Annotated in this window: 55 protein-coding genes, 1 tRNA gene and 1 pseudogene (1 of these 57 cut by a window edge); 16 read left to right on the top strand and 41 right to left on the bottom strand. The window is 39.9% G+C overall.

Features of this window, described 5'->3' with window-relative positions; translation table 11 throughout:
• Together glgC and ACRWQN_RS11335 are read left to right on the top strand one after the other, a co-directional pair.
• Positions 1 to 572, top strand: the end of a protein-coding gene (glgC, locus tag ACRWQN_RS11340) for a glucose-1-phosphate adenylyltransferase (protein WP_434931841.1). It extends 694 nt beyond the left edge of the window; 572 of the gene's 1,266 nt are visible here — the last part of the coding sequence; its start codon lies beyond the left edge, outside the window; its stop codon occupies positions 570 to 572.
• Between the two features lie 9 nt (positions 573 to 581).
• Positions 582 to 2,276, top strand: coding sequence for a glycogen synthase (locus ACRWQN_RS11335; protein WP_434937796.1), 1,695 nt, complete (start codon positions 582 to 584; stop codon positions 2,274 to 2,276).
• Between the two features lie 129 nt (positions 2,277 to 2,405).
• Here the strand turns inward: ACRWQN_RS11335 and ACRWQN_RS11330 are convergent, their stop codons facing one another.
• The 9 genes from ACRWQN_RS11330 to ACRWQN_RS11290 all read right to left on the bottom strand — a co-directional run bounded on the left by ACRWQN_RS11330 (position 2,406) and on the right by ACRWQN_RS11290 (position 10,311).
• On the bottom strand, positions 2,406 to 3,827 hold the full coding sequence (locus ACRWQN_RS11330; protein ID WP_434926181.1) for a TonB-dependent receptor: 1,422 nt from the start codon (positions 3,825 to 3,827) through the stop codon (positions 2,406 to 2,408).
• 208 nt (positions 3,828 to 4,035) lie between these two features.
• Positions 4,036 to 5,250 (bottom strand): pyridoxal phosphate-dependent aminotransferase, encoded by a 1,215-nt coding sequence (locus ACRWQN_RS11325; protein WP_434926180.1) that lies wholly within the window; start codon positions 5,248 to 5,250, stop codon positions 4,036 to 4,038.
• A 237-nt stretch (positions 5,251 to 5,487) separates the two neighbouring features.
• On the bottom strand, positions 5,488 to 6,048 hold the full coding sequence (efp, locus tag ACRWQN_RS11320) for an elongation factor P (protein ID WP_434937795.1): 561 nt from the start codon (positions 6,046 to 6,048) through the stop codon (positions 5,488 to 5,490).
• 46 nt (positions 6,049 to 6,094) lie between these two features.
• Complete coding sequence (earP, locus tag ACRWQN_RS11315; protein WP_434937793.1) at positions 6,095 to 7,312, bottom strand: elongation factor P maturation arginine rhamnosyltransferase EarP; 1,218 nt, start codon at positions 7,310 to 7,312, stop codon at positions 6,095 to 6,097.
• A gap of 8 nt (positions 7,313 to 7,320) precedes the next feature.
• Complete coding sequence (locus ACRWQN_RS11310; RefSeq protein WP_434937791.1) at positions 7,321 to 8,229, bottom strand: hypothetical protein; 909 nt, start codon at positions 8,227 to 8,229, stop codon at positions 7,321 to 7,323.
• A 124-nt stretch (positions 8,230 to 8,353) separates the two neighbouring features.
• Positions 8,354 to 8,881 (bottom strand): flavodoxin FldA, encoded by a 528-nt coding sequence (gene fldA / locus ACRWQN_RS11305; RefSeq protein ID WP_226415720.1) that lies wholly within the window; start codon positions 8,879 to 8,881, stop codon positions 8,354 to 8,356.
• A 51-nt stretch (positions 8,882 to 8,932) separates the two neighbouring features.
• Positions 8,933 to 9,205, bottom strand: a complete 273-nt coding sequence (gene ybfE, locus ACRWQN_RS11300; protein ID WP_226415722.1) for a LexA regulated protein — start codon at positions 9,203 to 9,205, stop codon at positions 8,933 to 8,935.
• An 8-nt stretch (positions 9,206 to 9,213) separates the two neighbouring features.
• Positions 9,214 to 9,435 carry a DUF2788 domain-containing protein gene (locus ACRWQN_RS11295; RefSeq protein WP_226415723.1) on the bottom strand — a complete coding sequence of 74 codons (222 nt, stop codon included), beginning with the start codon at positions 9,433 to 9,435 and terminating at the stop codon, positions 9,214 to 9,216.
• Positions 9,436 to 9,546: 111 nt separating this feature from the next.
• Positions 9,547 to 10,311, bottom strand: a complete 765-nt coding sequence (locus ACRWQN_RS11290; protein WP_434937790.1) for an alpha/beta fold hydrolase — start codon at positions 10,309 to 10,311, stop codon at positions 9,547 to 9,549.
• A gap of 306 nt (positions 10,312 to 10,617) precedes the next feature.
• Here ACRWQN_RS11290 and seqA point away from each other — a divergent pair, with 306 nt between their 5' ends.
• Together seqA and pgm are read left to right on the top strand one after the other, a co-directional pair.
• Positions 10,618 to 11,334, top strand: coding sequence for a replication initiation negative regulator SeqA (seqA, locus tag ACRWQN_RS11285; RefSeq protein WP_434937788.1), 717 nt, complete (start codon positions 10,618 to 10,620; stop codon positions 11,332 to 11,334).
• Positions 11,335 to 11,355: 21 nt separating this feature from the next.
• Entirely contained in the window at positions 11,356 to 13,005 is a 1,650-nt protein-coding gene (pgm, locus tag ACRWQN_RS11280) for a phosphoglucomutase (alpha-D-glucose-1,6-bisphosphate-dependent) (protein WP_434937786.1), read from the top strand.
• Positions 13,006 to 13,093: 88 nt separating this feature from the next.
• On the opposite strand, the gene ACRWQN_RS11275 is transcribed toward pgm, so the two are convergent.
• The 12 genes from ACRWQN_RS11275 to hyaA form a co-directional block, all read right to left on the bottom strand.
• Complete coding sequence (locus ACRWQN_RS11275) at positions 13,094 to 13,273, bottom strand: hypothetical protein (protein ID WP_434926174.1); 180 nt, start codon at positions 13,271 to 13,273, stop codon at positions 13,094 to 13,096.
• A 68-nt stretch (positions 13,274 to 13,341) separates the two neighbouring features.
• On the bottom strand, positions 13,342 to 13,686 hold the full coding sequence (locus ACRWQN_RS11270; RefSeq protein WP_226415730.1) for a hydrogenase maturation nickel metallochaperone HypA: 345 nt from the start codon (positions 13,684 to 13,686) through the stop codon (positions 13,342 to 13,344).
• On the bottom strand, positions 13,686 to 14,699 hold the full coding sequence (hypE, locus tag ACRWQN_RS11265; protein ID WP_434937784.1) for a hydrogenase expression/formation protein HypE: 1,014 nt from the start codon (positions 14,697 to 14,699) through the stop codon (positions 13,686 to 13,688). Before hypE ends, ACRWQN_RS11270 begins: the two co-directional genes overlap by 1 nt.
• A complete protein-coding gene (gene hypD / locus ACRWQN_RS11260) occupies positions 14,692 to 15,813 on the bottom strand; it encodes a hydrogenase formation protein HypD (protein WP_434937782.1) in 1,122 nt (373 codons plus the stop codon). Before hypD ends, hypE begins: the two co-directional genes overlap by 8 nt.
• Before the next feature lies 1 nt (position 15,814).
• A complete protein-coding gene (locus tag ACRWQN_RS11255; RefSeq protein ID WP_434937780.1) occupies positions 15,815 to 16,054 on the bottom strand; it encodes a HypC/HybG/HupF family hydrogenase formation chaperone in 240 nt (79 codons plus the stop codon).
• Between the two features lie 2 nt (positions 16,055 to 16,056).
• On the bottom strand, positions 16,057 to 16,866 hold the full coding sequence (gene hypB / locus ACRWQN_RS11250) for a hydrogenase nickel incorporation protein HypB (protein ID WP_434937779.1): 810 nt from the start codon (positions 16,864 to 16,866) through the stop codon (positions 16,057 to 16,059).
• Positions 16,867 to 17,000: 134 nt separating this feature from the next.
• Positions 17,001 to 19,490: a carbamoyltransferase HypF gene (gene hypF / locus ACRWQN_RS11245; protein ID WP_434937777.1), complete on the bottom strand. Its 2,490-nt coding sequence runs from the start codon at positions 19,488 to 19,490 to the stop codon at positions 17,001 to 17,003.
• Positions 19,490 to 21,421, bottom strand: coding sequence for a NiFe hydrogenase (locus ACRWQN_RS11240; protein WP_434937776.1), 1,932 nt, complete (start codon positions 21,419 to 21,421; stop codon positions 19,490 to 19,492). The genes hypF and ACRWQN_RS11240 overlap by 1 nt, the downstream gene beginning before the upstream one ends.
• Positions 21,399 to 21,965 (bottom strand): HyaD/HybD family hydrogenase maturation endopeptidase, encoded by a 567-nt coding sequence (locus tag ACRWQN_RS11235; protein WP_434937774.1) that lies wholly within the window; start codon positions 21,963 to 21,965, stop codon positions 21,399 to 21,401. Before ACRWQN_RS11235 ends, ACRWQN_RS11240 begins: the two co-directional genes overlap by 23 nt.
• 5 nt (positions 21,966 to 21,970) lie before the next feature.
• Positions 21,971 to 22,636: a Ni/Fe-hydrogenase, b-type cytochrome subunit gene (gene cybH, locus ACRWQN_RS11230; protein WP_434937773.1), complete on the bottom strand. Its 666-nt coding sequence runs from the start codon at positions 22,634 to 22,636 to the stop codon at positions 21,971 to 21,973.
• Between the two features lie 32 nt (positions 22,637 to 22,668).
• On the bottom strand, positions 22,669 to 24,372 hold the full coding sequence (hyaB, locus tag ACRWQN_RS11225) for a nickel-dependent hydrogenase large subunit (RefSeq protein ID WP_434937771.1): 1,704 nt from the start codon (positions 24,370 to 24,372) through the stop codon (positions 22,669 to 22,671).
• A 2-nt stretch (positions 24,373 to 24,374) separates the two neighbouring features.
• Entirely contained in the window at positions 24,375 to 25,511 is a 1,137-nt protein-coding gene (gene hyaA, locus ACRWQN_RS11220; RefSeq protein ID WP_434937770.1) for a nickel-dependent hydrogenase small subunit, read from the bottom strand.
• Between the two features lie 528 nt (positions 25,512 to 26,039).
• Here hyaA and ACRWQN_RS11215 point away from each other — a divergent pair.
• From ACRWQN_RS11215 to ACRWQN_RS11205, 3 genes are read left to right on the top strand one after another with little or no spacing between them, the layout of a single operon-like run.
• A complete protein-coding gene (locus ACRWQN_RS11215) occupies positions 26,040 to 26,522 on the top strand; it encodes a putative 4-hydroxy-4-methyl-2-oxoglutarate aldolase (RefSeq protein WP_434937768.1) in 483 nt (160 codons plus the stop codon).
• Positions 26,523 to 26,573: 51 nt separating this feature from the next.
• Positions 26,574 to 28,385 carry an AsmA family protein gene (locus ACRWQN_RS11210; RefSeq protein ID WP_434937766.1) on the top strand — a complete coding sequence of 604 codons (1,812 nt, stop codon included), beginning with the start codon at positions 26,574 to 26,576 and terminating at the stop codon, positions 28,383 to 28,385.
• Positions 28,385 to 28,918 (top strand): BsuPI-related putative proteinase inhibitor, encoded by a 534-nt coding sequence (locus ACRWQN_RS11205; protein WP_434931861.1) that lies wholly within the window; start codon positions 28,385 to 28,387, stop codon positions 28,916 to 28,918. The genes ACRWQN_RS11210 and ACRWQN_RS11205 overlap by 1 nt, the downstream gene beginning before the upstream one ends.
• A 72-nt stretch (positions 28,919 to 28,990) precedes the next feature.
• On the opposite strand, the gene ACRWQN_RS11200 is transcribed toward ACRWQN_RS11205, so the two are convergent.
• Both ACRWQN_RS11200 and gloB read right to left on the bottom strand, forming a co-directional pair.
• The gene (locus tag ACRWQN_RS11200) at positions 28,991 to 30,544 is read right to left on the bottom strand and encodes a LysM peptidoglycan-binding domain-containing protein (protein WP_434937765.1); all 1,554 of its coding nucleotides are present in this window, start codon (positions 30,542 to 30,544) and stop codon (positions 28,991 to 28,993) included.
• A gap of 153 nt (positions 30,545 to 30,697) precedes the next feature.
• Positions 30,698 to 31,483 carry a hydroxyacylglutathione hydrolase gene (gene gloB / locus ACRWQN_RS11195; protein WP_434940643.1) on the bottom strand — a complete coding sequence of 262 codons (786 nt, stop codon included), beginning with the start codon at positions 31,481 to 31,483 and terminating at the stop codon, positions 30,698 to 30,700.
• A 126-nt stretch (positions 31,484 to 31,609) separates the two neighbouring features.
• Between gloB and ACRWQN_RS11190 the strand changes: the two genes are divergently transcribed.
• Positions 31,610 to 32,305: a class I SAM-dependent methyltransferase gene (locus tag ACRWQN_RS11190; RefSeq protein ID WP_434940642.1), complete on the top strand. Its 696-nt coding sequence runs from the start codon at positions 31,610 to 31,612 to the stop codon at positions 32,303 to 32,305.
• A 10-nt stretch (positions 32,306 to 32,315) separates the two neighbouring features.
• Here ACRWQN_RS11190 and rnhA read toward each other — a convergent pair.
• A pseudogene (gene rnhA / locus ACRWQN_RS11185) lies at positions 32,316 to 32,788 on the bottom strand (ribonuclease HI).
• Positions 32,789 to 32,859: 71 nt separating this feature from the next.
• On the opposite strand from rnhA, the gene dnaQ reads away from it, so the two are divergent.
• The 4 genes from dnaQ to ACRWQN_RS11165 all read left to right on the top strand — a co-directional run bounded on the left by dnaQ (position 32,860) and on the right by ACRWQN_RS11165 (position 36,622).
• The gene (gene dnaQ, locus ACRWQN_RS11180) at positions 32,860 to 33,588 is read left to right on the top strand and encodes a DNA polymerase III subunit epsilon (RefSeq protein ID WP_434931863.1); all 729 of its coding nucleotides are present in this window, start codon (positions 32,860 to 32,862) and stop codon (positions 33,586 to 33,588) included.
• Positions 33,570 to 34,949, top strand: a complete 1,380-nt coding sequence (locus tag ACRWQN_RS11175) for a TIGR03503 family protein (protein WP_434937763.1) — start codon at positions 33,570 to 33,572, stop codon at positions 34,947 to 34,949. Before dnaQ ends, ACRWQN_RS11175 begins: the two co-directional genes overlap by 19 nt.
• A gap of 100 nt (positions 34,950 to 35,049) precedes the next feature.
• Positions 35,050 to 35,126: transfer RNA gene (locus ACRWQN_RS11170), tRNA-Asp, on the top strand.
• Between the two features lie 302 nt (positions 35,127 to 35,428).
• Entirely contained in the window at positions 35,429 to 36,622 is a 1,194-nt protein-coding gene (locus tag ACRWQN_RS11165) for an amino acid aminotransferase (RefSeq protein WP_434926160.1), read from the top strand.
• Positions 36,623 to 36,665: 43 nt separating this feature from the next.
• On the opposite strand, the gene yvcK is transcribed toward ACRWQN_RS11165, so the two are convergent.
• On the bottom strand, positions 36,666 to 37,607 hold the full coding sequence (gene yvcK / locus ACRWQN_RS11160; protein ID WP_434937761.1) for a uridine diphosphate-N-acetylglucosamine-binding protein YvcK: 942 nt from the start codon (positions 37,605 to 37,607) through the stop codon (positions 36,666 to 36,668).
• 154 nt (positions 37,608 to 37,761) lie between these two features.
• On the opposite strand from yvcK, the gene ACRWQN_RS11155 reads away from it, so the two are divergent.
• Entirely contained in the window at positions 37,762 to 38,397 is a 636-nt protein-coding gene (locus ACRWQN_RS11155) for a DUF2987 domain-containing protein (RefSeq protein ID WP_434926158.1), read from the top strand.
• 145 nt (positions 38,398 to 38,542) lie between these two features.
• Here ACRWQN_RS11155 and ttcA read toward each other — a convergent pair whose 3' ends face one another.
• The 11 genes from ttcA to ccoN form a co-directional block, all read right to left on the bottom strand.
• Positions 38,543 to 39,487 (bottom strand): tRNA 2-thiocytidine(32) synthetase TtcA, encoded by a 945-nt coding sequence (gene ttcA / locus ACRWQN_RS11150; protein WP_434926157.1) that lies wholly within the window; start codon positions 39,485 to 39,487, stop codon positions 38,543 to 38,545.
• An 89-nt stretch (positions 39,488 to 39,576) separates the two neighbouring features.
• Positions 39,577 to 40,503 carry a universal stress protein UspE gene (gene uspE / locus ACRWQN_RS11145; RefSeq protein ID WP_434931867.1) on the bottom strand — a complete coding sequence of 309 codons (927 nt, stop codon included), beginning with the start codon at positions 40,501 to 40,503 and terminating at the stop codon, positions 39,577 to 39,579.
• 97 nt (positions 40,504 to 40,600) lie between these two features.
• Positions 40,601 to 41,353, bottom strand: a complete 753-nt coding sequence (gene etrA / locus ACRWQN_RS11140; protein ID WP_434926155.1) for an electron transport transcriptional regulator EtrA — start codon at positions 41,351 to 41,353, stop codon at positions 40,601 to 40,603.
• A 58-nt stretch (positions 41,354 to 41,411) separates the two neighbouring features.
• Complete coding sequence (locus tag ACRWQN_RS11135; RefSeq protein WP_434937759.1) at positions 41,412 to 42,098, bottom strand: sulfite exporter TauE/SafE family protein; 687 nt, start codon at positions 42,096 to 42,098, stop codon at positions 41,412 to 41,414.
• Positions 42,095 to 42,316 carry a cbb3-type cytochrome oxidase assembly protein CcoS gene (ccoS, locus tag ACRWQN_RS11130; RefSeq protein ID WP_434926153.1) on the bottom strand — a complete coding sequence of 74 codons (222 nt, stop codon included), beginning with the start codon at positions 42,314 to 42,316 and terminating at the stop codon, positions 42,095 to 42,097. The genes ACRWQN_RS11135 and ccoS overlap by 4 nt, the downstream gene beginning before the upstream one ends.
• On the bottom strand, positions 42,313 to 44,709 hold the full coding sequence (locus tag ACRWQN_RS11125; protein WP_434937757.1) for a heavy metal translocating P-type ATPase: 2,397 nt from the start codon (positions 44,707 to 44,709) through the stop codon (positions 42,313 to 42,315). Before ACRWQN_RS11125 ends, ccoS begins: the two co-directional genes overlap by 4 nt.
• Positions 44,710 to 44,724: 15 nt before the next feature.
• Positions 44,725 to 45,204 (bottom strand): FixH family protein, encoded by a 480-nt coding sequence (locus ACRWQN_RS11120; RefSeq protein WP_434931869.1) that lies wholly within the window; start codon positions 45,202 to 45,204, stop codon positions 44,725 to 44,727.
• A 116-nt stretch (positions 45,205 to 45,320) separates the two neighbouring features.
• Positions 45,321 to 46,289 (bottom strand): cytochrome-c oxidase, cbb3-type subunit III, encoded by a 969-nt coding sequence (gene ccoP, locus ACRWQN_RS11115; RefSeq protein WP_434937755.1) that lies wholly within the window; start codon positions 46,287 to 46,289, stop codon positions 45,321 to 45,323.
• A gap of 5 nt (positions 46,290 to 46,294) precedes the next feature.
• Positions 46,295 to 46,471, bottom strand: a complete 177-nt coding sequence (locus ACRWQN_RS11110; protein WP_226415775.1) for a cbb3-type cytochrome oxidase subunit 3 — start codon at positions 46,469 to 46,471, stop codon at positions 46,295 to 46,297.
• Between the two features lie 9 nt (positions 46,472 to 46,480).
• Positions 46,481 to 47,095 (bottom strand): cytochrome-c oxidase, cbb3-type subunit II, encoded by a 615-nt coding sequence (gene ccoO, locus ACRWQN_RS11105; protein ID WP_226415776.1) that lies wholly within the window; start codon positions 47,093 to 47,095, stop codon positions 46,481 to 46,483.
• Positions 47,096 to 47,107: 12 nt separating this feature from the next.
• Positions 47,108 to 48,541 carry a cytochrome-c oxidase, cbb3-type subunit I gene (gene ccoN / locus ACRWQN_RS11100; RefSeq protein ID WP_226415778.1) on the bottom strand — a complete coding sequence of 478 codons (1,434 nt, stop codon included), beginning with the start codon at positions 48,539 to 48,541 and terminating at the stop codon, positions 47,108 to 47,110.
• 257 nt (positions 48,542 to 48,798) lie between these two features.
• On the opposite strand from ccoN, the gene ACRWQN_RS11095 reads away from it, so the two are divergent.
• Entirely contained in the window at positions 48,799 to 49,260 is a 462-nt protein-coding gene (locus ACRWQN_RS11095) for a hypothetical protein (RefSeq protein WP_434937753.1), read from the top strand.
• Here the strand turns inward: ACRWQN_RS11095 and ACRWQN_RS11090 are convergent.
• A complete protein-coding gene (locus ACRWQN_RS11090; protein ID WP_434937751.1) occupies positions 49,257 to 50,828 on the bottom strand; it encodes a DUF3369 domain-containing protein in 1,572 nt (523 codons plus the stop codon). The genes ACRWQN_RS11095 and ACRWQN_RS11090 overlap by 4 nt on opposite strands.
• Positions 50,829 to 51,015: 187 nt before the next feature.
• On the opposite strand from ACRWQN_RS11090, the gene ACRWQN_RS11085 reads away from it, so the two are divergent.
• The gene (locus tag ACRWQN_RS11085; protein ID WP_434937749.1) at positions 51,016 to 51,234 is read left to right on the top strand and encodes a hypothetical protein; all 219 of its coding nucleotides are present in this window, start codon (positions 51,016 to 51,018) and stop codon (positions 51,232 to 51,234) included.
• Positions 51,235 to 52,022: 788 nt separating this feature from the next.
• Here ACRWQN_RS11085 and ACRWQN_RS11080 read toward each other — a convergent pair.
• The 3 genes from ACRWQN_RS11080 to ACRWQN_RS11070 all read right to left on the bottom strand — a co-directional run bounded on the left by ACRWQN_RS11080 (position 52,023) and on the right by ACRWQN_RS11070 (position 54,238).
• Positions 52,023 to 52,292: a hypothetical protein gene (locus ACRWQN_RS11080; protein WP_434937747.1), complete on the bottom strand. Its 270-nt coding sequence runs from the start codon at positions 52,290 to 52,292 to the stop codon at positions 52,023 to 52,025.
• Between the two features lie 267 nt (positions 52,293 to 52,559).
• On the bottom strand, positions 52,560 to 53,816 hold the full coding sequence (locus ACRWQN_RS11075; protein ID WP_434937745.1) for a Y-family DNA polymerase: 1,257 nt from the start codon (positions 53,814 to 53,816) through the stop codon (positions 52,560 to 52,562).
• Between the two features lie 2 nt (positions 53,817 to 53,818).
• Complete coding sequence (locus ACRWQN_RS11070; protein WP_226409880.1) at positions 53,819 to 54,238, bottom strand: LexA family protein; 420 nt, start codon at positions 54,236 to 54,238, stop codon at positions 53,819 to 53,821.
• A gap of 240 nt (positions 54,239 to 54,478) precedes the next feature.
• Between ACRWQN_RS11070 and ACRWQN_RS11065 the strand changes: the two genes are divergently transcribed.
• A complete protein-coding gene (locus ACRWQN_RS11065) occupies positions 54,479 to 55,231 on the top strand; it encodes a phosphatase (RefSeq protein ID WP_434940641.1) in 753 nt (250 codons plus the stop codon).
• A 176-nt stretch (positions 55,232 to 55,407) separates the two neighbouring features.
• Here ACRWQN_RS11065 and ACRWQN_RS11060 read toward each other — a convergent pair whose 3' ends face one another.
• A complete protein-coding gene (locus ACRWQN_RS11060) occupies positions 55,408 to 57,147 on the bottom strand; it encodes a DUF885 domain-containing protein (protein WP_434937743.1) in 1,740 nt (579 codons plus the stop codon).
• Positions 57,148 to 57,671 lie beyond the last annotated feature (524 nt).

The following is a 57,671-nucleotide window of genomic DNA, read 5'->3' as shown; positions in this document are numbered from 1 at the left end:
AACGCGATTTTGGTAAAGACATCATTCCCAATATTATTAAAGAGCATAACGTGTATGCCTTTCCGTTTATCAGTGCCATTGAAGATGAGCCTGCTTATTGGCGCGATGTGGGTACATTAGAATCGTTTTTTCAGGCCAACATGGAGTTGTTGTCACCGACACCGGCGCTTAATCTTTACGATGCGAAATGGCCTATTTGGACTTATCAAGAGCAACTCCCTCCGGCTAAGTTTGTCTTTGACGATGATAATCGGCGTGGAATGGCGGTAGATTCAATTATTTCTGGCGGTTGTATTATTTCCGGTGCGAAAGTAAAACGCAGCGTGTTGTTTGACGAAGTCAGAGTGTGTTCCTATTCATTAGTTAAAGACTCTGTGCTGTTACCCGATGTTGTGGTACTTAAAAACTGTAAAATTAAAAACTCTATTTTGGATCGCGGTTGTATTATTCCTGAGGGCATGGAAATTGGTTATAACCATGATCACGATAGAGCTCGCGGCTTTAGAGTATCAGAAAAAGGCATCACCTTAGTCACGCGTAAAATGCTCGGGCTCGCGGTTGGTTTTGAATAAGGAATGTTAATGAATAAAGTGCTATTAGTCGCCGCTGAAAACGATGCCTTGATTAAAGCCAAAGTCGGCGGCATGGGGGATGTTATTCGCGATCTCCCCAAGGCATTAAGTGATTGTGGAATATCTGCCGATGTCGCCATGCCTGAGTATGGCTTCTTAAAGGATTATTATTGCGCCGATAAAGTCACTGACATTGAAGTGTCTTTTGGTGGGAAAATTGAAAAGATAAGCATCTATAGGATCCCACGGCCAGAAAGTAAAGCACAGGTTTGCATAGCCAAAGGGTCTAGTGAGCAACATAGTTGGGTATATTTATTTGCCCATCCTATGTTTAATCAAGCCGACGGCAGCATTTATACTCAAGGTTCCGCTGACAGACCTTTTGCTGATGATGCAGATAAGTTTGCCTTGTTTTGTTTAGCGGTTGCCAGTGCATTATTGCAAGGTAAACTGGGACATTATGAAGTGATGCATCTACATGACTGGCATACCGCAATGATTGCGATGCTCAGGGAATGTGTGGATGATTTTGCATCATTGAAACAGATCAAGTGCATTTATACTATTCACAACCTAGCGCTGCAGGGCATAAGACCTTTAACTGGCGATAAATCGTCATTATGTCATTGGTATCCGCAATGGTTTTTTGCCAATCAACTTGATAACTTGCCCAACGGCATTGTTGACCCTAGGTATCCTAATTGTGCAAACCCGATGCGCATGGGGATTGTGTTTAGTAACAAGGTGCATGTGGTATCACCGACTTATGCTAAAGAAATATTATTAGCATCTCATCCTGAAAAAGGCTTTTATGGTGGCGAGGGGCTAGAGCAAGATTTACAGTTGAAAGCTGCAAATCAGCAGCTTGTTGGCATTATTAATGGCTGTGATTATACAATTGATGATAATCATACCCAAAATACAGCCGATAGCGCTCTTTCTGAAACGCAGCAAGTATTAAAGTCTCAATCCGAAAATCTCACATTTCAAAGACTGGATTTGTTGAGCACTGCTCAGGAGGCATTGATTCAGTGGCAAAAATATAAATCAGTGGTTTCATCAACCGACTTTATCGCTAATATACGAGTCGATCAGCATATTCGTCGGTATACAAATATTGACAGCAGTTATCCGGGACTACTGGTGACCTCTGTAGGGCGATTAACGACACAAAAGGTGATGCTTTTTTTAACCAAAATAGCCAATGGTAAAACGGTATTAGATCAATTACTGATTAATCTAAAACAGCAGCAACCAGATGCTTTGTTTATGCTACTTGGCAGTGGTGATGAGCATTTATCAAATCAGCTTAAAACGATATGTGCCCAATATGCTAATAGTATCTTTTTAAATGGTTACGACGAGCAATTATCACAGCTACTGTATCAACAGGGGGAGTTATTCTTAATGCCTAGCTCATTCGAGCCCTGTGGTATTAGCCAAATGTTAGCCATGAAGCACGGTCAACCTTGTTTAGTCCATGGCGTCGGCGGGTTAAAAGATACTGTTAAACATGATGAAAATGGTTGGGTGTTTAATGGTGATGGAATTGAAATGCAGGCTAATAATTTTATCTCGCAATTTAATCAATGCTTACAAAGTTACGGCACACTTCCATGGCAACAGATTAAACAGCAAGCCAGTAACGCAAGATTTGATTGGCAAACGGTGGCGCAAGCATATAAAGACCATTTATATAATTGATTGACGTTTGCTACTAAAGTGACAAAAACGGCATAAAAAAGCCATTAACGTAATGTTAATGGCTTTTTTTGTATTTTATTTTGAGAAACGTTGTTAAGTAAATCTAAGATTGTCATCAAGCAATATTGTTTACTTTCTCGCGCCTCTATAACCGAATAACTTATGCTTAATCACTTCTTCAGCAACAACCTCTGGCAGAGCTAGTTTCCATTCATCAGATCCACGTGCCAGCTGTTTGAGGATCTCACGGGAATAAATACTAAATAGCTCAATATTACTGGTCTCTATGCCTTTGATAAAACCATTATCAACTAAATGGCGATACAGATAACGAAGATTAGCCGGCACAGTCACATTGGATAAATCGTTTAATGCCCCTTTATCATCCAATTCTGGATAAACGAATAAACGGGTATTGTCTGGAAATAATTTACCAAAACCTTCTAAAATACCGCCCTCAAGGCCGCGATAGAATTCAACATCAAAAATTTGTTTAATGTTAATCATGCCAACAACAATGCCAATTTGTAGGTTGGTAAATTGGCGGAAGTAGGCTCTTAATGAGAAGTAACGGGTATAATCTGATACCAGCACGTTATAACCCAATAAATTTAATAGGCGAACCCGTTCAAGAATGTCTTTCTCAGACATATTCGCATCGTTACCTTGCAAATCATTTAATGATATTTCAGCGATCAAAATGGTGTTGTCTTTGTCAACGCCCTCTAATTCAGCAAAAGCCTTTTGACCTTGTTCAATCATATCAACATTAAGCTTAGTGACCGGCTTAAATGACCCGCGAATAGTCAGTACGTTTTTCTTGTAAAGCATCTCAGCGGGTACGCCAATGGTGCCATCAGGCTTAAACATCACAGCACGGGTTTTCCAGCTGCGAATTAAATGGATATTTTTAGCTTTATTGTCGATGTCTTCAAAGTAAGGGCCTTGAAATTCAATCGAGTCTATTTCAACACGATTGGCTTTCATATTATCGGTTAACGAATCAATTAATTTCTTTGGATCTTCGAAGTAATAGTAGCTGCCATAAATTAAATTCACACCAATAATGCCCAGTGCATGCTGCTGGTCTTCTGCATTGTCATCAAACATGCGCACATGAACCACAATATTTGATGGTTCTGCACCTGGGTACATTTGCACTCTAACACCACACCATGCATGGCATTCATTGTCTTTATTGAAGCTTTTTGCTGCCACAGTGGCGGCATAGCTGAAGTAACGTGATGAACGTGAGCGTACATCGGCAACACGTTCAACTACTAAGTCGTATTCTTGCTCCATCATGGCAAGTACACGGCCTTTACTGACATAGCGGCCATTTTGCTGTACGCCATAAATCGCATCGGAAAACTTCATGTCATAGGCTGACATGGTTTTAGCAATAGTGCCTGCCGCGGCTCCAGCAACGAAAAAATTACGCGCCACCTCTTGGCCAGCGCCAATTTCAACTATGGTGCCGTATTTCTTATCATCCAAATTAAGTCTAAGGGCTTTTTCTTTGGTACTGCGAGAACTGACTTTCTTGTCCATATTACTTCCGAACTGAATAATAAATTTGCTGACTAATCATAGTGTAAATCACACATTTTTTAAATGCTTTGAATACGTGTTCATACAATTAAAGTGAATTCAATAATGATATGACAGCAGGCTATAGTTGAATCTAGGCTTGGCAAAAAAACAGGGGCCGAATTAATCAGCCCCAGTTGTTTGTACTTTAATATGTATTGCTAATGATTTATTGGCGATAATCTTCTAAAAAGTGACCAAACTCCTGTAATGCTTTGGTGAGATCTTCTTTATGAGGTAAAAAAACCACCCGTAAATGATCAGGTTCTGGCCAATTAAATGCGGTACCTTGCACCAGTAAAATCTTCTTTCGCTTAAGTAATTCAAGCACTAAGCGCTCATCATCGCGTAAATTAAACTTTTTCATATCTAATTTGGGAAAAGCGTACAGTGCACCTTTAGGTTTTTTACAACTGACACCCGGTATTGAATTTAATAATTCATAACAAGCATCACGCTGCACTGTTAGCCGACCCTTAGGTAAAATAAGTTCATTGATAGATTGATAACCCCCTAAAGCCGTTTGAATTGCATGTTGATTCGGCACGTTGGAGCATAACCGCATTGAAGCCAGCATTTCTAAGCCTTCAATATAGCTTTTAGCCGCTTTTAAATTACCGGTTAGCATCATCCAGCCCACTCTAAACCCAGCGGCTCGATACGCTTTTGATAGGCCATTAAAGGTCACTGTTAAAATATCATCTGATAATGAAGCCGCGTGAACATGTTGCGCTTCATCATAGAGAATTTTGTCGTAAATCTCATCGGAAAACAAAATCAAATCGTGTTGACGACAAAGCTCAATAACTTGTTGTATCAGTTCGCGCGAATACACAGCACCAGTTGGGTTATTAGGATTAATTAACACAATACCGCGGGTGCGAGCACTGATCTTACTTTTCATATCCTCGATATCAGGAAACCAATCAGCTTCTTCATCACATCGATAATGAACCGCTTTACCGCCAGACAAGTGAGTTGCCGCCGTCCATAATGGATAATCCGGTGACGGGATCAACATTTCATCACCTGGGTTGAGTAAACCTTGCATCGCCATCACAATCAGTTCCGATGCGCCATTACCGATATAGATATCTTCAATATCAACGCCAAAAATACCCTGAGATTGATAATGTTGAACGATAGCTTTACGGGCAGAGAATAATCCTTTTGATTCACAATAACCTTGAGCACTGGGCAGGTTTAAAATCACATCACGAACAATTTCTTCAGGCGCTTCAAATCCGAATGGTGCAGGGTTGCCAATATTCAGTTTTAATATCCGGTGTCCTTCATCTTCTAAACGGCGTGCTTCTTTGTGTACAGGTCCACGAATGTCGTAACACACAGTATCTAATTTATTCGATTTGATGATTGGACGCATACTACTCTCTATAAAATACCACTAAGTAAGCGAACCATAACGAATTTATAAAGAGAGTGGAAGTGTCAAAATGAGATTTTATTAAAGATTTTTAGTGAATAATTCTAATTGGCAGACTGAAATTAGCGTTTCTATCTTATTTTGTGGGGCGGGCAATAAGGATTTTAGTTTTTTATGCTACTTCAAAACAAAAAAGCCAGCAATTAAGCTGGCTTTTAGACAATTTACAAGATGTGATTAAACACGTTTCTTGAATTCGCCTGTACGGGTATCAATCTCAATTTTATCGCCAACTTTTACGAAATCAGCAACAGTAACCGTACCGCCACCAGTAATGGTAGCTGGCTTCATTACTTTACCTGAAGTATCACCGCGAGCTGATGGCTCGGTGTAAGTGACTTCACGTACAATGTGAACCGGTAATTCTACAGAAATTGCTTTGCTGTTGTAGAAAGTTACCTGACACTGATCTTCCATACCGTCAACGATGTAAGCAGCTGCATCGCCTAAATTGTCAGCTTCAACGCCGTATTGGTTGAATTCTTCATCCATAAATACATACATAGGATCAGCAAAGTAAGAGTAAGTACAATCTAGACGTTCTAAAATAATATCGTCTAACTTGTCTTCACCTTTAAAGGTTTGTTCAGTACCAGAGTCAAGCAACAAGTTTTTCAATTTTAGCTTAACAATTGCAGCATTACGGCCAGAACGAGTTGTCTCAGTTTTTTGAACAACCCATGGGCTGCCATCTAACATGATCACGTTGCCAGGACGGATTTCATGAGCAGTTTTCATTACATTATTTCCTATAATTTATCGATTTCTTATTTCGAGCAGTATCTTAGCGACTTTTCACGAATTGAACTAGTCGCGAAGCAAGATCTGCATCATTTAATGCGGTCATTGGCCATTTTTTAGCATGCTGTAATAAAGGCAAATGATTAAATTCGAGTTTTTGCCAATGATTGACGATGTCAATTTGATCACCTTGGTTAAACGACAAGTTCAATTCACACCAAGGCTTGGCTAAATCAGGCGCTAGATTATCGCAGTAAACTTGCATAAAAGCTTGTAATTTTATTAGATGATAATCATCTTCTTGCGGATATATATGCCAAATAAACGGTTTTGCCGCCCATTGTGCCCTTAAAAAGGAATCTTCGCCGCGTACTATGTTGAAATCACAGCTCCATAACAGTTGATCATAACCTTGTTGATCTGTCATCGGTAAAATGTGCAGCGTCACCGAATCAAGCAGAATTTGCTGACCAGGGACTAACTCATTTACATGACAAGGTAATAAAGCACTGAGACTATTTAAGCTTCTGCCTTTTGGAATAAGTAAGTGAATTGGCGTCGTCGATACCTGCCAATGCTTAATAAGTGCGGGGAGGGCGTTTGTTTCATAACTAAATACTGAAATGACAATATGGTGCGCTTCAATGCCACTGAGGCCGAGTTTGTCGAATAATGCCAGTTTATTGCTATTATCATTTTGCCAGTTATCGCGCTGAACAAATAAATCTTGTTCGCATATTAATCCGCCGGTTTTGACACTAAAACCGGGGAAATAAAAATGCTTGATTAAACCGGATAGTTGAGTCGAGGGTAAACCATGGCAACCTTCAACCCAATCTTCAGCGGATAAATATTCTAAATTCAGCCAAACAGGGATTTGGTCTAAATGTGTGTGTTTTAGTTGGGTAAGCATATTTGTAACTGATGAAGGTAATTCACAGGCAAAAGCTTCGATTAACACTGAGCCTGCAATAAAGCTTATTTCTGTGGCTTTATTCCAATGAATAATATTAACGCCAGCAAACTGTTGTTGGTTAAGTTGAGGATTTAATGCCGGTAAAATATGTGAGAAACTGTTTAAATCATCCACCCATAAATTGACCTGAATACTGTATTCAGCAGCAAGCTGTTTGGCTAATCGCCAAGTGACGCCTATATCCCCATAGTTATCTACCACTACACAGAAAATATCCCAGTGTTTAGCGTAGGTTTTGTTTGTTAAGTGAGCAGGGGTGACTTGAGTGTTCAATGTAGTTTTCATCCAAATTGCTAACGAGAGATGAATTGATCTAGTTTAACTTTAATTTTACCTATGCGTTTGTGACAACTAGCCGCTACTCGCTCAATAATTTGACTAGGTTCAAATTTAAAGTGGGTGATTTTTTGCTTAGCTTTATGCCAATAAATAATCGCAACACGTCTGTTAGTGTAGCTTTTATTTGGTTTTTTAAAGGCATCCCTAAAGTAATAACTTAAGGATCGTCTGCCCCTGATCCCTGCATAGAAGTATTCTTGATCAATTGTGCCCAGTCTAAATTGCAGAATAACCTCTGACAGCATATTTAAATGCTGTAATGCGCGTGGAACACGGTGACCTACTGCGTATATTTTCAAAACAGTTAATGCTTGTTCAAACCTTTGTACATGCAATTTATCGGCAATAGACAGTGGATCATATATTACCGTTAGCGGGGTTTTACAGCCTTTACCGTCCAGTGTTTTCATATCACTTATGCGACTATCTTGGGCATTGGTTACAATAGGGTCCCAAGGGGCGATGGCTTTGCAATAAGTACTTTGCGGCATCATCAATAAGGCTTTATCCAAGCCTAATCTGTCTGCATGTAAGCTAAGGGCAAACCCGCCTAAACTTGTGCCATAACCTACTTTACTTGGAAACATGGCAATGGCGTGTTTAAGCTTATCTACGTATGAGATAAACATTTCACTGTCAAAGTAATTGCCTTCACCGATATGATTAAAGGCAATAATATTCAGTTTACGATTAGCGAAGTAATCAAAGCTCCACACTGGCGCATCAGCGGCGGCATCGATATTGGGTATGCTTTGACAGACAGGAGGAAACGTAATCATTATAGGTTGATTAACATCGAATATATGGTATTTCACCACCACGTTATCAATGATTTCCCGCGTCTCAATATTCAGCTTTAGCATAAAATACCGCTTTAGTGTACATAGTAAAAAAGCGGCTAAGGCCGCTTTTTAGTGAAGATTTATTCTAGACTTTTATAATAGAGGCTGTTTATCAATAAGCTGCTATTTAATGGTCTTTAAGGATTTAGTCTTCTAATTCAGCTAAACACATTTCTTCATAGATTTGTTTAACCCATGCATCAACACGTTCTTCCGTTAATTCTGGCTGACGGTCTTCATCAATGCCTAACCCGACAAAGTGATCATCATCCGCTAAACCTTTAGATGCTTCAAAGTTATAACTTGCAGTAGGCCAGTTGCCAATAATAATGCCGCCACGGGCTTCGACTATGTCACGAACCATGCCCATAGCATCTAAGAAATACTCAGCATAATCTTCTTGGTCGCCACAACCAAAAATAGCGATTAACTTATCGTTAAAGTCAATTTGCTCAAGTTCAGGGAAAAAATCATCCCAGTCACATTGTGCTTCACCGTAGTACCAGGTTGGAATGCCGAATAGTAATAAATCATATTCTGCAATTTGCTCTTTGGTGCTTTTGGCGATGTCTTTAACATCGATCATTTGCTTGCCCAGTTTTTTCTGGATCATCTTGGCGACAGCTTCGGTATTACCTGTGTCGCTACCGAAAAATAGACCTACAGTTGCCATGGGGTATCCTTTCAATATCAATTTCGCTTAGTGCGATGTTCAAATAACGAATCAGTTGTCGATTTGCTGTTGCAGAATATGTTCGATTAACTGGCTACGACTAATGTTACTGGCCAAAGCTTGTTGGTTCAAGGCGTCATATAAATCTTGTGACACCTTTAACTCTATCCGCTTTAAACCGTTAGCGCGATCACGCTGAATTTGGTTACGCTTGTTGATCTTCAGTTGCTGTTCACGATTTAATGGATTACTTCTAGGTCTTCCACGCCGTCTTTCGCTGTCAAAAAGATCAATGGTTGTTCTGTCTGCTGTTTCTTTTGCCATGTCTCTTATTAACCAATACCTGAGCCTTCCCAGGTCATTTGAATAATGCCTTTTGCCACAAAACCTGCACAGCCTAAAAATAATACGCTCCATACAACATAACGTCCAAATTTTGGTACGTTGCCTTGCTTTAGCACATCGCTTATAGCCATGCCGATAAAAAAGAAAATTGCTGCAAAAAAGAAATTTAAGCCAAAGGTTTCAATTTGTTCCATATATTGATTGAGCATACTTTACTTTTACTAACTTCTTTAGATTGCAAAAAAGAGGCGCGAATATATCACATCAGAGTCACAACGGCTATCTGTCACTGTGTAAATGGTGTAAAAATAGCCATGAGTTTAACGTAAAAAATTTGCCACTATCCGATTAAATATTTCAGGCTTTTGCGCATGCAACCAATGACCTGCGCCATTGATTGTTTTTGCACTCACCTGTGGAAATTGCGTAACGATAGCATCGCGATGTTCCGCCATGACATAGTTAGACTCATCGCCACGAATAAACAAACAAGGTTTATCGTAATGCAGTGAACGATCATCATCGGTTAACTGCCAGCCAATAATACGGTCGTAACAGTTAATTAGCCCAGTTAAGTTCATTTTCCATTCAAAGCCGTCATCTGTTCTTTGTAAGTTTTTCAGTAAAAACTGGGCTGTACCTTCATCAATGCCGGAATCGATTAAATGTACCAATGCGGTTTTGCGATTGGTATCTTTATCTAACACTAATGAACTTAGGCCAGCAAACACCGTTTGATGGCGAGGTTGATATGTCACTGGGGCAATATCAGCGACCACAAGACTGTTAACGCGCTCTGGATACAATAGGGCAGTCGCCATAGCGATTTTTCCACCCATGGAATGACCCACTATTTTAACTGAGTTAAACCCTAACTCATCTATCAATGCAATGATTGCCTTAGCTAGGCTGGGGTAATCCATTGTCGACCAATGCTCACTTAGGCCATGATTAGGCAAGTCAACCCGAACGACTTGAAAATCATTTTCAAGTGACGTGCCTAAAGACTTTAAGTTATCTAAATTTCCAAACAAGCCGTGAATTAAAATGACCGGCTCACCAGCGCCTGAGATGACGTAATGCATGTTGTTACCTAAGGTGTGACTTTAATTGCGGCAAATTTTGCGCGATACCCGTGTTCAAATCAAGTATTGTTGCTCAGCAAAACGGCAAGTTGGACAACATTTTTAGTTAAAGGGGGGTTATAAGGTGAATTTATATCAATTATTTGATTTGGGGCTTTATTCTTAGCAGAGCCTTAGCTTAAACTGGGACGATAAGCGATCGAATTTGATCAAAAATAATAATTAAATAAGCTCAGTATTGCCAAACGTGGATATCGCAGTCCAAATGCTTTGGTTATACCTTCAACATGCAAAAGGATGATTGAAATGAAATACATTGAAATTGATGAAGAACTTTATCGTTTTATCGCCAGTAAAACTGAAAGAATTGGCGAAAGCGCTTCAGAAATTTTGCGTCGTTTATTGGATCTTCCTGTTGAATCTGTGGCAGATCAGCGCCCAGAATCAGTTAGTCAGCCAGGCTTAGATGCGCTTGATGCCAATACAAGAGATGCGTTATTTAATAAAGCTAAGACAATCGTTGAGCAATTAGTTAATCATCGTGCTCAAACTCGCACTGAACCTGCTTCAGCAGTTGCACCTACTGCTATTGAATCTCATCAGGTAAAAGCTGAAAATCCTGCCACCGCAGACATTCCTCTTTCAATTGCTGAAACCCAGACTCATTCAAGTAGAAACGCACAAAAAATTGATTTTAATACCGTGGTTAATGAGCACTTAATTGCACAACAAAAGGGCGCTGTGGGACGGTTCATGTTTTTGCTCGACGCATTAGCGGTTCAAGCGGGTAAAGACTTTGAGCAAGTATTACAAATCCAAGGAAAAGGGCGTTTATATTTTGCTCAATCTAAACAAGCGTTATTAGATGCCAGCCAATCCGCTAATCCAAAAGAAATTGGCCAAAGTGGCTATTGGGTTACAACCAATAATAATACTGCAAAGAAACAAACTATTTTATCAGAAGTGTTAGTTCATTTAGGGTGTGACGCCATTAAAGCATCGACCATAGCGCAATATATTTAACCTCAATCAAAGGAGAATGACGTGGCCATACATGAGCGTGCAGGGACGTTAGCATTGCAATCGGATTTAGTGAATATTCCTAAATTAATGAGTTATTACTATCGGATGATCCCCAATGTTGCCGATGTGCAACAAAAGGTGACTTTTGGCACGTCTGGCCATAGAGGCAGTGCGTTCAATTGCAGTTTTAATCAAAATCATATTTGGGCGATTACACAAGCTGTGATTGATTATCGACAGTCGGCTAATATTACCGGCCCTATGATTGTGGGTTATGACACTCATGCGTTATCTTATGCAGCGTTTATGTCGGTTGTAGAAGTGTTAACCGCCAACCAGGTTAAAGTACTTATCCAAGCTAATGATGGTTTTACGCCTACACCTGTTGTTTCACAGGCAATAATTTCTGCTAATGCTTCAGCTAAAGGCTCAGCTCCCTTAACTGACGGATTAATCATTACCCCTTCGCATAATCCGCCACAGGATGGTGGGATTAAATATAATCCGCCCCATGGTGGGCCAGCCGAAGGCGTAATTACTAAAATTATTGAAGATAAAGCCAATGCTTATTTAACCCAACAACTCAGTGGCGTTAAAAAAGTAAATTTTGGGGCAGCGTTAGCATCGGGTTGGGTACAAGAGGTTGATTTTATTGCACCCTATGTTGACTCTTTAGCTGATGTAATTGATTTTGATGCTATTAGAAAAGCAAATTTGCGTTTAGGCGTAGATCCTTTAGGCGGCTCTGGCATTTATTACTGGCAACATATTGCTAAAAAGTATGATTTAGATATCACCTTGGTCAATGAAAAGGTCGATCCTACATTCAGCTTTATGACATTAGATAAAGACGGCAAAATTCGTATGGACTGCTCATCGCCTTATGCCATGGCTGGGTTACTTGCACACAGTGAAAACTATGATTTATGTGTAGGAAACGATCCAGATTATGATCGTCATGGCATTGTTTGCCCAGGCTTTGGCTTGATGAACCCAAACCACTATTTAGCCGTTGCCATTGATTATTTAATTAGCCACCGTCCGCAGTGGTCTGAAAAACTGTCTATTGGTAAAACACTAGTGTCCAGTGCCATGATTGACCGCGTATGTGCAAGTTTGAACCGAACTTGCTTAGAAGTGCCGGTTGGATTTAAATGGTTTGTCGATGGCTTAGCCAATAACACCATCGCCTTTGGTGGTGAAGAAAGTGCCGGTGCAGCATTCTTAAAGCGTGACGGCAGCACTTGGTGTACTGACAAAGATGGCTTTATCTTAGCGCTACTGGCCCTTGAAATTACTGCTGTGACGGGCAAAACACCCGCACAACGTTATCAGGAATTAACGGCTCAATTTGGTGAAAGTTTTTACACTCGAATAGATAGCCCAATTAGTCTCAAGAAAAAAGCAAAGTTTGAATTGTTAAACAGTGACAGCTTTACCGATACTGTATTAGCCGGTGAGCCGATAACGGCAATACTGTCCCATGCACCAGGTAATAATGCGGCAATCGGCGGTATTAAAGTGACCACAGAAAATGGTTGGTTTGCGGCGCGTCCATCAGGCACTGAGGCGTTATTCAAAATATATGCTGAAAGTTTTATCAGTCAGCAGCATTTGGACAATATCATTATTCAAGCGCAACAAATGATTGATAACGCCCTAAAAGGCTAACCCCTTCAGCATCATAATAGTTAAATAAAATGACATCACTAAACGCACTCTGAAGAGTGCGTTTTTATTTGCATTTTTTGCAATGAATTTATTTTTTCATTTTCCATAAAATACCTGCCACGATAGCCACTAACAAAATTGCTGGCGCCATTTGTTCAAAGTGATGGAATAAACCCGGTGCACCATGGCCTTCATGAGCAAAGGCTGACCCAGAAAACACCATCAGAGACATTGCTGCGCTCAATACTACAGAGTTAAATTTTATCATTGCCAATTCCTTATACTACTTGTGTGAGTGTTTTTTATTTTTATCAATTTTAGTCAGAAAGTCAGTGTTTAAGTGTCCATCTCTAATTGCATCAACATCATGTCTTCTCCATCAATAATTTGCGTATCTGCTGAGCCACAATGTGGACATAAAACCGTTCGCTGCGATTGTTCTGACTGTTTTTCGCACTGATGGCACTGTATGATCAGTGGTTGGATCTGCATGTTCAATAGCGCATTTGCGCACAGGCTATCCAGTTTAAAGGTCATAAAAGCTTGTTCTAATAAGCAAGGTTCCACGCCACTTAATATGCCAACTTTAATGTCAACTCGCACAATTGAGTTGGCTTTGTGCTGTTTTGCCAATGCTTCACATTGTTCAATCAATGCCATCACAATCGAATATTCGTGCATCAGCAAATCCTTGGCAGAAGTTCCCCATGGGGCAAATCTAAATAACGATGGCTACCCCAAGGTGTTGTTAATACAACTCTGGTTGGGTGCGCTTCTACCACATGGCCAATAATACAAGCCTGCTCACTGTGTCCGTAACGCTGCAGTATTTCTACCGCACCTAAAGCAACATCTTGTGGTAGGGCAATCACAAAGGTGCCTTCATTAGCTAAGTCATAGGGTTCAAAACCAAATAACTCACACAGTCCTTTCACTTCATCTGCAACAGGGATGTTTTTTTCTATTAAATCAATTCCGACATTAGAAGCTTTAGCCCATTCATTTAATACCGCGGCAATACCGCCACGGGTAGCATCCCGCATGGCATGAAGAGTGACATTTGCTGCAATTAATTGTTCAACCACTGGCCACAGAGTGGCGCAATCACTGGTTAAGTCAGACTCAAGTTCAAGCCCTTCACGGGCCATTAAAATAGCTGCGCCGTGCCTGCCAATATCTCGTGAGACAATAATGGCATCTCCTGGTTGTACATTTTTAGCCGAAATATCAGTTATTAACATTCTGCCAATGCCGGTGGTATTGATAAATAGGCCATCAGCACATCCTTTAGGCACCACTTTAGTGTCACCGCAAACAATTCTTGCACCGGACTGATGCAGTTCATCGGCCATGCTTTGGACAATTTTTTTCAAATCAGTAATTAAAAAACCTTCTTCGATGATAAAACTGCAACTGAGATATTCAGGTTGCGCCGCCATCATGGCTAAGTCATTTACCGTACCTGCTATGGCAAGTTTACCAATATTGCCACCAGCAAAAAAAAGCGGCGATACGGTAAAAGAATCTGTGGTGAACGCCACTGGTCCACAAAGGTTAAGTTTAGCGGCATCCTCTTCGGCACAGAGGATAGGGTTAGCAAATGCACTAAAGAAAATGGATTTGATCAACTGATCCATTTCTTTTCCGCCTCCACCATGGCTGAGTTGTATCGTTTGGTTAGCAATATTACCCATTCAGAATGTCTCCATAACGATAGTAAGCATTACACGCACCTTCGGAGCTCACCATACAACTGCCAAGAGGTGTTTCAGGGGTACAACCGCGGCCGAATACTTTGCACTCTTTAGGGCCGGCAAGTCCCCGTAATATATCTGCGCACTGACAGGCTTTATGATCGTCAATCGGTTCAGTGGACAAAATAGATTTAAAATGATGCTCTGCGTCTCGTCGTTGATACTCAGGCTTTAATTGCAACGCTGATTTAGCAATCGGCCCGAGTCCTCGCCATCTAAACTCATCTCTGGGTTCAAAATAGCGGTTAACCAGTTGTTGCGCATGAAGATTGCCGTCACAACTGACCGAGCGAGTGTATTGCACCTCAAGTTTTGGCTGTTTAGCCACTTTCTGTTTGACGATTGATAATATAGATTGCATCACATCAACCGGTTCAAACCCCGATACCACAACAGGGGTGTGATATTGATCCACCGCAGCTTGGTAGATTTTCGCCCCAGATATGACACTGACATGGGCGGGACCAATGAAGGCATTAACCTTAGATTTTTTTTCAGCCATGACGGCATCAATAGCCGGTGGGACAAGTACATGGTTGATGTGAAATAGCAGATTGTTGACGGATTGTTTTTCAGCCTGTTCAATTAACGCTGCAGTCATTGGGGTTGAAGTTTCAAAACCAATGGCAAAAAAGACTACCGTTTTATCTGGGTTATCTTCTGCAATTTTTAGTGTATCCAGTGGATCATAGATGGCTCTAATATCGCAGCCCTTAGCGCGATGATTAGCCAGACTACCTGTAGAGCCTGGTACCCTAATCATATCGCCTAAACTGACTAATATCACATTAGGCTCATTCGCTAAGGCAATGGCATGATCAATCCGCTCTTTAGGCATCACGCAAACAGGGCAGCCAGGGCCATGAATAAATTTGATGTTATCGGGCAAAAGTTGCAATAAACCGTATTTCATAATGGTGTGGGTATGACCGCCACACACTTCCATGATATTAATGGGTTCATCGACGAGTTCAGCGAGTCGTTTAATCCCTGCGGCTAAAGAATGAATCGTCGCAGGGTCTCGAAAGCCTTGATACAAGTCTTTAAGCTTCATATTATTCACCGTGCTCATTCATTGATGCGACAATTTCTTGGTATAACACCAAGCTTTCTTGCGCATCGTGATGATCAATTTTATTCATCACAAAACCAATATGAATAAGCACATAATCACCTATTGAGAGTGGCTCAGACATTAAATGGCTGCTGACTCGCCGTTTAACCCCCATAGTATCGACCGAGACACTTGCATCATCATGAATTTCAACAACTTGTGAAGGCACAGATAGGCACATGGCTAGACCTCCTCAATATTAGTTGTGAGCTTAGGTGCTAGGTTCTGGTTTTGGTCTAAACCTTGTTTTGTAACCGAGTGTAGACTTAAATTTTTCATGTGTTCGGCAGCTAACCAGTTAACTAAAGGAGTAAATGAGTTAGGCTCTTTAATCGATAGCTGCATTAATTCAACATGGGGATTAAGCTTATAAAGTTCTGTTTTTGCCTGTTCAATATCAAAATCGAAGTAGGGCAGCAAATCAGTTTTGGTGATCACCATTAAATCAGCTTTTCTGAACATAACTGGATATTTTTCAATTTTATCATCACCTTCAGGCACTGATAGCAACACAATATTTTTGTGGGTACCCACATCATAGCTAGCCGGGCAAACAAGGTTGCCGACGTTTTCAACAAAACAAATATTCAATGATTCAAGATCAACATGATGTAAGGCCCCATGCACCATAAACGCATCTAAATGACAAGCCGATCCGGTTTGAATTTGATACGCCGCAATACCCTGAGCGATTAATCTGTCTGCATCTCGAGAGGTTTCTAAATCACCTTCAATAACGGCATATTGTAATGGGGAGTAATGATGTAAATGCTCCAGCAATGCTGTTTTGCCACTGCCTGGGCTGCTCATGATATTAAATGCAGTCACTTGATGTTGATTGAAGTGATCTCGATTGTGCTGCGCCTCAATATCGTTTTTATCGAGAATTTTGTGGATCACAGACAAGGTTTTCTTATCATTCAATTGAGGATTAGTTTTCAATGAATGATCGTGATGAGTATGGGTAATAGAACAACCGCAATCCTGGCACATATGCTTTCCTAACGAGATGTTGATAGGATAATTCTGCGCCAGAATGGATATGAAAACTTTGATGAATATCAGTTTTGGGAAAATGTTTGACTGTTAACAAAACGTTAATTCAGTTTTGCGACACGGGTCTCATTTTATTCACCCTGTTTTGTCCCACTTTTATTTTGATAACAGTGTAATGCATACCAAAGTTGGCCTAATGCGATACCGCCATCATTTATTGGCACCAGTTTAGGAGACAACACAAGATGATTGTCAGTTTCTGCATCGGTTAAACAATGGCTCAATAAGTGTTTATTTTGAAAAACACCGCCGCTCAATACCATGGGATATTGAGGATACTCTTGCGCAATATGTTTAATTGAATCTGCGATCGCCCTCATAAATTGATTGCAGATTTTGGGGATATATACTTTCGCAGGGTCTTCGGTATAACAAATTATCTCAATGATATCTTTAAACAATTCTTGGCTTTGCCAAATAATAATATCTGCTTGTGGTAAAGCTTTTATAGATAACAAACTCACTTGTTCGGTATCAACATTAGCAGTGCCTATCACTGATGAATATTGCGCTTCAATAACAGTTATAGCCGTTAATGGCATGGTTTTAGCCGCCTGCGCCTCAATTAACATACCGGCTTGACCTTCAAATTCATTTAACTCAATAAGCCCAAGTGCGACAGCAAGTGCATCAAATATTCTGCCCACTGCTCGACAGGGAATACAGTGACTGTTGTTAAGCCATAATCGATGTAGATTATTAAGTTCAATAAGTGACAAGCGTTTAATCGCCGGAATTGGCATTTGGCTAATTTGGGTCACTGTGTATGAATCAAATAACAATGCTAACAATATGCGAACTGGCTGCTTGATGGCTTGTTCACCGCCAATCAACTTAAACTCACTAAAATGGGCGAGTGTCGTAAATGTATTCACATCAGCTAGCATCACCTCGCTGCCCCAAAGGATACCTTTGTAACCTAAGCCTGTGCCATCAAAACTAAAACCAATCACTTTATCCCGATATTGGTTAGCGGCCATTACCGCAAGAATATGAGCATAATGATGTTGGGTCGATAATGGCGTCACACCACAATGTTGGGCAATAAAGCGATTTGCCCATTGGCTGGGAGCATATTCGGGGTGGTTGTCGTTAATAATGCACTTGGGACTAAAGTGATAAAGTCGTTTGAATGTAGTTAAGTTATCTTCAAAATACTGCTCTGCTTCAAGACTGAATAAATCACCAATATGTGGCGATAAAATCATATTACGATTAAACGCCAATGCAATAGTGTTTTTTTGTTGCGCTCCAACGGCGAGTGTAGGCTCAAAATTTGAGGGTTCTAATCCATGGGCAAGGGTGAGTGGAGCATAACCTCTGGCAAGTCGTATCACTTGTAATTGGTCATTAATCACCTGTACCACGCTGTCGTCACATGCATTGTCGATAGGGCGATTATGGTCAACAATGGCATCGACTACATGACCTAATTGGCTAATAATACCTTCCAGACTGCAAATAATAGGTTCGCCACTGCGATTAGCACTAGTTGCCACGATAGGCTTGTTAAATTGTTGGAGTAATAGGTGATGCAAAGGTGTGTAGGGTAAAAATATCCCGATGCGATCTATCCCGGGTGCAACACTTTTTGCTAAAACGGGTCTGGCATCTTTAGACGGTTGTCGGTCTAACAAGTCGGGATTGACTAATGCTTCTAACGAACGAGTCATTTTTGTAAGCAAAGTGATGGGTTTTTCAGCGCTGTCTACAACTTGCCATTCAACGTCAGTACCTACCGCCAAATGTTTAGCTTGCTCAAGATTAGCAGCCATAACCGCTAAGGGTTTAGCGGGGCGATGTTTACGTTTTCTAAGGGTGATTACCGCGGCGTCATTGGTAGCATCGCAAATTAAATGAAATCCCCCCAATCCTTTTAACGCCACTATTTTACCTTGATTGAGTAAGGCAACCGTTTGGGTAATCACCTCGGTTGATTGGCAATTCACTTGGACATTATCGACATATAAACTTAGCTGTGGTCCACAATGATTACAGCTAACGGGTTGTGCATGGTAACGTCTATCAAAAGGGTCATGGTAGGCTTTAGCGCATTGTTCACACATATCAAAGTCAGCCATGGACGTGAAATGACGGTCATAGGGTAGATGTTTAATAATCGTATAGCGCGGCCCGCAATTGGTGCAGTTGGTAAACGGATAAAGATAGTGGCGATTGTGTTTATCTTGCATCTCAGTTAAGCAATCCGCGCAAGTGCTTTTATCTGCAGACACCGCCACTATGGCCTGGGAATCGCTAGTCTCACTTTGTAAAATGTTAAAATGATCAAATGTTGTGCTGATAGGTTCCTCAACAAAGACTAGCTCATCTATTCTTGCCAGTGGCGGTGGCGAGGATTGCAACCTAGCAATAAACAAGTCTATTTTAGCCGACTCACCTTGTAGGACAATCTCAACCCCTTGGTTGTCATTGAGTACCGTTCCCGCAAGTTTTAGCTCATCTGCAAGGCGATACACGAATGGCCTAAAACCCACACCTTGGACAATGCCTTTGGCCATTAAGCGTTTTTGGCACATCAAAGTAGTGGTTTTTGGGGCCATTAGACAGCACTACCACGTCGGCGTATGGGCAGTAATAAGCCACCGACAGCAATATTGGCACCGTCTAAATCCATCTGTGAATCAACCACTAATGTAAAATTATTAGCGAGCCTTAACTGTATTTGACGCACTAAAGGGGGATAGCTAAATTCGCTGCCCGCTAACACTAATTGATTGATACCTATATTTTGATCCAAATGCGCTAACCAATTACTCAAATAATCAGCGAAAGAATCAAAAAATCCATAAGCAAGTTTTGCTTTATCTTGTTCACCGGCAATTCTAAAACTCATCAAAGTACCGAGTGTTTTACACCAATTAAGACTTCTTACGGCTTCTCCTTTCACTAATTGGAAATCAATTCTCGGGGCGTTACTGCCTTGATAGCATTGGGCAAGGCTGATGATGCCATCGAGTAATTGTTGTGTAACTGAGTGCGGCGAGTTTTCATTGATAGGACATCCGATAATAATTGCCGCCATAGGCAATAAACCACTTAAGTTAGCGTTTTGCTGCGGTAGCTTAAGGTCAAGTAAACGCAAATAACTTTGAGGAAATTGTTGTTTAAATTTATTGAGTAAAGGGGCTTGTTTACTGGATAGAATTTGATGACATATTTCATAACCGTTTTCAGGTATCGCGGCAAATTCGAAAAAACATTCAGCTTTACTTTGGCCATCTAAAGTGAAAATTTGACTTTTATGCTGCTGGCTAAAATACAATACCGCGGCATTTTTAGGTTTATCAGGCCTATTTGCCAGCCCAGCGAGTAGAGATCGATAGCCTAAATGTTGATCATTTTCTGATAAATTTGTTGTTATCTGTTCAGCATTGGCGGCTAAGTCTTCTTCGCTATAAATACTGTGGCTTAAAAAGATTGTTTTAAGGTGATCTTGGCTATTTGACTGGTCTGTTGCGGTGAATTGTTTATTACCGTCATTAAAAACAGCATGATCATGCAAGCAAGGCTGTAAAATATCAATACTGATAGCCTCTGTTGTCTGTTGTATTTCAATCCATTGATGATTAACTCGCGCTAATCGTAATGGCTTGTTTACTTCTGCATGTTTAGCTTGTAAGCGTTTTTTATCGACAGTCGGGGAGATATAAACCCAATTAATGCCTTTTTGTCTTAATCGTTCACAAATGACCTGCAGTAGTCGGTTATAAGCAAATTGAACATCATATCGAATCGCATGACTGCAGTTTTCTGACTCGGTTTGTTTATCACAACTGACCAGTGTCAAGATAGGTTTTTCAATACTGGATAAAGCCAATACCTGATAGTCATTTACTAAAAACTGAGCATTTAAGGTATTTGGGTTACACATCAAAATATGCGGTCTTAAGGTAAGGTGCTCTGACAGCGACTCACTAGTTGAATTTTTTAACGGTTCATCTATTGAGATAATTAATTTCTCGCTTAAGAGCGGTAATTCACCTTGAATTAGCAGTGTATCGACCATAGCGCGGATATCATTTGCTGTTAGGCCTTGTTGAACTGCTGTGAGTTTAGTTTCACCATGGCAGTGAGCACATAACAGGTTAAGCTCTCCAAACTGTTGGCTTTGATTATCGCCAAAAATAGGTTGGCAATGTTGGCAAAAAAACAGTGGCGCTGATGATAGTGGGGCTGTTGATAATGATTTAAGTGCATCCTCGGGGGGGAATTGTTTGTTGTGTATTCGTTTAATCTCAGTATCAACTAACCATACCGATAGGAGAAAATTTGCTGCAATTTCATCGGCAAGGCTTTCTAATTCTGTTTGTAGTGCACAAGCTTCAATTATGTAATGTGTTAGCTGTTTATCATCCTTTACGATACCGAAGCTAATGTCGAATTCAGTGCGTAACGTAAAATATTGGCAAAGATATGCGTAAAGCGGCACAGGTTTAAGGCAAATAAACTCAAACTGAATGAGGTGCTTCATAGCTGACTCCACGTTTATATGCATCGGGGATGACATATTCAATTTTAATCGATTGTTGCTGAACAGCGGTAATTCCAAACTCATCTAAAAAACCAAGCAGGGTTTTTTCCATCACAGGAATAGCGGCAATCAAAGAAGGTGTTAACCCTAATGTCATCGGTTCTATTACCGTTGGAATAACGCCTAATACTTGAGTTGCAGGGCGATCGCCGACCATATCCATCATGGTTAATGTTTGTAACATTTCTACTTCATGTGCGCTGCCTTGCCAGTCAATTTCAGCAGGGGCATGATCGAAATCAAAAAAGAATACATCGCCTGCTTTGGCTTCTGAACTATTGACAGTGTCGACCACAATGAGTTGATCATACTGACAAATCAATGGGATTAAACTTTGTGCTAGGGTGCCGCCATCAATTAAATCTATTTGATGGGAAAGGTGATTAAATTGATATTTGTCTTTGATGTAATTGACAAAATGTACGCCGATACCTTCATCGGCGTACAACACATTGCCAATACCCAATATGAGTATTTTTTTCACGGTTTTTAATGATCCTTGTGATAATCATAGCCCGATACAATGGAGTCTACAGAGTTATGTCTAAAGCGTATGCCTGACCACACCGCCATATAAACATGGATAACAACGAATATAATAAATGCCCACATTAAATAATGGTGTATGACTCGAACGTACGCTAATCCTCCCATTTGCGCTGTGATCCAAGCCGACATTTCCCAAAGTGCGCCCCCCAAACCTTGGTGATAGACATTGGCGTACAGGACTAAGCCCGTAATACAGATAAGCAAAGCAACAAAAGATATGGCGACGTAAGTCATAAACTGTAGTGGACCATAAACTCCTGCTTTATTCAGTTTGCCCATCCATAAGTACGATTTTAATTGGCTCATCCAACTCGATACACTTAACACGTCTTTAAATGAGCGTCTTTCAATATTATGCCGACTGAAAAAGAACAAATAAAAGCGTGCTAGGGTAATTGCCGTTAATGCAAAACCAAAAATGATATGTGCAAAACGGATCCAACCTTGAACCAATACATCAGATGTGCCAGGCGCGACTAAAAATGGCCATGCCAAATAAAACCCGCTGATCACCAATATCAGTATCGATAATGCCCTTAGCCAATGAAATATTCGAATGGCTGGAGTAAAAATGTAGTGCCTTGTATGGGTTGCTTGATGTTGCATAAGTCATCCCTCCATATTGAATTCACACAAGATTAAAACCCATTAGGATCAATTTTAAATTGGCCTAAGGTTTGTTTTTTGTAATCCATCACATGCACTGAACACGCCATACAGGGGTCAAATGAGTGAATAATACGAATAACTTCTAATGGCTTAGTAGGATCTTCAAGTGTTAAGCCGATTAATGAGGCCTCATAAGGTCCCATTTTTCCGTTAGCATCAACTGGTCCCGCATTCCAGGTGGTTGGCACTACCGCTTGATAGTTTTCTACCTTGCCATTCTTAATTCTTATCCAATGACTGAGCATTCCCCTAGGAGCCTCATTCATGGCATGACCCACGTATTCTTTATCAACGTCAATTTGTGGCGTTATGTAGGTAGCTTCATCACTTTTAAGATTAGTCACTAACGCGTCAAAGGTTTTTAAACTGGCTTGACCTACTAATACTGTTTGCAGCATTCGAGCTGCGGTGCGACCTAAGGTGGTAAACAGCGCATCAATTGGCAAACCTGTTGCAGTTAATAAACCATTAACGGCATCAACAACAATTTGGTTACCTTTGGCATAGTTCACTAATAAGCAAGCGAGTGGGCCTACTTCAATTGGTTCATCTTGGTAGCGTGGTGATTTAACCCAGGAATATTTACCGTCACCATCTAAAGTTGGTAACTTGCCATACACTGTGTCTCTTTCGACAAAACCTGTGTAATCTGACACCGTTGTACCGTCATAGGGATGCTGCGCGCCATCAGCTTTATACCAAGCGTGAGTCACGTCTTCTTTGATTAAATCGGGGTTAATATCAGTCACATTTGCCAAGTCGCCATGTATTATTACGCCTTGCTCAAATAAAAACTGACCATCTCCCATTAAAAAGTCATTAGTACACAGAAAGCTTTTCACATTTACGCCACCTAACACACTAGGTTCAGCACCAAATGCATCAGCTGCCATCACTATGTCTGCTTGATAAGCGCGTTCAATAAAATCTTGCACAATGGCATGCTTCTGTTTCCACTCTTGCAAACGAGCCGGGCTCAACATATCGCGTACAGAGGTTACCCCGCCAACCACTAATGATTGTGGGTGAGGGGATTTTCCACCAAAAATAGCCAACATTTCGGCAGCAACTCGTTGTACTTCTAGTGCTTTTAAATAGTGTGATAAGGCAATTAAGTTTTGTTCAGGGCTAAAACGGTAAGTGCTATTACCCCAATAGGCATTGGCGAACGGGCCTAACTTACCAGTATCAACCAAGCCTTTTACTCTTTCTTGTACAGCCTTTAATTCTCCTTCGCCTGTCGCGATGGGTTTGTCTGTATATTTTAGTGAGTCCTGCGCCGCTTTAGCGGGGTCAGCACCTAATGCCGATACTACATCAACCCAGTCTAAGCCATGTAAGTGATAAAAATGGACGATATGATCGTGCATATATAATGAAGATTGCATCAGACTTCTAAGGTATTTAGCATTGACAGGAATAGTCATTCCTAAAGCATTCTCTACCGCTTCGGTACCACAGCGATAATGTGAATATGTACACACACCACAAATACGCTGCACGATTAAGCCGACGTCCATCGGCGTGCGGCCTTTTAAGATAACTTCTATACCACGCCATAAAGTTGATGATGACCAAGCCTTTGTGATGACATTGTTTTCATCGACTTCAACTTCTACTCGCAAGTGACCTTCAATGCGGGTGATAGGGTCGATAACTACGCGTTTGTTCATGATTAATCCTCCAATGGCTTAGCAAATACACTTGCAACAGCATGGGCACCGATCCCGACAACCGTTGCACCTAGTATGACTGCGCCTATGGTGTCTGCCGTAGCATCAATACCGTGTAAAAGTTGACGCCCTAATGGTTTTTCGAAATCTGCCATATCATCCCAGAAGTTGGGCTCAGAACAGCCCATACAACCATGACCTGCGAGTACCGGCCAACTAGTATGGTGATTAAATCTTTCTGTTGGACAGTTGTTGTAAGTGTATGGACCTTTACAGCCTACTTTATATAAGCAATAGCCATCTTTAGCTGCTTGATCGCCAAATGTTTCAACAAACTCACCGGCATCAAAGCGCCCACGCCGTTCACAGTTGTCATGTACGCGAGCACCATAAGCCCACTTTGGTCGATTAAACATATCTAAAGCAGGGAGTTTGCCAAACATGATGAAGTACATTAATGTGCCGACGATATTTTTTTCACTTGGCGGACAGCCCCCAAGATTAATAACTTTTTTATCAACAACTTCATGTACGCCTTTTGCCCCAGTTGGGTTCGGGTATGCGGCTTGCACGCCACCAAATGCTGCACATGTACCCACAGAGATAATAGCAGCAGCACCTTCAGCTGCTTCTTTTACTATGTGTAATCCGGTGTGGCCTTTACAGCCTACAGTCAAATAGGCGCCATTATTGGCGGTAGGAATGGCGCCTTCAACGGCTAAAAGGTAGCGTCCTTTGTATTCTTTAAGTGCATTTTCAAGATTCTCTTGCGCTTGCCAGCCTGACGCTGCCATCAAGGTTTCATGGTATTCCAATGAAATATGGTCAAAAATCAAGGTATCTAAATTAGGGGTGTCGGTGCGAATAAGTGATTCAGAGCAACCAGTACATTCCGCCATGTGTAGCCAAATTAACGGTACTCTGTCTGCTAATTCAGCTGCTTCTGCAACTAAGGTACTGAAAGGAAGTGGCAATGCCAGCATGGCCGCCATAGCCGCACTCCACTTTATAAAGTCTCGGCGAGAGATGCCATTATCGGCCATCTTCTGTTCTAAACTAACAGGCTGTCTAGGTGCTAGTGCACGTAAATAATCAAGACGCTGTTTGCCTTGTTCATATAGAGCTGCATGAGTATCCATAAAGTAACCTTCTTATTGTCAGGGTTTTCATATCCTCACGATAACTATATGGCTCTCTGTACCAGAGCAACTTGATTTAAATCAAAGTAAAAATGGGAATTGTAAATACATTACAATAAAAATGTTATTATTTAGATCTAGATCAGTTGATTGGTTTTAACTGCGACATTTTGACCCATTAATAAACATCGTCAGCATATGAGATTGTTAAAGTGGCAATTAAAATCCTGGTATTGATATGAATAAGGATTAACATTTTTAAATTCGATGACTTATCTTGATATGGGGACATTATATAAGGGTGTATGAATGACTCAAAAAGTTGTCAGAATGAATGATTACTTGTATCTCAGGATTTTCAGCAGCATAGAACATCAAAGTTATTAATATTTATATCATTATTTACCACTGGTAATCCTATTGTCTGCATATTAATTTTTCACTGTGTAAAGCTTAACCACTTGTTCATCAATAGTTTTTTAAGTAGGCTTATTGCGTATTTATTCATTTATGTCGCACGGAGGCATTATGCTCGATTTACTTCCTGATCTGTTTGACCAATACCCTCAAGAGTTACAACTGATTAATTTACCTTGGCTATCCTATGGACAAAAAAGCATCTTTTCAGGCAAAATCGTAACAGTAAAGTGCTTTGAAGATAATTCAAAGGTGAAAACAACTCTAGCTAAACCAGGCCATGGGAAGGTGCTGGTTGTTGATGGAGGCGGTTCAACTAGACGGGCTTTATTGGGTGATATGATTGCACAAGACGCTGTTGATAATGGTTGGCAGGGTATCGTTATTTATGGTTGTATAAGGGATGTCGCCACAATTAACACTATGAATATTGGTGTGAAAGCAATTGGCGTTAACCCCATTAAAACAGAGAAGCGTGACTTGGGGGAGATAGGCGTGACCCTTGAAATTAATTCAATCGAAATTGTTGATGGTATGATGCTTTATGCTGATTTAAATGGCGTCGCCATTAGTCAATCAGTTTTAAGTTTATAGTGTATACACGATCAGATTAGTAATTTACTCATAACAGACTAAGGAAGAATGATGAAATTAATTAAATGGTTGGTGGTGTTCATACTCACTGTTGGCATTTGTACAGTACTGTATTTAACATTGTTTTTTAATATTAATGATTTTAAACCACAAATTGTTGATGCGGTAAAAAAACAGACAGGCCGTACGTTAACGATAAACCAGGACTTAAGTTGGAGCTTTTTCCCCTCTATTGGCATCAATATTGGCGCGATATCGTTTAGTAATCCGGACTCATTTCAACCTCAGCACATGCTAGAAATTAATCAAGCTGTTGCCAATGTTGCTTTAATACCGCTACTGAGTCAGGAAATCGAAATTGAACAGTTAACTCTAGATGGTTTGACCGTTAATTTAGTTACCGATAAAAAAGGAAAAACCAGTTTCTATGGCTTAGGTGAAGACAAGCAAACGACTCAAATACCAGCAGAAGCATCCAACGGTCAAGCGATGGCCTTATCAAGTCTTAATATTGGTGGGATCTCTATAACCAATATGCAAGTTAATATCATTAATCAACAAACCAAAACTGAGCAGCATTTTACATTAAGCTCATTTACGTTAGGTCAATTTTCACTTGGGCAATTTGCTGATATGGAATATGAGTTTGACGCTGAATTGGCTGAAATGAAATTAAGCTCAGCAGGTAAAGGGCAAATTAAAGTTTCAGATAATTTGGATAGTATTCATATCAATCAGTTTTCGATTACAAATAATTTTAAAGGTGAATCGTTACCGAACAAATCGTTACAAGCAGATTTGCTTACCGATGTTGTTATCGCGCTTAATAGTAAAGACGTGACACTCACTATTAGCCAGTTAACCCTTGATAACATTGAGGCTAATGCCAAACTCGCACTTAATTATGGCAACACTATTCCTGTTATCAAGCTCGATATTGAATTCGGTGACATTGATTTAGACAGCCTACTGCCAAAATCTGCAACAGATGCGAGCGAAGAAAAAGTCGCAACAGTCAGTACGGAAAGTGACAAAGAGCCGGACTTATCTGCACTTAAACAACTTGATTTAACCCTGAATTTAAAAGCCAAGACGATCAAGGTAAATAATTTACTGACTCAAAACTGGCAAATGAATACTGTTATCAAGCAGGGCGTTATTGATTTTAAAAAATTATCAGCAGAACTGTATCAGGGTAATATCACAGTCTCTGCCAAAGTTGATGCTCGTAAAAGTGTGCCAACATATCAATTTGATAAGCAAGTTACTGGGGTGCAAATACGGCCCCTATTAATTGATTTGGCTGAAGTGGATTTGATATCAGGTATAGCAAATTTTTCTGCTAAGGGTGAAGGGGCAAGTCTTATCCCCAGTAAGCTTAAACAACAACTGTTAGCCAATGGTCAATTTGAGGTTGCTGATGGGTCCTTATACGGTGTTAATATTCCGCAAATGATCCGCAGTGCTCAGAAAAAGATAGCTGGAGACTTATCTGCCCAAGATGCACAGGAGCTTAAAACTGATTTTACCAGTTTAACCGGAAGCTTTAATTTACTTGAAGGCGTATTAAACAATCCTGATTTATCAATGTCCTCACCTTTAATAAGATTAGAGGGTAAAGGTACGGCTAATATTATTAGCCAAAATATTGATTATAAACTGATCACCAAAGTAGTAGGGTCACTTGCTGGTCAAGGCAGTCAGCAAGATACCTTGAAAGGCATCGATATCCCGTTAAGTATAAATGGTAGTTTTCAAGACCCTAAGTTTGCTTTAGACACAGATGCCTTATTAAAAGGCAGATTAAATCAGGAAAAGGATAAATTGAAAGACAGTCTACTTAAAAAATTAGGAGGATTCTAATGCGTAAGGTATTAGGCGCAATAAGCTTATTAGCCTTAATAGGGTGTACTGGCGGCGTTAATTCAGATGTACAGGCTAACCATGCTAAACAAATTAACAAGAAAGTCATCTTAACCGCGGGGAATGAAATGCAAACGATGAATGAATCATTGCTGCATGCCAAGTTAGAGATAAGTCCATATTATCAAGATGCCAAGTCAATGGCGGTTGAGCTAATTGTAACTAACAGAGGCAGTATGGGAGTTGATTTACAGTTCAACTCTGGGATGCAGGCTGATTTATGGCTACTTGACCCAAAAAATCAGAAAGTTTGGGCATGGTCAGATGACATGATGTTTACCCAGGCAATAAAGCACATCCGTATTGGTGCTGGTAAATCATTGAAATCAAAATTTAATATACCTAGCGATATTTTGGAACAAGTCAACAAAGGTGGTTTTACATTGCGGCCTAAGTTTAAAGGTCTAGTATCAGAAAGTAGCTCACCAGTCGTAAATGTTATTTCTGTGGAGTTATTGTTAGATCGTAAATGATATAGCGTATAAATAAAAAACGGGTTAACTAAGTTAACCCGTTTTTTAGAACTCAATAATTTAAAACAGATATTAGCTATTAGCTATTAGCAGTTTTAACATTTGACCCGGCTGTAAATATTTGTTTTTCTGCAAGCTATTCCATTCAATTAAATCAGCAACGGTAACTTTATAGGTTGCTGCAATACGGGCAAGTGAATCGCCGGATTTAACTCTATAATTGACCACTTTCTCAGATAAACCGTTTGTTTGCGCTATTTCATTAGGATAAAAAATTAAGTTTTGACCTATTTTAAGGGATTGATCTTTAGTAAGTTTATTCCACTTGGTTATCTGGGCCACTGTAATACTATTCTTTTTTGCTATATTCCAAAGGTTATCACCTGATTTTACCAAATATGATTGACCTTTAGTACTTGATTTGACTACAGGTTTGCGTGCAAGCTGTTGATCAGCATGTAAACTTTCTATATCTGCATCTTTAGTTGCTATCGGTATAATCAAAAATCTTCCCGCGGTAATATTATTACCTTTAATACCATTACTGCTACGTATCAGGGTGGGGGATGTCTCAAATTGATCGGCAATTTCGCTGATACTGTCACCGGGTTTAATCTTATAGCGTACCCAGTTAATACGTGAATTTGGGTCCAAAGACGCAAGTGAGCGCTTAAAGCTTTGGGCATTATCAATTGGGATCGTTAGGTAATGTGGCCCTTCTGGTGCTGTGGCCCATCGTGTTAACCCAGGATTGAGAAGCTTAAGATCTTCGACTGAAATATTAGCCATTTCGGCCGCTAAGTTTAAGTCTAGTTGGCTTTCAATATTCACCATTTCAATACGCGGCTTATTTTCAATTGCCGCCAAGTGAATACCTAACTCAGATGAGTTTTTTACTATATCAGCGAGTGCTAATAATTGTGGGACATAATGTGCAGTCTCTTTTGGTAGTTTTAACATCCAAAAGTTTGTTTCAGTCCCTTGATTTTTATTTCGCTTTATCGCGTTTAGCACTCGTCCTTCGCCTGAATTATAGGCAGCAAGTGCATAAATCCAATTGTTATCCATTTTGGCATAAAGGTATTCTAATAAGTCTAAAGCTGCGATTGTCGATGCCCGGATATCACGCCGACCGTCATACCACCAATTGGTTTTTACTTTAAAAGCTGCTGCGGTAGGTAATGTTAATTGCCATAGTCCTGATGCATCACTGCTTGATGTTGCAGAAGGGTCGAATGCGCTTTCAATAATGGGTAACAGGGCGAGTTCTGTGGGTAAATTTCGCTTTTCAATTTCTTCTAGAATGAAGAACAGAAAAGGTTCTGCCCGTTGTGTCACCACTTCTAAATGCTGTGGATTTTCGATAAATTTTTGACGGTAATACTCAACTAACTCTTTATCAGCAATGCGCAGTTGCATGCCATCTCGAATACGCTGCCAAACATCATTGGCTTGGGCTAAATCATCTTCAATGTCTTCTATTGAAGTAGGTTGCTGGCTTGTTTTGGTAGGAACTTTTACTAAAGCGGTTTTGATAACAGGATCGGTATCTATATCATGCTTTACTGATTGACAGCCTATAACTAATATAATACTAGCTGCAAGCAATGTTAACTTTGTTTTCATTAAATAAATATCCTGAAATAAAGGCACAACACCTTGATTTGATACAATTATATTCTAGTTTTTTGAGATAGTTTTTCTCAGTCAAGAAAAGCCGAATTAAACATTGTAAAAGAAAATATATTTAATGTCTTATTAAACTCTGTTTATATAGGATTAAAAGTTATCTTTCCATAGCCTTAGGTTTTTAAATACTTGAATTTCATCATTAAGTTTTTCATTTAAATGTGATTCAACAGCTGTTTTAACGGCAAGGTCATCGCATTGAAGAAAAGGATTAACTCGCTTTTCTAAACCAATACTGCTTGGAATTGTGGGTTTATTATCATTTCTCAATGCGTTAACTTCACAGACGTAATCTTGTAAAACCTGATTATCAGGCATGACAACAGTAGCAAAAGTCAGATTTGATAAGGTATATTCGTGGGCACAAAACACTTTTGTCGCATCTGGTAATTGAGACAAGATAGACAGCGAAAGTGACATCTGCTGTGCAGTTCCCTCAAACAATCGGCCGCATCCGCCGCTAAATAATGTGTCACCACAAAATAAATTATCATCCATAATATAGGCGATATGTCCTCGAGTGTGTCCGGGAACACTAATGACCTTTATATCTGTATTCCAATCTTTAATGTGTAGTATATCAGTTTGATGTTCTGTCAATTCTATCGGCTGAGTCAATCCTGTAATTGACTCATTATAGGGGCCGAAAACGGTTAATTTATCTTGATAATAGCTTTGTAATAATCTGATACCACCAGTATGATCATGGTGGTGATGAGTAATGAGTATGCCGGCCAACTGAATGTTGTTTGCTGTAAGATAATCAATCACAGTTTGGCCACAACCAGGATCAACAACATATGCATGGTTTGAGTTATATTGAATTAACCAAATATAATTATCATTAAAGGCGGCAATACGGTGGATTTGATACATTATCATTCTCGAGTTTCATCATTCGTTTTGATAGAGTAAACATATCAGCGACTTTGTTCAATAATATGCGCTTTTTAGGAGTTCAATTTGCTAGATGGATCAGATGTTAATGACGCAACAACACCCATGATTTGGCAGGATTTTGCATGCGGTGATTACATTGAATCTGAAATCAATTTAGCCCTTAAAGCCTGGTGGCCAAGGCTATTTGGCTATCATTTATTGAAGTTAGGTCCTTTAAGCTCTGCTATTAACAGCCTGCATTGCCAAATAAACTATCATTTTAGTGTTTACCAAGACCCAAAAGCTTCGATTAATGCCAGCCCAAAACACTTACCCATACAACAAAATTGTATTGATGCGGTACTCATGACGGCCTTACTTGAATATGAGTCCGACCCATATCAAATTCTCAGGGAAGTGGACAGGGTAATTGTCTCGGGAGGATATGTTATCATCGCAGGCTTTAATCCTATTAGTCCTGCTTTTTTTGGTAAATTAATGCCAAAGTATCAATCTCAATTGCCCTGGAGTGGTCATTTCTATATGCCATCAAGAGTGAAAGATTGGTTAGGCTTATTGGGTTATCAAGTATTAACCGATGATCGTTTGGTGTATCACCATTTGTTGACCCTATACCCTAGTAAATTCGGCTGGCATAACCGACTTCAAAACTGGTTGCCTAGTACTGGAGGTATGTATTTGATTGTGGCGCGAAAACTTGACTCACCCTATACACCTATACGCGATAAACAAAAGATTAAAGCCCCTAATTGGTCCACCGCGCCTTCTGCTGGGCGCTCTGGATTAAGAGTTAAATAGCGGGTTGATGTTAACTGGCTTGATAATGAATATCTTTTTGTAGATTTTTACCCATAGCAGCATTTCGGGCTAAGTCATCACATCGCTCGTTTTCAATTTGGCCAGAATGTCCTTTCACCCAACGCCAGTCAATTTTGTGTTTTTCACTGGCAGCGTCAAGACGCTTCCATAAATCGACATTTTTAACTGGTTCGTTAGCTGAGGTTTTCCAATTTTTTTCTTCCAGCCATGGATCCACTGAGTGATCCCTTTACGCATATATTGACTATCACTTATCAAAATAATGTTACAAGCATCAAAAAGTGACTCTAAGGCTACAATTGGCGCTAATAATTCCATCCTATTATTGGTGGTAAGTTCAAATCCGGCAGACAATTCTTTTTGCTTTTGCTTATAGATCATCACGACACCATAACCGCCAGGACCTGGATTGCCAAGGCAAGAGCCATCGGTATAAATATGAAGTTGTTTTAGTTCAGTCATTGAATTGATACACTTGCTTTTAAGTAACATTTTGGCGCTAGTATACTCATAACCTTAAGATGACTAAATAAATGAATATCATTTCTTCAGCACCACGACAAATTATTCTCGATACAGAAACAACCGGCATGAATCAAGCTGGCGGCCCAATTTACATTGGTCACAGGATCATAGAAATAGGCTGTGTTGAGGTGATAAACCGCCGCTTAACGGGACGTATATATCATCAGTATATTAACCCCGGGCAAGCTATCGATCCCGAAGCCATTCAAGTTCACGGCATAACCGATGAACGTGTTGCGGGTGAGCCTAGATTTCATCAAATAGCGCAGGATTTTATTAACTTTATTGATGGAGCTGAAATTGTTGCGCATAACGCAAACTTTGATGTCAGCTTTATGGATCATGAGTTTTCTAAACTTAATCCAGTCGGTCCTAAAACCAAAGATATCTGTCAAATCCTCGACTCGTTAGCGATAGCTAAGCGTTTACACCCAGGTCAGAAAAACAATCTAGATGCGCTTTGTCGCCGTTATGGTATTGATAATACTCGTCGTACCTATCATGGCGCATTACTTGATGCTGAAATTTTAGCGGATGTTTATTTGATTATGACTGGTGGTCAGATCAAGTTTAATTTATCCAGTGAAAAAGCAGGACAAGAGGCCGGTGGTATTAAAAGAATTGATCAAAATGCGTTTAATCTTAAAGTGATCCGCGCATCGGCCGATGAGATAATATTACATGAACAAAGACTTGATTTAGTTGCTAAATCAGGAAAATGCCTCTGGAGAGGATAATTCACTTAATGAAATCAATGGGTGTTTACACGTTAACGATACTTGCTAGCTTTTGTTGGTCTATTTCAACAGGCAGCTATGCGGCTGTCGCTAATTCAACCACAATGAGTAATTATGTGCCCGCACCCTATGCGATGGAACTGAAAAATAGGTTCAGAATCGATCATAAAGTTGACCAGGTTACGTTAATTGTTCAACGTAATTATGGATCATCCCCCGTGGTTATCGTGCAGCCAGATGGCAGTAAATGGTACTCATCTAGACACCCTGAATCCGTAAAATGGGTAGATGGCATTACTGGCGATATCATTTCAATAGCTAATCCAACGCCAGGTCCATGGCAATTACTTGGTGATGTTTTACCCGGTTCAACTATTGAAAAAGTATCCAAAATTAACATTGATGTTGAACCATTGCCGCAACCTTTATACCAAGGTGAGCGATTAAAAGTCCTTGCACGATTAACCGCTGATGATTTAACCATGCGGATGCCAGGTTTAGAGTTTATGATTGAGTGGACATCAAAGTTTACTAGCCAACATTTACCCACTGATGATAATTTTGCCACTGGTACTATTATAGTTGGAGCATATAAAGACAATGGTGAAGACTTAGATGAACGACCTGATGATGGCATTTTTACTGGCAGTACTAACCTAGAACAACCGTCAGGCCATTATGTATTAAGTGTTACAGCGAGAAACAACATATTTGAACGTGAATATAGTATGCCTTTTTTACTGTCTAAGCAGCCTGTAAACGTAAAAATGGTTGCTCCAGAAGATCCACTAACGGGAACCTGGTATTTAGAGGTTTTGGTCAATGAAGCCGAAGTCTTATTGTCTCAAACCCATATTCAATTTGAGCTTGTTGGTCCTGCTGGTTTGCATGTGCCCGTGGTATTAATGGGAGTGCCAACACCTGAATATATGTTACCTCTGCCTTCAGTTTCAGCGTTTGGTAGTTACCGTGTAAAAGGAACTGTGGCGAGTACTACTATTCGTGGGCGAGAAATACTGCTCAATATCCCTGAAATGTTTTTTAATCTGGTTGAGCCACCGCCACCACCGCCAAGTGCGGAAGAGTTAGCCGAGAAAGCGGCTGTTATCGCAAGGGCAGAAGAAGAAAAGGCTAAAGAAGATGCTGTTTTTTTAATAGCAGTGATAAACGGGGTATTGTTTTTTCTCGGGATCATAGGCTTTATTATCTGGCGTAAAAAGCAGGCTCTTTCAAAAGCGTTAGCTGCTGCAGAGGTTAGATTACAGCAAGAAGAGCTTGAAACTGGCAAAAAGAAAAAAGATGATAGTTTAGATTTAGATCTCGATGATATTGATTTGACGATACCAGATGATAAAAACTAATTGGTTATTTTTTAGCTAATCAAATTAAAATGTTATAAATATCTATTGACGGCATAAACAGACAACTTTATTATTCTCAACGTTAGATTAAAAAGAATTTGGAGCGGTAGTTCAGTTGGTTAGAATACCGGCCTGTCACGCCGGGGGTCGCGGGTTCGAGTCCCGTCCGCTCCGCCAAATTAGAGAAAGCCTCATCAAACGATGAGGCTTTTTTTATGCCCATTGCAAAGTTTATTGTAATAGCAGGGGTGTTTTTTAAAAGCGGCTTTGATTCAACTATAATATTGATATGCCATATTGATTTCATATTTAGCAATAATTAACCATTATTTTGCTGCATTCACATTTAAGTGTGTTTTTTATCTCAACATTCAAAAATCTCACTACTCAGATCTGAACAGCAGTGGTATAAATATCGAAACCACCCAGTACTCGAATCAGTACTCAATCATGTAAGTCACTATTTTAGGAATGTTGTAATGATTTTCTCTCAAGTATCCCAAGCTCCTGCTGATCCCATCTTAGGTTTAACCGATGCATTTAAAGCTGACCCTCGTGCCCATAAGGTTAACTTAGGTGTCGGTATTTATAAAGATGAGGCTGGTCAAACCCCTGTACTCACATCGGTAAAAAAAGCAGAAGCTAAGCTTTTAGAAGTAGAGAAAAGTAAAAACTACCTTGGAATAGAAGGTGTAGAGGCTTACAACAAAGTAGTGCAAACATTATTGTTTGGTGAAAACAGCTCACTTGTTACTAATAACCGTGTTGTTACCGCTCAAGCACCGGGTGGAACAGGCGCATTACGTGTTGCTGCTGAATTTTTATCAACTAACACCACATCTAAAACCATTTGGGTCAGTAATCCAACCTGGGCAAATCATCAAAATATTTTCGAAACAGCCGGCTTGACGGTTAAGCAATATCAATATTATGTAGCTGAAACCCATGACATGGATTTTGATGCTATGGTTGCTGACTTATCTGAAGCAGCACAAGGTGACATCGTTTTATTACACGGTTGTTGTCACAACCCAACAGGTATTGATTTAAACATTGAACAGTGGAAAGTCATAGCGCAGCTTTGTCTTGAACAAGAATTATTACCTTTATTTGATTTTGCATACCAAGGTTTTGGTACTGGTATTGAGGAAGATGCGCAAGGCTTACGTGCCGTTGCTGCTGTTGTGCCAGAGTTACTAGTGGCTAATTCATTTTCAAAGAACTTTGGATTGTATAATGAACGTATTGGTGCTGTGACATTAGTCGCGCAGGATCAAGCTACTGCAGCTCGCAGTTTTAGCCAAATTAAAAGAACTATTCGTGCAAACTATTCAAACCCTCCTGCACACGGTGGTTTGATCGTTAGTACTATTTTGACCGATGCTGACTTACGTCAAGAGTGGGAAAGTGAGTTAACTGCGATGAGAGTGCGTATTGGAGAAATGCGTCTACTATTTGTTGAGAGCTTAAAGGCTGAAGGGGTGACCCAGGACTTTAGCTTTATTTCACGTCAAAATGGTATGTTTAGCTTTTCAGGTTTAAGCAAAGAACAAGTCAATCGACTACGTGAAGAATTTGCTATTTATATTGTGGGTTCGGGTCGTATCAGTGTTGCGGGACTGACCAAAGATAACATGCCTTCAGTATGTCGAGCCATTGCACAAGTTTTATAACACCCAATAATTTCGCGATAGGGTTATGAAACGAAAGGGACTGCTAAGCAGTCCTTTTTAATGCTTTAAATCTACTAACACTACAAATAGCATCACCTAAAGCTAGTTTATCGTGTAAACCTTTGTGATGTGAACTGACTAAACTAAACTGATGAAAGTTAACCTTAGTGCCTGAACAGACTTTAGTGGTAACAGCAGGTGATTTTATATCACAATGTTGGATCACATCACTGATGATATCCTTGCCTACAATTTGATTAACCCAACCAATTTTCTCTTCAATACTAAATTGATTTGCTACCGAATATTCATCCGTTAAATTATCAATAAAGATGACTTTAGCCTGCGATGCTCTAATATATTCCGTAACTTTTGGCAGTAATAAGGGGGGCAGAATACTGGTCAAAAAGCTCCCAGGCCCGAGAATAATCAAATCAGCATCTTTAATGGCTAAGCATGCTTCAATGGTAGCCTCAACTTGCGGCTCTAAACTTAATGCTACAGGTGCCTCTATCATTTCATCTACATTAAGCTCTCCAATGACCTTTTTACCACAACCCATTATTGCCGTTAAATGAGTAGAGGCTTCGGACATAGGAATAATAGAGGTATTTATCTTAAGTATGGTACGCACTAAATTGACCGCATCTAATGGTCGAACACAAAGTTGGTCAAGGGCATGCAAAATAACATTACCTAAGTTATGACCACTTAATTCATTAGTGCCGGTAAAACGGTGATCAAAAAGACAGGCACTTAATGAAGGGCGAGGGGTTAAATGAGACAGACAATTTCGTAAGTCGCCCCATGCAATAGTCTGTTGGTCTTGTCTTAAACGTCCTGTAGAACCACCATTATCTGTTGTGGCAACAATGCCGGTTAATCGATTACCTAAAAAAGATAACGAGGCAAGGACGCGACCCAATCCATGACCGCCACCGATAGCAACGACTTTGTTATAGCTTGATAAACGTTGATTTAACATATAATTACTTGTCTCTTTCCATGAGAAATTAACCAATTGAGTGTGATAGAATAAGCTTTCATTGATTGTATTATACATTACGACAAGACACGCTATAAACATGTGTTTTATACCATATTTGATAGGTGTTTATTGTCCAAACAGGATTATTGATATGTTGTTGCGCAAGTTAGTTGTTTTGGGGATCACATTATGTTCATTTAGTGCCTTTAATGTGATGTCAGACACCGTTTCGTTAGAATATAATAGTTTTTATAATCCACTTAAGCGGGTTAATAAAGGCAGTTATCCGAATGTTGAATTAGCATTTAGTGTTCCAAAATCAGATAATTGTAAAATTATTTCAGGAAATATTACTACTGAGTCGCAATCATTTCCGCTAACGTATACTCAAGAGCAGCGTATATATATTCCATTCAATGAAGATTTAAAGTCAAATCGCGGCCTAATTAATATTGAAGTGCAGGGTGACTCTAGTCAGTGCGGTATAGCAATGCAGGTTAGAGCACGTGAAGCACTTAGCGAATATCGCAATAATCAATTGCAATTAGTGTTAAATGACATGAATGGTCTGCTTGATTCTTTACAAGGTTTTCCAATGAAGTACTTTAGAAAACCACTGTCTGGTTTAACATTTGAGTTTGCAAATGATAAACCCATCATTATGACGTTGAACGGCGAAACTCAGCAGATCAATGAACACTTTACCTTAAGCAGTGAAAAGATTGCATCCTTGATACATTTAACATTTTCAGAAAAGCCAAGCGTAGTGAGCCCCTGGGTTAATTAATTTTGAAAAGTGACTTAACTATTTTTATAGATGCCGAATTGAATTGCCAGTTCAATGGAATATAGCTGACTATCATTGCACGCAAAATTGATCAGAAAAACAAAAAGCCCTGAACTCACAGGGCTTTTTATTAAGTGAATATTTTTTATGGTTTAAATGTCGTCACAATATCAATGCGCTGTGCAGCATCAAGATCGATATGCCCATTGTTGCTAATATCTAGAAAATCAAACGCGGGTAAGTCAGACTCAGCAACATCCCCTTTTAATGGGGCGTCAGCATCGCGTTGTAAACTTAAAAAATCAAATTGGTCGCGATCAACACCTTGGGACGGCGCAGTATTTTGCATAGCGGTAAAGATAGTTTCAATTCTACCTGGATACTGTTTATCCCAAAGGTTAAGCATATCTTTTATCGCACCGCGCTTTAAGTTTTCCTGTGAGCCACATAGATTACACGGAATAATTGGAAACTCTTTTAAAGTTGCATATTCCGCGATATCTTTTTCACGACTGTACGCCAAAGGTCTAATCACCATGTTAGCACCGTCATCAGAAAGTAACTTAGGTGGCATTGCTTTCATTCTTCCACCATAGAACATATTTAAAAATAATGTTTCTATTATGTCGTCCCTATGATGTCCCAAGGCAATTTTAGTCGCGCCAATACGCTGGGCAAAACCATACAAAGTACCGCGACGTAGTCGAGAACATAATGAACAAGTGGTTTTACCTTCAGGAATTTTATCTTTAACGATAGAGTAGGTGTCTTTTTCTAGGATATGATATGCAATGCCTAGTTTATCTAAGTAGGCAGGTAAAACATGCTCTGGGTAACCGGGCTGTTTTTGGTCAAGATTGACGGCAACAATATTGAATGAAATTGGCGCTCGTTTCTGAAGCTTAATTAAGATATCAAGCATGGCATAACTGTCTTTACCGCCAGATAAGCAGCACATAACTAAATCACCATCTTCAATCATGTTGTAGTCGGCAATTGCACTACCAACTTCGCTACGTAAGCGTTTTTCCAGCTTGGTCATACGGGTGATATTTTGTTTAACTTGATCGAGTTGTTCTACTTCAGACATAAAAATGCGCCCAGTAACTGTGTGTTTCAGGGCGCGTATTATTCCAGTAATATCTTACTGGGTAAAGTAGAACTCAAAGATAGCCTGAGTTATTCAGCTAAAGGTGATTTGTAACCGTCGGGTTTGAGCGCTAATAAATCACAATTTAAGCTATCAATAACATGTTCAGCAGTATTACCTATTAATGCGGCTGAAAAACCAGTACGGCCAACTGTGCCTAAAATAACTAATTCAGCATCCAGTTTTTCAGCAAGTTCTGGAATAACATCCTCTGGTAATCCTTCTTCAACATGACAATTTTCATAATCAATATTGTATTCTTGGGCAATATAGCGAACACGTTCTTCATGCTGGACTCTAACACTGTCGTTATAGGCATTGGCATCAAAGTCTGGTAGTTCAATAGCAAGGTTAACCGGCGTACCGGGATAGCCATTGACCAGATGAACTTCGGCGGAAAACTTAACCGCTAAGTCTTGTGCATAACGGATAATCTTGCCGTTTAAATTTTGCTGATCTTCATCTTCTGATGCGACATTAACGGCACAGAGGATTTTTCCTGCAACTGGCCAAGCGTGTTCTTTTACCATTAATACCGGTTGCGGGGCTTTACGCATAAGATGCCAATCTGTCGGGGTAAAAATAACCGCCTTCAGTTTGTCATGTGCGTGTGTGCTTTTAACAATTAAGTCGTAATCCCCAGCAATAGCATGATTAATGACAGATTCGAAAGGGCGGTTATGCCAAACAACCTGACAATCAATAATATCAGGATTGTTTGTTTGTAAAATTAGCTCATTTAACCATGCGGTCCGTTGGTCAATAACACCTTGTCGCATGGCTTCTCTCTCTTGGGCTGACAGTATTGAAGTCATTTCGTAGGAGAAATCAAAAATAGATAAGAAAGCGGTAATCTTAGCTTGGCTTTTTGAGGCTAGCTCAATGGCTCTGTCTAGTGCTGCTTGATGGTCTGTTGTAGGGTTAATAATAACCAGTATTTTTTTATATTCCTTCATATAACCTCCAAAGCCTTTAAATTTAGTGAGTTAGTAATATATATTAGTATCACCTTTTACTCATTAACATAACTTGAACTAGATCAAATAATCATCATTAAGTGGCGATCCGCGCATGTCCTGCCAGCAATCCTAATGCTTGATGATCCACTATTGAAATGTATTTACCATTAACTTCAATGAGACCGGATTTTTGAAAACGGCCTAATAAACGGCTTATGGTTTCAACCGTTAAACCAAGATAATTACCAATATCACCACGAGTCATGGTGAGTCTAAATTCTTTAGGTGAAAAACCACGACTACCAAAACGATTGGCTAAATTATTAATAAAGGCAGCAAGACGTTCTTCAGCATTTTTCTTGGATAACAATAAAATCATTTCTTGATCGCTCATGATTTCACTGCTCATTAAACGCATAATTTGTTGGCGTAATTTGGGCATAACACCTGACAGTTCATCTAAGGTATCGTAAGGAATTTCGCATACCATAGATGTTTCTAATGCTTGAGCAAAACTTTGATGAATTTGCGAGTGAATGCCATCAAACCCAATAACGTCACCCGCTAGATGAAAACCGGTAATTTGTTCATCACCTTGTTCGGTAATGGTATAGCTTTTAATTGTACCGGAGCGAATAGCGTATAGCGCCCGTAAGTTGTCGCCGGATTTAAAAATTTGGTCGCCTTTTTGAACCGGTTTTTTACGTTCGATAATATTATCCAGTTTATCGAGTTCTGAATCATTCAATGTGAAAGGAATGCAAAGTGTCGACATGCTACAGTCATGACAATGAATAGCATTACCTCCAGAATTTGGACGGCGAACTTTGTTTTGATCACTTGGCATAATGGTTCCTAAATCATATCAACATTATCATGGTAAACTAAATCAAATTGGCCAGCCACTAAAGTTGATAAATAGCGGCGTAGATAGTCTGTAAACCAAAACCAATCAGTAATAAGCCACTTATGATTCTTACCGATTTTCTCTGTACCCAATTTGCTAACTTTTTTGCTGCAAGTCCTGCAGTTAACAATGCAGGTAGGGTGCCTAAGCCAAAAGCTAGCATAATAAGCCCACCTTGAAGTGCACTGCCTGAAGCCACTGACCAAGTCAACGTACTGTAAACTAAACCACAGGGTAACCAGCCCCAAACCATACCCGCAAGTATGGCTTGGCTAGGGTGCTGAATAGGTAGAACCCTCTTTGTTAAAGGTTGTATTACCGCCCATAAACCTTTACCTATTTTTTCAATATAAACAATACCAAACCAAATTTGAGCAATGTATAAACCGGTAATAATCATCATAATACCGGCAAAAAAGCGCAAATATAAAAGGTAGTCGTCGACCGCAAACATTGCGCCAAGTGCTGCAGTGCTACCGCCGACAATACTTCCTGCAATGGTATAGCTTGTGATGCGGCCAAGATTATAACTCAGCAAAAAACTTAATTGATTCGCCAGCTGATTACCTGCACGATTAGGAAGATTAGCTGAAAAGGCGCCTATCAAGCCACCACACATGCCAAAGCAATGTGCCGCGCCCATTAAACCAACTAGAAATGCACCAACAAAGTTAAATTCAATCACAAAGGAGTCTCTGGTTTTTCATCACTGTCTTTATGTTTGGCGTTATCGGAATGTGAGAGCTGTTTAGCTTGTTGCTGATTATCATCATCAAATAAAATCGATACACTTTGTCTGTCCAGATCATCAAATTGTTCACTTTTAACGGCCCAGAAAAATACACCCACTGCGATTAATACAAATACCATCGCAATCGGGATTAATACATAAATAATAGTCATAATTTAAGCCTTAGCAGTCGTAAACTGTTACTAACAACAATGATAGAACTTACCGACATACCGATAGCGGCAATATAAGGCACCACATGTCCAGTGACCGCAAGCGGTAAAATAATCACATTATACCCAAAAGCCCACGCTAAGTTTTGTTTAATAATTCGATTGGTATATTTTGATACTGTAATAGCGTCATTGAAACGGGAGAGGTGGTCGCCAAGCAAGATTAGATCGGCACTGTTTTTGGCTATTGCGCTGCCACTTCCCATTGCAACCGAAATATTCGCTCCAGCTAAAACCGGAGCATCATTTATTCCATCACCAAACATGGCAACTTGCTTGGTTTGTTGTAACTGGTTAATTAAATCTAGCTTTGATTGTGGGCTCAGTCCTGAGTGCACATCAGTAATACTAAGCCGCTTGGCTAAGAAGTTAGCATGACCTGAACTGTCTCCTGTCGCCATACTTATCCCAATAGATTGATCTTTTAACGTTTGAATCACTTTTTGACTGTCAGGCCTAATGTCATCGTTTAATTCAAATGACGCCACTAACACATTAGCAATACTTAAATACACATGTTGATGCTCAACACTTTTATGATTAGGCAGATGTTCAGTTTCTTGTAAACAAAAAGCTAATGACCCTAACTTAACGAGCTTACCTTTTAAATACCCTTGTACACCTTGGCCTACTTCATGACGTATGTCATCAATAACCTGATTAATATCGTGGTAAGGGATAAACACCTGCGCAATAGGGTGCAATGAACCTTGCTCTAATGTAGCCGCTAAAGATAAGGCACTGCTTTGATCAATATCTGCAAATAATTGCACAGAGCCCAGCGACAGTTTACCGCATGTCAATGTGCCTGTTTTATCAAATACAACATGATTGATGTTAGGCAGTTTTTCAAATACACCGGACTTTCGAGTAATAATGCCTAATTTAGTAAAAATTGCTGTGGCACAGGTCACTGCTGTTGGCGTGGCGAGCGCAAGTGCACATGGGCAAGTAGCCACTAAAACAGATAGGGTCACCCAAAATGCATCTTCAGGCGAAATTTGTAGCCAAATAAAATAGGTGAGGGTAGCAATAGTTAAAATAGTGGCCGAAAAATAGCGGGCTAATCTATCTGCTAATAAGGCAATGTTAGGCTTATTATTAGAGGCAAACTCTTGTAATCGAATAATTTCAGCAACTAATTGATCTTGGCCTAATGCAGTCACTTCAACTTCAATTGGCTGGTCAACATTTATTGTTCCTGCATAAACCTGCTGATTAGCTTGCTTTAACACCGGCATTTGCTCACCTGTGAGCATAGATTCATTAAGACTTGATAAACCTTTAGTAATGATACCGTCTGCCGCAACAATATCGCCAGGGCGGACTAATATAATATCGCCCACTTTAAGTCTTTTTGCTGCAACCTCTATTGCTTGTCCATCTTGCATAACATGTGCAGTGACAGGTACCAGCTTATGTAAGTTACTTGAGCTAACAGATGCTTTTTGTTTTGCTTGCTGCTCGAAGTAGCGCCCCAATAACAAAAAGAAAGTAAACATAGAGACGGATTCAAAATACACTTCGCCATTACCATTAACCGTTGCAATACAACTTGCTATATAAGCACCGGCAATAGCAATAGACACAGATAAATCCATGTTCAACCTACCTAAAAGTAGGCTGCGAATGGCGCTAAAATAAAAAGGCTGTGCAGAGTAAAATACTACCGGTGCAGCAAATATCATGCTTACCCAGCGAAAGTAATCCCTAAGTTCCACATCTAAAGCTGAAAAATAGCCTGAATATAAGGCGAGGGCAAACATCATGACCTGCATGGTTGCAAAACCCGCTAAACCTAAACGCAGCAAAAATTTTCTGCTTTCTGCTTTACTGAGTTTTTCTTGGTCATCAACTTGATAAGGTGCCGCCTGATAACCAATGTCGCTGATTTGTTTTAGTATGTGACTTAACTCAACATCGTCAGCATGCCAAGTTACTATGGCGCGTTGAGTGGTTGAGTTAACATTAATGCTGGCAACACCTGATAAGGTTTTAACTTTATGCTCAATTAGCCAGGCACACGCAGCGCATGTTATACCATCAATAGATAAAGATAGGCTTTTAAGGGTACCCTGTTGGTGTACTAAATCCTGCTGTACTTCGGGTAAATCATAAGCACTGAATTGATTTAATCCCTCGGGAATGAGCGCACTTTGCTTATTGCCTGGCTCACTTCTAAATCGATAATAGTTAGTTAATCCTGCATCGATAATCGCTTGAGAAACGGCCTGACAACCAGGGCAGCACATTAGTTGTACTTGCCCATCAATGATTGTGGTAAATTTATCTGCGGTTAAAACCGGTTCATTACAATGAAAACATGATGTCATTAGGCACAGCTCGGGTTAGTTTAACCAATACTCAACGTTATCTGTTATATCTATACGTTGCTGAATGCGCCATGTAGCATCAAAACCTTCAATACGAATTTCCCAAGGGCCCATAATAGACTCATCTAGCGGGATCCGATAAATACCTGAACCATCAGCAGTCACTTTTAAATCAATATCTTGTGTTTCAAGCGTTCTGTGATAAAAATTGATACTCAAAGCAGCAGTATAGGCGGGGCCTCCGTGCTGGGTTATCTCAATCATATTGTCATTAATTTTCGCCAAATACTGCATACCAATTTTTTTTGCATGGTTTATTTTACGTAAATCTTGGTTAATGGCTTTACCTTCTTTGTAGTATTCTTCTGCCACTAATGAGTCAGAGTTATCTAAGGCGATATACAATAAGTTAAAGCTGGCAACAACGGCACAAAGTGGCAATATGATTAAAAACCAAGGCCAAAACTGCTTATACCAGGGTTGAATATCTGACATGGGGATTCCTAAGTTAGTCTGATTTCTATAAGACTATTTTACAGGTTAACTGCTTAATTATCACTTAAAAAAAAGGCCTCGTTTGAGACGAGGCCTTCACTATTACAGTTATGTAACTATTTGTTTGATAAACTATATACGTAAGCAGTAATTACGTGAACTTTCTCTTCACCTAATATGGCTTTCCATGCTGGCATCACACCAGCACGACCGTATTGTATCGTATGAATAATATCACCACGACTACTACCATATAACCAAATATTGTCAGTTAAGTTAGGCGCACCGATGAACTTATTACCGCCACCGTCCATGCCATGACAAGCAAAACAGCCTTTCATAAATGAACCTTGGCCTTGCGCAGCAAGTGTTTCATCATGTTCACCACCAGACAGCTTAACCACATATTCAGCTAAGCCTTTAAACTCGCTTTCTTCAATGGGTAAACCACCTTTAGGGGGCATCATGCCATTACGACCATTCATCAATGTAGTCTTAATGTCTGTTAATTCACCGCCATACAGCCAGTCTTTATCTGTAAGGTTAGGGAAGCCCTTTGAACCACGGGCATCTGAACCATGACATTGCGAACAGTTTTGTAAAAATAGACGACCACCTACTTTCAGTGCTTCTTCATTTTTTACTAGCTCTTCTAAAGGTGTCGCTAAATAGGCATCAAAAATTGGGCCGTATTTTTCATCAGCATGTGCCACTTCACGGTCATACTGAGATAAACGGTTTTCAGCTTTTGCAGCTTCCAACGCAGCGGCAGAATCAATTTTTATACCTTGTTCTGTACCAATGCTTTGGTTTGAACTGGTCCAGCCAAATAGGCCTTTATAGTTACCAAGTCCTGGGTACATGGCTAAATAAATCAGACCAAAAACGATAGTAATATAGAACATATAAGCCCACCACTTAGGTAGTGGGTTATTGAGCTCTTCAATACCATCGAAACTATGGCCCATTGATTCGCCTTCTTCAATGCCGGTATTATTTTGCGACATTTTACGAAGGATGAAAAAACAGCCTGCAATCACGATTAGTGTGAGTACGGTAATCCAAATACTCCAGAAGTTACTCATAATCATTACTTCTGCTCTCCTGAGTCTTGCGACTTTGTTGGTTTTTCATCATCTGCGAATACTAAGTTAGCCGCTTCGTCAAATTTCGACTTGCTGTGCTTACTGTATGCCCAGAAAAAAATACCCACAAACGTCACCATTACAATAATGGTTAAAATGCCTTGAAAAGTGCCGTAATCCATCATTACCTCCTACTTGAGTGCGTGACCCAAAGACTGTAAGTATGCGATTAGTGCATCCATTTCTGTTTTGCCTTCAACCGCTTTTTGAGCACCGGCCAGTTCTTCTTCGGTGTAAAGTTTATCTTCAGGATGAAAATTACTTAAAATTTCCATTTTCTTCTGGGTCAACTTACCGTCTAAGATATTGTCCATAAGCCAAGGAAAACCTGGCATATTTGACTGAGGTACCACATCGCGAGGATTGATTAAATGCACTTCATGCCATTTGTCGCTATAACGACCACCAACACGTGCAAGATCAGGACCTGTACGTTTAGAACCCCATTGGAAAGGGTGATCCCAAACAGATTCACCAGCAACAGAATAGTGACCGTAACGCTCAGTTTCGGCACGTAAAGGACGGATCATTTGGCTGTGACAGTTATAACAACCTTCACGAACGTATATATCGCGACCTTCAATCTGTAATGCAGTATAAGGAATTAATCCTTCTACTGGCTCAGTGGTATCTTTTTGAAAGATAAGCGGGGTAATTTGCACTAAACCACCAAAACTAATGGCGATAACAGTAAATATACCGAGCAAACCGACATTTTTTTCAATTAACTCATGACTAAATTTCATCGTATCTGCTCCTTATGCTTTTGCTTCAGAAAGTGCTGGCAATGAATCTTTAGGTGCTTTAACAGTACGTATTACGTTGTATGCCATAATGAACATACCTGTTAAGAAGAATACACCACCAATAAAGCGAACGAAGTAGAAAGGATAAGATGCTTCTAAGCTTTCAACAAAGCTATAAGTCAATGTACCGTCAGAGTTAACTGCACGCCACATAAGACCTTGCATCACACCAGAAATCCACATAGAAACGATATATAACACAGTACCAATTGTTGCTAGCCAGAAATGCACGTTGACTAAATTAGTGCTGTACATACGACCGTGGCTAAATAACACAGGTATTAAATGATATAAAGAACCGATAGAAACCATTGCTACCCAGCCCAATGCACCAGAGTGAACGTGACCTACAGTCCAGTCGGTATAATGAGATAGCGCATTAACGGTTTTAATTGCCATCATTGGACCTTCAAAGGTAGACATACCATAGAAAGACAATGACACAACAAGGAAACGAAGCACGGGATCAGTACGCAGTTTATGCCATGCGCCTGATAACGTCATAATACCGTTAATCATTCCGCCCCAAGAAGGTGCGAACAAAATTAACGACATCACCATACCTAAAGACTGAGTCCAGTCAGGTAAAGCGGTGTAATGTAAGTGGTGAGGACCGGCCCAAATATACAATGCTATCAAAGCCCAAAAATGAACGATTGATAAGCGATATGAATAAACAGGACGCCCAGCTTGCTTAGGTACGAAGTAATACATCATACCAAGGAAACCCGCTGTTAATAAGAAACCAACCGCATTATGGCCATACCACCATTGCACCATTGCATCTACTGCTCCTGAGTAAATTGAGTATGACTTAGTCAGACTCACAGGAACCGCCATTGAGTTAACAATGTGTAACACCGCAACCGTTATGATGAATGCGCCAAAGAACCAGTTCGCCACATAAATGTGCGAGGTCGTTCTTTTAACAATAGTGCCAAAAAAGACTATCGCATAAGATACCCAAACAATGGTAATCGCGATATCAATAGGCCACTCTAATTCAGCATACTCTTTACCCTGGGTGAAACCCATAGGTAATGTTATCGCAGCAGATAGAATAATTAATTGCCAACCCCAGAAAGTAAATGCGGCTAATTTAGGCGCAAATAAACGGGTTTGACAGGTACGTTGTACAACATAGTAGGATGTAGCGAAAAGAGCTGAAGTACCGAACGCGAAAATTACGGCATTGGTGTGTAGTGGTCGTAAACGACTATACGTTAACCAAGGCGTGTCGAAGTTCAGTTGCGGCCAGATTAACTGAGCAGCAATCAATACACCTACTGACATACCAACAATACCCCACAAAACTGTGGTTAAGGCAAATTGGCGGACAATAGTGTAATTGTAATCAGCGCCTGTAGACTGGGAATGGTTCATCATAATGCTTCCACGGCTTATTACTTATTGGCAAAGTTAGACTTTACCGGTTGATTAGACAATATCTGCTTAAATAAGACTTACTGTCTTGTTTATCAAGTACTGTCAAGGTGTTGACACGCGAAATAGCTATCAAACGCGTGGTGGTGCAATGATACTTGAGCTAGATCAAAAAAGAAACTTAACTCGAGTGTAGAATCTTGATCTAGATCAATGTCTGAAAGATAATGTTATCAATTTGAATAATTAGGTTAAATATTGTGCTAGAGAAGTCACTTTTAGGTATTTTTTTATTTTCACTATGTTTTTTAATAGCATGCGACTCCAATAAAGTTGAAGTTGAATCATCTTTTAAAGCCGATACCAGTTTGTGCGACTTTTATACGGGGTCTTGTAATCAGAAAGTTGATAATATTGAAGTTCAGCTAACATTTAAACAGCCAAATGCACCAAGTGAATCACCAATAGATCTTTCAATACAATTTTCAATCCCGGTCACAGATGTCAAAATGACAGTGGAAGGACGTGATATGTTTATGGGTATTATTCCGGTCTTTTTGCAAAAGACCAACTCTCAATCATTTGATGCTCAATTGATATACGGTTCTTGCAGCAGCAATTATATGATTTGGCGCGCAAACGTGTCATTTGAACATGAAGGTGTTTCTCGTTCTGTTTGGTTCGATTTTCTTGCTGATGCGCAACAAAAATCAGCTAATTAACAATCTAACCAATGTGTTTTTATACTTTCAAATATTGTTATGTTATCAATAAACAAGGTTAATAAGCCTGGATCAAAATGGCTGGCAGAATTCTTTCTCATTTCTGCTAATACCTCATCTAAAGGCCAGGCTTCCTTGTAGCACCGTTTATGCGCTAATGCATCAAACACGTCAGCAATAGCCACAATTCTAGCAAAAATATGAATATCCGTGCCTGAAATACCTTGGGGGTAACCTGAACCGTCATATTTTTCATGATGTTGTAAGGATATAATTGCCGCGGCTTTTAAAATAGGTCGCTCTGAATTAGCTAAAATTTGATAACCAATAGTAGGGTGTTGCTTCATAATATCCCATTCATCACCATCCAATTTACCGGGTTTAAGCAGCACGTAATCTGGGGTGGCAATTTTACCAACATCATGCATAGGGGAAGCGCGTTTAATTAAATCTGCGTCTCTTTGTGATAATCCAGCCAATAGTGCTAACTCGTAGCAATATTCAGCCATACGTTTAACATGATTTGCGGCCTCTTTAGAGCGGCTTTCAACCACATCACCAAGACGCAGGATTAACTCAGATTGTGTATCTTCTACCTCTTGATTCAATAGTAAGTTCTCAAATGCCACCCCCACATTGATAGCAAAAATATCGACAAGTTTCTTATCAAGGTCACTAATTTTATCTATGCCATCCATGTATAAAATATTAATCCACTGACTTGACTTGGTTGGAAAGTAGCCAATGAAGCAATTATTTTCATAAAGGCATTTTCTCTCATCTAATGCTTTATTGAGTAACGAGATAATATCTTCTGGTAATGCAGTTTCATCACAGCCTTGAAAGCGGCCCGTACCGGCAAGAATTTCAAAACTTTTACTGTCAACATGGCCACTAATTGCATCAATTGCGTTACATGTTAACAAAAGAGTCTCATTACTTAAATTAAGTAGTGATGCCACTTGATTCAATAATCCATCAGCAAAACGGTGTAAGGTACGTAGCTCAAATAAACCAGATGTTGCTTGTAAAACCCTTTCTAAACCTTGGCGATGTTGTGCCTGGGATATTCTGGCTTGCTCAATTTCCATAATATCGCGATAAGAGCGCAGGGCAGAGTACACGCTGGTCATTAACTTGCGGGCATCAAGTTCAGCTTTTGCTTTATAGTCATTGATATCGTAATTAACAATCACATCTTCTTCTGGAGCCTGGCCAGGTTGTCCGGTACGTAAAATAATCCTCATGGTTCGATTATTAAAATCTTCACGGATCCATTTAATTAACTCTAATCCTGCATGATCACTTTCCATCACAACATCGATAAATGCTATCGCAATATCATTTTCTTGTTGTAACAACTCCTTAGCTTGCAACCCACTGTAAGCATTTATAAATACCAGAGATCGCCCATCTAACTTAAACCGAGATAGTGCCAGTTTAGTCACTGAATGAATATCTGGTTCATCGTCAACAATTAGAATTTTCCAAGGTGGAAGCGATGGCGGTTGGTCTTTATTGGTTCTTTCTGAAAACAAAGGTTTTTTCTTCCCAATATCAAAAAGCATTTGCTCACCTCTCTTAGTGAAAATTGTGAAGATGAATCTATTTTTTAATTCAGATTAAGTGTAGACCAGATATGAATTAATAAAACAAAATGAATTTAAAAACAAAACTATTACAAAGTCACACAAATGCATTTGATAATCATTCTCAAAAACATATAATAGATTAATGACTCAGATGGGGATGAATATGAAAAACGTTAATATTGGTTTAAGTGAGCATAAAATTGCACAGTTGATTAACGAAGGTCACCTATGTGCCGCCGACATTCAATGCTTAGATAAAGCAAGCAAACAGATTATTTGGCAGTTGTGCCTGTGGTGTTGTCAGAACAGAATTCATTGTCAGAACATCAGTTGTCATTCATCGCAAGTGGAGTCTAATAACGAGGCCAAAGTCTTGGTGTAGTCTTAGTCACATTCATATCCTTTCTCCAGCGCTGTAATATGGCTGAGCGTACTTATGATACTGATAAAGCATTGAATCTTTTATACGGGCGCCACAACAAATCGTTTCACATTCTGGCGCAGTAGCGGTTCAACACTCGAGTAAAGTTAGTCACGGGCAAGTCCAAGATAAACCCCTGCGACAATATGATGATTGTCATAAGCCGTCATGCAATGACCAATACGATTCGTTATTCATTGCATGTGAGCACTGCAACGGCCATTTGAGTTTAATCACAGAAGAAGCGCCTTAGGCACAAATAGCCACTATCACCACACCCTCATATAACTGCGCACAATGTATATTATGTTAAATAGGATATTTGTGTATTACCATAACCTCCCTACATCTGTGGTTTCTCATACCAAATGAGTTTTGTTTCACTTCGTGACTCTTGGATGTTGGTTTTTGAATTTGACCATTATATTTACGGTGATGGCTTTGTTGCACCTTAACGATGCAACATCTTAATCTGCGCGCTTTATTAACCTATTTGAGCTGCTGATCTTTTAAAATCCATGAGTATGTTTTTGATTTGAGTTAGTCAAAAAAGAAAGCATTGCATAGTAACTAGACGATTATCATCATCACAAGTCAAATAATATTCAAAAGTAACGACTGTAGATATTATCATCAAAAAATTATCTTTACTGGTCAAGTCAAACTAGACACTTTGAGTTGAGAACTTTCAAACTCTACCGGTGGCAACATTTATCGGGACTAACAAAACTGGAATTTATGAGTTGTTATTAATCTTCCATCCAATCTATATTCGGTAGTGCATCCAAATGCTGGCTATAACGTATTTCGTTAAAAGAGGCACCATTTTTCATGACATCGAAAACTTCGATAGCCAACGCGCAAGCCATCAATTGAATAGCGTCTTCACGCGGTGTACCTGTCATGACTAAACGCATTAGGGTTTCTTTTACTTTTTTGGGTTCACTGTCGGCGATTTGATTTTCGACGACTTCAATGAGTGTTTCTTCAGTCATGTAACTGTCTTGCTGCTTATCCATTATAACGACTCTGTTTAAAATACTTAACGCCATTATGCCGCAAGTATGGTGTAAGCAATAGCGTAAACTCCGAATTATTCGAGCGTTGCCGTCAATAATGTAACGTCAAAGTTGAGTAAAATTTACCTGTGTTGATAACCTGATTGGATTTTGTGCACCGTAACGACATTTTTTGTGACGACAATATCATCGACTAACACTTTTATCTTCGTTTCGGAATGTTCAGCCTGTGCAAGTTACCTTACGATTTTTAGATTGGCTTGTTTTTTAGCACTTAATTGTTGGCAAGCTTTTCCAATTAGTTGTGTATTGCGGCGTCAGTAATTCTCGTCGCATGGCCCATTTATGTTCAATGCCTTGAGCGGCTACAAATAAGGTATCTGTGCCATAGCGTTGATTGATAGCATCAAGCGTTTTCATCAATGCTGGATTAGCTTTAGGTGGGTTAAATAAATCGAATTGGGTGTGTTTTTCACAGCTTAAATCAAGCAGACCTACGCCAATTTTGTAATAGTGAACACCGGTTCTAAATAGTTTTACTGCTGCGTTGCTCATGGCCTGAGTTAACTCTTTGGTACAATTTGTCGGGCATGCAAATGATACGAGTACTTTGAAGTTGACGGGATGGTCATCATAGGGTGAGTTACTGGCAAACAGCATCATTGTTTTGCAATGTGTTCCCTGCTTGCGTGCCTTTACCGCCGCAATACCAACATGTTTACTTAATGCTTGCAGCAATGAGTCATAATCAACAATACGCTCACCGACACTGCGGGTAGAAAAGATTTGTTGCTTATCTGCCCTCGCCTCATCCCATACTTTACATACCTGGCCGTTTAACTCGCGCACTGTACGTTCAATTTCAATGCTGAATTGTTTACGTGCTAATCCTGCGGGCATATTAGCCAGTTCAAGTGCACTATTGATATTCATTAAAGCTAATTTTTTACTAATACGCCGACCCACTCCCCAAACATCACCGGTACTCATTGATTGTAAAATGGCTATTCGCTCAGGCTCGTTATCAATGACACAAACACCTTTGTAGACTTGTATTTTCTTCGCGGCATGATTGGCCACTTTCGCTAAGGTTAAGGTGGGTCCCATGCCCACGCAAACCGGCAGACGCGCTTCTTTCCATACTGCACGACGAATTAATTGACCCTGGGTGCGTAAACATTGAATGGCGGGATAACACTGCTTAAATGAAAGAAAGCTTTCATCGATAGAATACACATGCTGTTCGGGGGCAAAACGGCCAATGATACTCATCATTTTCATCGATAAATCGGCATAAAGCTCGTAGTTACTTGAGCAGGCTATAACGCCTTTTTGTTGGCACAAGTGCTTAACCTGGAAGTAAGGCGAAAACTTTGGTACGCCAAGCTCTTTAGCCTGACGGTTAGCCGCAACTATGCAGCCGTCGTTATTACTCAACACTATAATGGGTTTACCGCGCCAGTCTGGACGAAAGACCTGCTCTGCACTGCAATAAAATGAATTAGCATCAACTAAAGCAAACATGGTTAACTCACCTGGGGCGAGCTAGCCAGTAAAGGGCTTTGGCGATGACAACGAATAGAGCGAATCACCACGCCTTCAATATTGAATGAGTCATAATAGTTTATCGCTTGCGGCTGATATAACTCATTAGATGACAATAATAACCTGCGGTTTTTATCCAGAATTTTACACACAAACTCACCATTAAAATTGGCAACAATCACATCACCATGACGGGCGGTTTCATGGCGATCAACAATCAATAGGTCGCCATAAAAAATACCGACGCCCTGCATTGAGTCACCACTCGCGACGCCAATAAAAGTGGCATTAGGATGTTCAATCAATAGTTCATCTAGGCTTAACGATAACTGTAAATACTCAGATGCAGGACTTTCAAAACCGGTAATCCCCGCACTGGCATGAATAGGAATAATGCGCATAATAAACACCACTGTATAAATATACAGTTATTGTATTATATTGAAGGATTATTGCCAGTTTTTAATTAAAATCAAAAAATCATCACCCAATTTTTTAGCTTTAGAGCAAGATCAATCAACAAGGTAATTTAAGCCGGGGCGATTTATGACAGATCTAAACCGCGCATATTTAATAGAGAATAGATGCTTTACAGCGTAAACTGTTTGTTTATGTTTTTGATAAAGAGAGCCAGATCCGTGATTAAATTCTCTGTTGATACCCACGCACACACCATAGCTTCAACCCACGCATACAGTACTGTTCATGACTATTTTTCGATAGCCAAAACCAAAGGCATTAAACTTTTTGCTATTACCGATCATGGGCCTGATATGGCAGATGCGCCCCACTTTTGGCATTTTGTGAATATGCGAGTATTGCCAAGAATTGTGGATGGTGTTGGTATGCTGCGCGGTATTGAAGCGAATATAAAAAATGATCTAGGTGAAATTGATTTTTACGGCAGCTATTTAACCGATCTCGATATTGTCTTGGCGGGTTTTCATGAGCCGGTATTCCCACCATCTAGCCAGGAAGCGCATACACAGGCACTTATCAATTGCATTAAAAGTGGCCACGTTGACATCATTACCCACCCCGGGAATCCGTCATATCCGATTGACATTAAACGGGTTGCGAAAGCCGCCGCTGAGCACAATGTCGCGCTTGAAATTAATAACTCGTCTTTCTTAACCTCTCGTAAAGGCAGTTTAGCTAACTGCACTGACATTGCGAGTGCAGTGAAACACGCTGGCGGATTATTAGTGATGGGTTCGGACTCTCACGTTGCATTTAGCTTGGGCGGCTTTGAAAAGTGCATTGAAGTTATTGATGCAGTGGATTTTCCAATCGAGCGATTATTAAATCGCAGCCCTGAAGCATTACTGTCATTTTTAACGGCTAGAGGCCACACCAATTTAGATGAATACGCGGTGTTAATCGATTCACCATAAAATGAGTCACTACATCAGCTTTAGTCTGCGTATGTGGTGAGTGTTATGGCGTTTATTGGGCGCGAGTAATGAATTGAATGTTAAATAAAAAATCCCATTAAAGTGCTCTTTAAATGGGATTTTTATCATCAATTTATCGCTGAGCTTATCGCTGACCGTATAGCTCGCGTAATAGATTAGTTTTGGGTTAAAAAACGTTGTTTAACCGCTTCAGCCATTAAGTGTGGTGGAATTAAGCCTTGTTCTAGCACGAAGTTATTAAAGGCCAAACGGTCAAATTTGTCACCCAAGGCCAATTCAACATCGGCTCTTATTTCAAGTAACCTTGATAAACCATAAAAGTAGCTGCCCGCCTGTCCAGGCATACGCATGGTATAACGGTCTACTTCTTGTTTTACTGCGGCTTTTGAGAACACCACATCATTGCTTAATAAATTGTAAGCTTGCTCTTTGGTGGCTAACCCTAAATTTAGCATCGGGTCTAACATGGCACGGGCGTTACGTAATAGACGATGTTGCAAGGCGATGAGTTGGCCTTCAATGGGCAAATAAGGCAGCATTTCAGCTTCAGCATAAAGTGCCCAACCTTCTACGTTGACGCTATTAAACGCATAATACACTCGAGCCAATGACACACCTTGCTCCAGCATGACGGCAAATTGCAGTTCATGCCCTGGTCGACCTTCGTGAGCACTTAATGTGTACGCAACCGCGTTAAAGTTAAAGTCATCATAAGCGGCATCACCACTTAATGCGGGGTTGCCGGTTGTCAGTACAAATTGACCTTGCTCGCCAGTGTTACCAATAAACGGGGGTGGCAACATATGTGGTGCTGGGCTGCCCGCGGCCTCTGCATCGCTGGCAAGACGCATAATCATATTACGTTTTGGTAAGTCGACAACCGCTTGCGCAGTAATAATGCCTTCAAGTTTAGTGTTAATTTCGCGATAGTGGTTTTCAATTTTATCGTTGGCTAATGAGTCTTTTTTAAGCGCTTTAATCACATCGCGATAATCACTCGATGGCATATCAAACTTTGCTGCCACTAACGGAGCCAAAGCTTGCATGTTCGCTTTGGTGATCATGTAACTTGCTTTAGCACGTTCAATGAGCAAGTTTGGGTCTATATCAATTCCTGCACTTTTAAGTTTTAACGCATAAATTTCAGAGGGCAATTTGTAGTCAGTACGCGCATGAGGAATAACCGTTTTTTCAGCCCATTGACGGTAATCTGTAATTTGTTTTTTTAACAGCGCTAAATTATCGTCGGCTTGACTGAAGTCATTTTTATCAAATAATTGCTGTAAACCTTGCAGTAAAGTGTCGGTTCTTGCTAATGCTTGTTCTACTTCTTCTTTAGTTGGGCCGAGTAATGCTTTATTGTTTAACGCGGTTTCAAACAAGGTTTTTGCTTGCTCAGTTAATGCGGGTTGACCGGTTTTACCGACATAACAAGCCAAACGCGTTATAGCAGCTTGTTTGCGGCTGTCAGCCATTTGCTGATCCAATAATGCCGATACCCCTCTAAAAATAATTAATGGGACATCAACCCAAGGTAACATGTACTTATCATCTAACTGGTCTGCCAAAATAGTCTGATCAATATCGTCGATAATAATATTAAGATCTTGGCGAACAGGTAAAAGAGTTTCTGTTTCCAGTGCTTTTAGTAAGGTTTTCTTACTGTTATTAAGCGTTTTAATGTACTTATCTTGTTGTGCTTTGGTAATACTGCTACACAGATTGTCGGCTTCTGAAATACCTATTGAGCTGACCATTTCGGGTTGAAACTGGCTGGTTATCTGGATCTGTTTATTGGTGTATTGATTACTCACATCAACCCAAGTACTCGCAGAAGCCGTCATTGGAATTAACATCAGCAATGGGATTATTGTAGTGAGTGTTTTGCCTGACATCGACTAAATCCTTTTTATTTGGCCTTTATTTCGGCTTATTATTTTAGGCGATTACTATAACTGAATTTCAGCACCAATAGATAAACACTCAGTTAGCTATTCTGTAACGAATCGTTATCAATACTGAATTGTAAGCCGAGTGGCACGTCATCTCAATTTGCTTGCTTTGTCGCGAGTATAATGTACTTTTCATCAAGACACTTAATCACCAAGGATAGATATAGGTACATAGATTTTTGCGTGATAGAACACTTTTAATGTGAAATATAAATGTACTATTAATATTGAATAAAGAACTGAATGTTAACATGCATATCGAACGTCATATTTTTGATCGTTAAGGTATCTTTGATTCGGCATTTTAAGCTGGATTGAACTTAACGTTGCTGTTTCGCGTAGTGATACATAAAGTAGTATAAGAATATAAAGGCTTTAAAAAATACCTTTAGTTTCAAATGCTTATGATTAACTATATTTTAATTAATAAATCAATAGTATTAGTTTTAATCAACATCACTTTTTAG

It is taken from the genome of Shewanella sp. HL-SH8 (genome assembly GCF_051165765.1).
Taxonomy (GTDB): Bacteria; Pseudomonadota; Gammaproteobacteria; order Enterobacterales; family Shewanellaceae; genus Shewanella; species Shewanella glacialimarina.
This window is presented reverse-complemented; position numbering and strand designations above follow the sequence as displayed.

Bases quoted from the DNA above. Each gene is read 5' to 3' on its own strand.
- ACRWQN_RS11335 (WP_434937796.1), top strand. From the start codon at position 582: ATGAATAAAGTGCTATTAGTCGCCGCTGAAAACGATGCCTTGATTAAA.
- ACRWQN_RS11330 (WP_434926181.1), bottom strand. From the start codon at position 3,827: ATGGACAAGAAAGTCAGTTCTCGCAGTACCAAAGAAAAAGCCCTTAGA.
- ACRWQN_RS11325 (WP_434926180.1), bottom strand. From the start codon at position 5,250: ATGCGTCCAATCATCAAATCGAATAAATTAGATACTGTGTGTTACGAC.
- efp (WP_434937795.1), bottom strand. From the start codon at position 6,048: ATGAAAACTGCTCATGAAATCCGTCCTGGCAACGTGATCATGTTAGAT.
- earP (WP_434937793.1), bottom strand. From the start codon at position 7,312: ATGAAAACTACATTGAACACTCAAGTCACCCCTGCTCACTTAACAAAC.
- ACRWQN_RS11310 (WP_434937791.1), bottom strand. From the start codon at position 8,229: ATGCTAAAGCTGAATATTGAGACGCGGGAAATCATTGATAACGTGGTG.
- fldA (WP_226415720.1), bottom strand. From the start codon at position 8,881: ATGGCAACTGTAGGTCTATTTTTCGGTAGCGACACAGGTAATACCGAA.
- ybfE (WP_226415722.1), bottom strand. From the start codon at position 9,205: ATGGCAAAAGAAACAGCAGACAGAACAACCATTGATCTTTTTGACAGC.
- ACRWQN_RS11295 (WP_226415723.1), bottom strand. From the start codon at position 9,435: ATGCTCAATCAATATATGGAACAAATTGAAACCTTTGGCTTAAATTTC.
- ACRWQN_RS11290 (WP_434937790.1), bottom strand. From the start codon at position 10,311: ATGCATTACGTCATCTCAGGCGCTGGTGAGCCGGTCATTTTAATTCAC.
- seqA (WP_434937788.1), top strand. From the start codon at position 10,618: ATGAAATACATTGAAATTGATGAAGAACTTTATCGTTTTATCGCCAGT.
- ACRWQN_RS11275 (WP_434926174.1), bottom strand. From the start codon at position 13,273: ATGATAAAATTTAACTCTGTAGTATTGAGCGCAGCAATGTCTCTGATG.
- ACRWQN_RS11270 (WP_226415730.1), bottom strand. From the start codon at position 13,686: ATGCACGAATATTCGATTGTGATGGCATTGATTGAACAATGTGAAGCA.
- hypE (WP_434937784.1), bottom strand. From the start codon at position 14,699: ATGGGTAATATTGCTAACCAAACGATACAACTCAGCCATGGTGGAGGC.
- hypD (WP_434937782.1), bottom strand. From the start codon at position 15,813: ATGAAGCTTAAAGACTTGTATCAAGGCTTTCGAGACCCTGCGACGATT.
- ACRWQN_RS11255 (WP_434937780.1), bottom strand. From the start codon at position 16,054: ATGTGCCTATCTGTGCCTTCACAAGTTGTTGAAATTCATGATGATGCA.
- hypB (WP_434937779.1), bottom strand. From the start codon at position 16,866: ATGTGCCAGGATTGCGGTTGTTCTATTACCCATACTCATCACGATCAT.
- hypF (WP_434937777.1), bottom strand. From the start codon at position 19,490: ATGGCCCCAAAAACCACTACTTTGATGTGCCAAAAACGCTTAATGGCC.
- ACRWQN_RS11240 (WP_434937776.1), bottom strand. From the start codon at position 21,421: ATGAAGCACCTCATTCAGTTTGAGTTTATTTGCCTTAAACCTGTGCCG.
- cybH (WP_434937773.1), bottom strand. From the start codon at position 22,636: ATGCAACATCAAGCAACCCATACAAGGCACTACATTTTTACTCCAGCC.
- hyaB (WP_434937771.1), bottom strand. From the start codon at position 24,372: ATGAACAAACGCGTAGTTATCGACCCTATCACCCGCATTGAAGGTCAC.
- hyaA (WP_434937770.1), bottom strand. From the start codon at position 25,511: ATGGATACTCATGCAGCTCTATATGAACAAGGCAAACAGCGTCTTGAT.
- ACRWQN_RS11215 (WP_434937768.1), top strand. From the start codon at position 26,040: ATGCTCGATTTACTTCCTGATCTGTTTGACCAATACCCTCAAGAGTTA.
- ACRWQN_RS11210 (WP_434937766.1), top strand. From the start codon at position 26,574: ATGAAATTAATTAAATGGTTGGTGGTGTTCATACTCACTGTTGGCATT.
- ACRWQN_RS11205 (WP_434931861.1), top strand. From the start codon at position 28,385: ATGCGTAAGGTATTAGGCGCAATAAGCTTATTAGCCTTAATAGGGTGT.
- ACRWQN_RS11200 (WP_434937765.1), bottom strand. From the start codon at position 30,544: ATGAAAACAAAGTTAACATTGCTTGCAGCTAGTATTATATTAGTTATA.
- gloB (WP_434940643.1), bottom strand. From the start codon at position 31,483: ATGTATCAAATCCACCGTATTGCCGCCTTTAATGATAATTATATTTGG.
- ACRWQN_RS11190 (WP_434940642.1), top strand. From the start codon at position 31,610: ATGATTTGGCAGGATTTTGCATGCGGTGATTACATTGAATCTGAAATC.
- dnaQ (WP_434931863.1), top strand. From the start codon at position 32,860: ATGAATATCATTTCTTCAGCACCACGACAAATTATTCTCGATACAGAA.
- ACRWQN_RS11175 (WP_434937763.1), top strand. From the start codon at position 33,570: ATGCCTCTGGAGAGGATAATTCACTTAATGAAATCAATGGGTGTTTAC.
- ACRWQN_RS11165 (WP_434926160.1), top strand. From the start codon at position 35,429: ATGATTTTCTCTCAAGTATCCCAAGCTCCTGCTGATCCCATCTTAGGT.
- yvcK (WP_434937761.1), bottom strand. From the start codon at position 37,607: ATGTTAAATCAACGTTTATCAAGCTATAACAAAGTCGTTGCTATCGGT.
- ACRWQN_RS11155 (WP_434926158.1), top strand. From the start codon at position 37,762: ATGTTGTTGCGCAAGTTAGTTGTTTTGGGGATCACATTATGTTCATTT.
- ttcA (WP_434926157.1), bottom strand. From the start codon at position 39,487: ATGTCTGAAGTAGAACAACTCGATCAAGTTAAACAAAATATCACCCGT.
- uspE (WP_434931867.1), bottom strand. From the start codon at position 40,503: ATGAAGGAATATAAAAAAATACTGGTTATTATTAACCCTACAACAGAC.
- etrA (WP_434926155.1), bottom strand. From the start codon at position 41,353: ATGCCAAGTGATCAAAACAAAGTTCGCCGTCCAAATTCTGGAGGTAAT.
- ccoS (WP_434926153.1), bottom strand. From the start codon at position 42,316: ATGACTATTATTTATGTATTAATCCCGATTGCGATGGTATTTGTATTA.
- ACRWQN_RS11125 (WP_434937757.1), bottom strand. From the start codon at position 44,709: ATGACATCATGTTTTCATTGTAATGAACCGGTTTTAACCGCAGATAAA.
- ACRWQN_RS11120 (WP_434931869.1), bottom strand. From the start codon at position 45,204: ATGTCAGATATTCAACCCTGGTATAAGCAGTTTTGGCCTTGGTTTTTA.
- ccoP (WP_434937755.1), bottom strand. From the start codon at position 46,289: ATGAGTAACTTCTGGAGTATTTGGATTACCGTACTCACACTAATCGTG.
- ACRWQN_RS11110 (WP_226415775.1), bottom strand. From the start codon at position 46,471: ATGGATTACGGCACTTTTCAAGGCATTTTAACCATTATTGTAATGGTG.
- ccoO (WP_226415776.1), bottom strand. From the start codon at position 47,095: ATGAAATTTAGTCATGAGTTAATTGAAAAAAATGTCGGTTTGCTCGGT.
- ccoN (WP_226415778.1), bottom strand. From the start codon at position 48,541: ATGATGAACCATTCCCAGTCTACAGGCGCTGATTACAATTACACTATT.
- ACRWQN_RS11090 (WP_434937751.1), bottom strand. From the start codon at position 50,828: ATGCTTTTTGATATTGGGAAGAAAAAACCTTTGTTTTCAGAAAGAACC.
- ACRWQN_RS11085 (WP_434937749.1), top strand. From the start codon at position 51,016: ATGAAAAACGTTAATATTGGTTTAAGTGAGCATAAAATTGCACAGTTG.
- ACRWQN_RS11080 (WP_434937747.1), bottom strand. From the start codon at position 52,292: ATGGATAAGCAGCAAGACAGTTACATGACTGAAGAAACACTCATTGAA.
- ACRWQN_RS11075 (WP_434937745.1), bottom strand. From the start codon at position 53,816: ATGTTTGCTTTAGTTGATGCTAATTCATTTTATTGCAGTGCAGAGCAG.
- ACRWQN_RS11070 (WP_226409880.1), bottom strand. From the start codon at position 54,238: ATGCGCATTATTCCTATTCATGCCAGTGCGGGGATTACCGGTTTTGAA.
- ACRWQN_RS11060 (WP_434937743.1), bottom strand. From the start codon at position 57,147: ATGTCAGGCAAAACACTCACTACAATAATCCCATTGCTGATGTTAATT.